The sequence below is a fragment of the Streptomyces anulatus genome, from assembly GCF_014650675.1.
In the GTDB taxonomy this organism is placed as follows: domain Bacteria; phylum Actinomycetota; class Actinomycetes; order Streptomycetales; family Streptomycetaceae; genus Streptomyces; species Streptomyces anulatus.
Genome location: NZ_BMVK01000027.1, coordinates 1 through 55,843 on the forward strand (window position 1 = coordinate 1; position 55,843 = coordinate 55,843).

Genomic DNA, 55,843 nt, shown 5'->3' on the forward strand with positions numbered 1-55,843 from the left:
CCTCGTCGATCGACTTGGCGCCGAAGTTGCGGATGTCGAGCAGGTCCGCCTCGGAACGGGCCACCAGCTCACCCACGGAGTGGATGCCCTCGCGCTTGAGGCAGTTGTACGACCGAACGGTGAGCTCCAGCTCCTCGATCGGCAGGGCGAGATCGGCGGCGAGCGCGGCGTCCGTCGGGGACGGGCCCATGTCGATGCCCTCGGCGTCGATGTTGAGCTCGCGCGCCAGACCGAACAGCTCGACCAGGGTCTTACCGGCCGACGCCATGGCGTCACGGGGACGCATGGCCTGCTTGGTCTCGACGTCGACGATCAGCTTGTCGAAGTCGGTGCGCTGCTCGACACGGGTCGCCTCGACCTTGTACGTGACCTTGAGCACCGGCGAGTAGATGGAGTCGACCGGGATCCGGCCGATCTCCTGGCCGACCTGCTTGTTCTGGACGGCGGAGACGTAGCCGCGACCGCGCTCGACGGTCAGCTCCATCTCCAGCTTGCCCTTGCCGTTGAGCGTGGCGAGAACGAGGTCGGGGTTGTGCACCTCGACACCGGCCGGGGGCGCGATGTCGGCGGCGGTGACCAGACCCGGGCCCTGCTTGCGCAGGTACATCACGACGGGCTCGTCGTGCTCCGAGGAGACGACCAGCTGCTTGATGTTGAGGATGAGGTCGGTCACGTCCTCCTTGACGCCCGGCACGGTGGTGAACTCGTGCAGGACCCCGTCGATCCGGATGCTGGTGACAGCGGCACCGGGGATCGAGGAGAGGAGGGTGCGGCGGAGGGAGTTGCCGAGGGTGTAACCGAAGCCCGGCTCCAGCGGCTCGATCACGAACCGGGAGCGGAACTCGTCGACGACCTCTTCGGTCAGCGACGGACGCTGAGCGATAAGCATGCGGTGATCCTTCAGTCGTGGGCACCCACTATTTGATGCCCGACAGATGTAACAAGGGTACGGGCGGTACGCCCCGAATGAGGCGTACCGCCCGGACCGGACGCTACTGACGCACGGCCGTCACCGGCCGCGACGCATCAGACGCGGCGACGCTTCGGCGGACGGCAGCCGTTGTGCGGCGTCGGGGTGACGTCCTGGATCGAACCGACCTCGAGGCCCGTGGCCTGGAGGGAGCGGATCGCGGTCTCACGGCCGGAGCCGGGACCCTTGACGAAGACGTCGACCTTGCGCATGCCGTGCTCCTGCGCGCGGCGGGCGGCCGACTCGGCGGCCATCTGCGCGGCGAAGGGGGTGGACTTGCGCGAGCCCTTGAAGCCGACGTGGCCGGCGGAGGCCCAGGAGATCACGTTGCCCGAGGGGTCCGTGATCGAGACGATGGTGTTGTTGAACGTGCTCTTGATGTGCGCGTGCCCGTGAGCGACGTTCTTCTTTTCCTTGCGACGCACCTTCTTGGCTGCGCCCTGACGACCCTTGGGGGGCATGTCTTGACTCCAGATGGAGAGGGGAGGTGATCGGTCCTACAGCGAAGACCGCTGGTTGCTGCGGGTTCCGGAGAACCGGAGGTCCGCAGTGCGTCCGCTGAGGACTACTTCTTGCCCGGCTTCTTCTTACCGGCGATGGCGCGACGCGGGCCCTTGCGGGTACGCGCGTTCGTGCTGGTGCGCTGACCGTGGACCGGCAGACCACGGCGGTGACGAATGCCCTGGTAGCAGCCGATCTCGATCTTGCGGCGAATGTCGCCCTGGACCTCGCGGCGGAGGTCACCCTCGGTGCGGAGGTTGGCGTCCACGTACTCGCGGATCTTGACGAGGTCTTCCTCGGCAAGGTCGCGAACGCGGGCGTCCGGGTTCACGCCGGTGCTGGCGAGGATCTCCTTGGACCGGGTGCGCCCGATACCGAAGACGTAGGTGAGGGCAACCTCCACGCGCTTTTCGCGCGGGATGTCAACACCTGAAACGCGTGCCATTCAATGGCTCCAGTTGTTAGATCGGGGGTCTTCCGCAGCGCCACTCCCGACCGCCGACCGCTCACGAGGAGTGGTGGTACGTCCGGGTCCCCGGCCCCCGCCGGAGGTGTCGTCAGCCGTGGCTTGGACGGGCACTGCGTATGTACGAATTACGTGCGTCGCGCGAAGAACTGCGAGATGCAGGCGGTCGTGCGTCAGCCCTGGCGCTGCTTGTGGCGCAGGTTGTCGCAGATGACCATGACCCGACCGTGACGGCGGATCACCTTGCACTTGTCGCAGATCTTCTTGACGCTCGGCTTGACCTTCATGGGATGTCAGGTTCTCCGGGTCAGTGCCATCACCCGCCGAAACGGGGTGCCGGCAAGATCTACTTGTAGCGGTAGACGATCCGGCCACGCGTCAGGTCGTACGGAGAGAGCTCCACCACGACCCGGTCATCCGGGAGGATACGGATGTAGTGCATCCGCATCTTGCCGCTGATGTGCGCCAGGACCTTGTGACCGTTCTGGAGCTCCACCTTGAACATTGCGTTCGGGAGGGACTCGATCACGGTGCCCTCAATCTCGATGGCACCTTGCTTCTTGGCCACGCTTCGCCTTTCGAATCGGCTACCTTGATCGGCTCTTGCTTATCGGTGTGCTGATATGCGGGCACACTGATGCACGAGAGCCGACGAGTCAGTCTACGTCAGCGGACTCCAAAAGACGAATCCGTCAAGTTTGCCCAGCCGGGGTGATCCTTAGACCTCCCCGGGGGGTCACATCACCCGAGAGGGTCGGGAGCCGCCTCGATCCCGTACTCGGCGAGCTTCGCCCTGCCGCAGTCCGGGGCGGTCAGGACCAGGGGGCCCTGCTCGGTCAGCGCGATGGAGTGCTCCCAGTGCGAGGACCAGGTGCCGTCCGTCGTGATGACCGTCCAGTCGTCGCTCAGGGTCTCCGTCCGCGCCGTGCCGAGCGAGACCATGGGCTCGATCGCCAGGCAGACGCCCGGGACCAGCTTGATGCCCTTGCCGCGCTTGCGGGAGACGTAGTTCAGCAGGTGCGGGTCCATGTGCATCTCGGTGCCGATGCCGTGGCCGCCGAAGTCCTCGATGATCCCGTACTTGCCGGTCGCCGGGCGGGGCTGGCGGCGGATGTAGGACTCGATCGCCTTGGAGATGTCGACGAGGCGGTTGTTCACCTTCATCGCGGCGATCCCGGCCCACATGGACTCCTCGGTCACCCGGGAGAGCTCGATCAGCTCCGGAGCGTGACCGGTGCCCACGAAGGCCGTGTAGGCCGCGTCGCCGTGCCAGCCGTCGACGATCGCGCCGGCGTCGATCGAGATGATGTCGCCGTCCTTCAGGACCGTCTTCTCGTCCGGGATGCCGTGGACGACGACCTCGTTGACCGAGGTGCAGATGGTCGCGGGGAACCCGCCGTAACCGAGGAAGTTCGACTTGGCGCCGTGGTCGGCGATCACCTTGCGGGCGACCTGGTCCAGGTCGTGCGTGGTGGCCCCGGGAACGGCCGCCTCACGGGTGGCGGCGTGAATGGCAGCGACCACGAGGCCCGCCTCGCGCATCTTCGCGATCTGCTCGGGGGTCTTGATCTGCACCATTGCTCGGCGCCTCTCTGTATCGACGGTGACGGGTACGGCTCGGCGGGTTCAACGATACGGGCGCAAGCAGTCGGCCGCGGCGCCCTGAGGCGCCGCGGCCGGCTTGCACTACGGGTGGTGCGGTGGTGACGCTCAGCCCTCGTCGGAGGTCTTCAGCGCCTCCATGGCGCGGGCGGTCACGTCCGCGACCTTGCCCAGCGCGGAGATGGTCACCACGAGGCCCTGGGCCCGGTAGTAGTCGATGATCGGCTCGGCCTGCGTGTGGTAGACCTCCAGCCGGGTACGGACCGTCTCCTCGCTGTCGTCGTCCCGCTGGTACAGCTCGCCGCCGCAGGCGTCGCAGACGCCCTCGGTCTTCGGCGGGTTGTACGTCAGGTGGAAGACGTGCGCGCTGTTGTTGCGGCAGACGCGGCGACCCGCGATCCGCTTCACGACCTCGTCCTCGGGAACCTCGAGATCGAGGACCGCGTCCAGCTTCACGCCCTCGTCCTTGAGCATCACGTCAAGGGCTTCGGCCTGGCCGACGTTCCGCGGGAAGCCGTCCAGCAGGAAGCCGCCCACGGCGTCCGACTGGGCCATACGGTCCTTGGCCATCCCGATGGTGACCTCGTCCGGCACCAGCTGGCCTGCGTCCATGTAGGCGCGGGCCTGCTTGCCAAGGTCGGTGCCCTGGCTGATGTTGGCGCGGAAGAGGTCGCCCGTGGCGATGTGCGGAATCGAGAGGTTTTGGGCAAGGTACGCAGCCTGCGTTCCCTTGCCGGCACCCGGAGGCCCGACGAGGACGATTCGCATCAGCGGAGGAACCCTTCGTAATTGCGCTGCTGGAGCTGACTCTCGATCTGCTTCACGGTTTCCAGACCCACACCCACGATGATGAGGATGCTCGTCCCGCCGAACGGGAAGTTCGCGTTCGCACCGCCGAAGCCCGCCAACGCCATCGTCGGCACAAGAGCGATCAGGGCCAGGTACAGCGAGCCTGGCCAAGTGATCCTGTTGAGCACGTAGCTCAGGTATTCGGCAGTAGGACGACCTGCGCGGATACCCGGGATGAAGCCACCATACTTCTTCATGTTGTCGGCGACCTCGTCGGGGTTGAACGAGATGGCCACATAGAAGAAGGCGAAGAAGACGATCAGCAGGAAGTACGCCACCATGTAATACGGCTCGTTCTGCCCGACGAAGTTGTCCGTGATCCAGGTCGCCCAGCCGGCCTGCGAGTTCGAGAACTGGACGATCAGCGCGGGAATGTAGAGCAGCGACGAGGCGAAGATGACCGGGATCACACCCGCCTGGTTCACCTTCAGCGGGATGTACGTGGACGTACCGCCGTAGGACCTGCGTCCGATCATGCGCTTCGCGTACTGCACCGGGATCCGGCGCTGGGCCTGCTCGACGAAGACGACGAGGCCGACCATCACGAAGCCGATGAGGATGACCGTGCCGAACTCGATCCAGCCGTCGGCCAGCTTGCCGCTCTCCTTGATCGCCCACAGGGCGCCGGGGAACGTGGCGGCGATCGAGATGAACATCAGGATCGACATGCCGTTGCCGATGCCGCGGTCGGTGATCAGCTCACCGAGCCACATGACGGCGGCCGTGCCGGCGGTCATCGTGAGGACCATGATGATCGTGGTGAAGACCGACTTGTCCGCGACGATCTGGCTGCCCACGGAACAGTTCTGGAAGAGCGCACCGCTGCGCGCGGTGGCCACGAGGCCGGTGCCCTGGAGGACGGCGAGCGCGACCGTCAGATAACGCGTGTACTGCGTGATCTTCGCCGTGCCGGACTGCCCCTCCTTCTTCAGGGCTTCCAGCCGTGGAATCACTACGGTCAGCAGCTGGAGAATGATGCTCGCCGTGATGTACGGCATGATGCCGAGCGCGAAGATGGTGATCTGCAACAGGGCGCCACCGCTGAACATCTGCATCAGACCGAGGAGACCACCCGAGTCGGCCTGGTCGATGCACTGCTGCACCTTCGTATAGTCGACGCCAGGGGCCGGGACATGCGCCCCGAGCCGATAGATGACGATGATGCCGAGCGTGAAGAGCAGCTTCTTGCGCAGGTCGGGCGTCTTGAACGCTCGGGCGAACGCGGTGAACACGGTGCCTCCTGCGACCCCCGCGCTATGCGTCAGAGGCGACGGGTCTGGATGGGACTGGATGGGATCGGATACAAGGCAGCCCTACATCGTAAGGAGGCCACAAAAGATTAACGGCGCCACCCTACCCGGCCCGGGACTGAGCAGGAAACACGCGCCGCACACCGGTGCACGGCCCGCCTCCCGGCCCGCGCCGCGAAAGACCGGCCAAGCCACACCATTTGGGACGTGAACGCCCCTCCGCTCCCCCACCGCCGGTGCGGTGGACACCCGTTCAACCTTTCCCGAGCCTTTACGGTTCCCGTACAGCGGCACAAACACAGAAAAGCCTGGCCGGCCACCTCCGAAGAGGCAGCCGGCCAGGCTCAGTTCTGTCCCGCGGCTCAGACGAGCTCGGTGACCGTACCGCCGGCGGCGGTGATCTTCTCCTTGGCGGAGCCGGAAACGGCGTCAACCGAAACCTGCAGCGCCACGGAGATCTCGCCCTGTCCGAGGACCTTGACGAGGTGGTTGTTGCGCACAGCGCCCTTGGCGACCAGGTCGGCCACCGTGACCTCTCCACCCTCGGGGTAGAGCGTCGCGAGCTTGTCCAGGTTCACGACCTGGTACTCCGTGCGGAACGGGTTCTTGAAGCCCTTGAGCTTCGGGAGACGCATGTGGAGGGGCATCTGGCCACCCTCGAAGCGCTCCGGAACCTGGTAACGAGCCTTCGTACCCTTGGTACCACGGCCTGCGGTCTTACCCTTGGACGCCTCACCACGACCCACACGGGTCTTGGCGGTCTTGGCGCCCGGGGCAGGCCGGAGGTTGTGGGCCTTCAGCGGGCTGTTCTCCGCCATGTCAGTCAACCTCCTCAACCGTCACGAGGTGGCGGACGGTGTGAACCATTCCGCGGAACTCGGGGCGGTCCTCCTTGACAACCGAGTCGTTCAGGCGCTTGAGCCCGAGCGAACGCAGGGTGTCGCGGTGGTTCTGCTTGCTGCCGATGTACGACTTCGTCTGCGTGATCTTGAGGCGAGCCATTACGCACCCGCTCCCGCACGTGCACGAAGCAGAGCCGCGGGGGCGACGTCCTCGAGGGGCAGACCGCGGCGGGCCGCGATCTCCTCGGGACGCTGCAGGCCCTGGAGGGCCGCCACGGTCGCGTGCACGATGTTGATCGCGTTGGACGAGCCAAGCGACTTCGACAGGATGTCGTGAACGCCGGCGCACTCGAGCACGGCACGCACCGGGCCACCGGCGATAACGCCGGTACCGGGGGAAGCCGGCTTGAGCAGAACGACGCCCGCAGCCTTCTCGCCCGTGATCGGGTGAGGGATGGTGCCCTGGATGCGCGGGACCTTGAAGAAGTTCTTCTTGGCCTCTTCGACACCCTTGGCGATGGCCGCGGGAACTTCCTTGGCCTTGCCGTATCCGACACCGACGGTGCCGTCACCATCGCCCACCACGACCAGCGCGGTGAAGCTGAAGCGACGACCACCCTTCACAACCTTGGCGACGCGGTTGATCGCGACGACGCGCTCGACGTACGCGGTCTTCTCGGCGGCGCTGGCGCCACCGTCACGGCCCTTCCGGTCCCGCCGCTCGCCGCCACCGGCACCGCTTCCGCGGCGCTGGGGTCCAGCCATTGGATTTACCTCTCTCTGTTACGTCCGCTGTGCGTAGGAACCGGGGCTTAGAACTTCAGCCCGGCTTCACGGGCGGCGTCAGCCAGAGCGGCAATCCGCCCGGCGTACTGGTTACCACCGCGGTCAAACACGACGGCCTCGACGCCTGCGGCCTTGGCACGCTCGGCGACCAGGGCGCCGACCTGCTGGGCCTGGGCGCTCTTGTCACCTTCGCCACCACGGATCGAGGTGTCCAGGGTCGACGCCGACGCGAGCGTGTGGCCCGCGATGTCGTCGATGACCTGGGCCACGATGTGGCGGTTGGAACGCGTCACGACCAAGCGAGGACGCTCCGGCGAACCGGAGATGTGCTTGCGGACGCGGATGTGGCGGCGCTTGAGGGCGGCACGCTTGTACGCGTCGCCCTTGGCGATCTTCACACCGTATGCCATGGCTACTTACCAGCCTTTCCGACCTTGCGGCGGATGACCTCGCCCGCGTACTTGACGCCCTTGGCCTTGTACGGGTCGGGCTTCCGCAGCTTGCGGATGTTGGCGGCTACCTCGCCGACCTTCTGCTTGTCGATGCCCTCGACGCTGAGCTTCGTGGGCGACTCGACCTTGAAGGTGATGCCTTCCGGAGCCTCGATGAGGATCGGGTGGCTGTAGCCCAGGGCGAACTCCAGGTTGGAGCCCTTCGCCTGGACGCGGTAACCGACACCGCTGATCTCGAGCGCCTTGGAGTAACCCGCGGTCACGCCGGTGATCATGTTCGCCACCAGCGTGCGGGACAGGCCGTGGAGGGCCTTGTTCTGACGCTCGTCGTTCGGGCGGGAGACGTTGAGCACGCCGTCCTCGCCCTTGGAGACCTCGATCGGCGCGGCAACGGTGTGCGTGAGGGAACCCTTGGGGCCCTTCACGGCGACCGTACGGCCATCGATGGTGACGTCCACACCGGCGGGAACCTGGATGGGGAGCTTGCCGATTCGCGACATGAGCTTTCCTTCCTTTCCCGACTACCAGACGTAGGCGAGGACTTCCCCACCTACGCCCTTCTTGCCTGCCTGCTGGCCGGTCAGGAGACCGTGGGACGTGGAGATGATCGCCACGCCCAGGCCGCCGAGAACCTTCGGCAGGTTGGTGGACTTTGCGTATACACGCAGACCCGGCTTCGAAATCCGCTTGATGCCGGCGATCGAGCGCTCGCGGTTCGGGCCGAACTTCAGCTCGAGGACGAGGTTCTTGCCGACCTCGGCGTCCTCGACCTTCCAGCCGGTGATGAAGCCCTCCTGCTGGAGGATCTCCGCGATGTGCGACTTGATCTTGCTGTGCGGCATCGAGACATCGTCGTGATATGCCGAGTTCGCGTTACGCAGACGCGTGAGCATGTCTGCGATGGGATCAGTCATGGTCATGAGTTGGCCTTCGGCCTCTCTCGCCGGGGTTTCCTGTATGCGCCATCCCTCTCCCCACTCAGTGGCGGGACGGGTGCGGTGCGGGGACCTACGGCGTAGTAAGTCGGTCTTGGGCGGCAGGCGCCCAACCCTTCAAGCCTACGGCATGAAAGGACGGGCTCCTGCCGACCCAGATGCTTACCGAGAGTCTCCGGAACTTCCCTTTGCCCGAGGGCAGAGGGGAGTTACCAGGAGCTCTTGGTCACGCCCGGCAGCTCGCCACGGTGAGCCATCTCACGAAGGCACACGCGGCACAGGCCGAACTTGCGGTAGACGGAGTGGGGCCGGCCGCAGCGCTGGCAGCGGGTGTACCCGCGCACGCCGAACTTCGGCTTACGGGCGGCCTTAGCGATCAGAGCCTTCTTCGCCACGGTCAGTTCTCCTTGAACGGGAAGCCGAGGTGACGAAGGAGGGCACGACCCTCGTCGTCGTTGGTCGCCGTGGTGACCACGGTGATGTCCATGCCCCGGACCCGGTCGATCTTGTCCTGGTCGATCTCGTGGAACATGACCTGCTCCGTGAGACCGAAGGTGTAGTTGCCACGGCCGTCGAACTGCTTCGGCGACAGGCCACGGAAGTCACGGATACGCGGAAGCGCGAGCGACAGCGTACGGTCCAGGAACTCCCACATCCGGTCACCACGAAGGGTGACGTGGCAGCCGATCGGCTGGCCCTCGCGCAGCTTGAACTGCGCGATGGACTTGCGGGCCTTGGTGACGGCCGGCTTCTGGCCGGTGATCGTGGTGAGGTCCTTGACGGCACCGTCGATCAGCTTGGAGTCGCGGGCGGCGTCGCCCACACCCATGTTGACCACGATCTTGACCAGACCGGGAACCTGCATGACGTTCTCGTACGAGAACTCCTCACGCAGCTTGCCGGCGATTTCCTCGCGGTAGCGCGTCTTGAGACGCGGCGCAGTGGTGGCAGTCATCAGATGTCCTCACCGGTCCGCTTGGCAACGCGGATCTTGTTGCCCTCGTCGTCAAAGCGGTAGCCGACGCGGGTGACAACCTTGTTGCCGTCCTTCTCCACGACCAGCTGAACGTTGCTGATGTGGATCGGGGCCTCGGTGGTGACAATGCCACCCGTCTGCGAACCGCGAGCCGTCTGACCGGCCTTGGTGTGCTTCTTGACCCGGTTGACACCCTCGACGAGGACGCGGTCCTGAGCGGGGTAGGCCACGATGACCTTGCCCTGCTTGCCCTTGTCCTTACCGGTGATGACCTGAACCAGGTCGCCCTTCTTGATCTTCATGCTTACAGCACCTCCGGCGCGAGCGAGATGATCTTCATGAACTTCTTCTCGCGCAGCTCCCGGCCCACCGGGCCGAAGATGCGGGTGCCGCGGGGGTCGCCGTCGTTCTTCAGAATGACGGCGGCGTTCTCGTCGAAGCGGATGTACGAGCCATCCTGACGACGACGCTCCTTGACGGTGCGAACGATGACGGCCTTGACGACGTCACCCTTCTTCACGTTGCCACCGGGGATCGCGTCCTTGACGGTGGCGACGATGACGTCACCGATACCCGCGTAGCGGCGACCCGAGCCACCGAGAACACGAATGGTGAGAATTTCCTTCGCACCCGTGTTGTCGGCGACGCGCAGTCGCGACTCCTGCTGGATCACGTCTATCTCCTGATCGTCTGCCGGTTCCCGGCGGGTGCCTCTCCGTTACGGGAGAGGCACCCCACCGAGCCTGGCGGAACTGACCCGAGGGGAAAATCCCTCAGGAATTACTTGGCCTTCTCGAGGATCTCGACGATGCGCCAGCGCTTCGAGGCGGACAGCGGACGCGTCTCCATGATGATGACGCGGTCGCCGACGCCGGCACTGTTCTGCTCGTCGTGGGCCTTGAGCTTGTTCGTACGGCGGATGACCTTGCCGTACAGCGCGTGCTTCACGCGGTCCTCGACAGCGACGACGACGGTCTTGTCCATCTTGTCGCTGACGACCAGACCCTCACGGGTCTTGCGGAAACCGCGGTCGGTGTTCGTCTCAGTCACAGTCTTCTCGCTCATCAGGCGCTCTCCACCGTCTCGATGCCCAGCTCGCGCTCACGCATCAGGGTGTAGATCCGGGCGATGTCCTTACGGACGGACTTGAGCCGGCCGTGGTTCTCGAGCTGGCCCGTCGCCGCCTGGAAGCGGAGGTTGAACAGCTCTTCCTTGGCTTCGCGGAGCTTGTTGAGGAGCTCCTCGTCGCCCAGCTCGCGCAGCTCGGACGCCTTGGTACCGGCCGACATCACGACTCACCTGCCTCGCGCCGAACGATCCGGCACTTCATCGGAAGCTTGTGAGCAGCGCGGGTGAGCGCCTCACGAGCAATCTTCTCGTTCGGGTAGGACAGCTCGAACATCACCCGACCCGGCTTGACGTTCGCGATCCACCACTCGGGAGAACCCTTACCGGAACCCATGCGGGTCTCGGCAGGCTTCTTCGTGAGGGGACGGTCCGGGTAGATGTTGATCCAGACCTTGCCGCCACGCTTGATGTGACGGGTCATCGCGATACGAGCGGACTCGATCTGACGGTTCGTCACGTACGCCGGGGTCAGCGCCTGGATGCCGTACTCGCCGAACGCAACCTGCGTGCCACCCTTGGACATACCGCTGCGCTTCGGGTGGTGCTGCTTGCGGTGCTTGACCCTACGGGGGATCAGCATTTCGGTCAGGCCTCCGTTCCGGTGCTCTCAGCAGCCGGAGCAGCGGCGGCGGGAGCGTCGGCCTTGGGGGCCTCGGCTGCCGGCGACTGCTGCGGCTTACGGCCGCGACCGCCACGCTCGCCACCACGGCCACCGCGGCCGGCCGGGCGGTCAGCGCCGCCACGAGCCGGACGGTTACCGGCGCGGGCCGCGGCGTTCTCGGCGCGAACCTCGGCGATGTTCTTGACGTCGCCCTTGTAGATCCAGACCTTCACGCCGATGCGGCCGAAGGTCGTCTTGGCCTCGAAGAAGCCGTAGTCGACGTTCGCACGGAGCGTGTGCAGGGGCACACGGCCCTCGCGGTAGAACTCCGAGCGGGACATCTCGGCGCCGCCGAGGCGACCGCCGCACTGGATCTTGATGCCCTTGGCGCCGGCCTTCATCGAGCTCTGCATGCTCTTACGCATGGCACGACGGAAGGAGACGCGGGAGGAGAGCTGCTCGGCGACGGCCTGGGCCACCAGCTGAGCGTCCACCTCGGGGTTCTTGACCTCGAGGATGTTCAGCTGGACCTGCTTGCCGGTCAGCTTCTCCAGCTCGCCGCGGATGCGATCGGCCTCGGCGCCACGGCGACCGATGACGATGCCCGGACGGGCGGTGTGGATGTCAACGCGGACGCGGTCGCGGGTGCGCTCGATCTCGACCTTCGAGATGCCGGCCCGCTCCATGCCCTTCGTCATCATGCGACGAATGGCGACGTCTTCCTTGACGTAGTCCTTGTACAGCTTGTCGGCGTACCAGCGGGACTTGAAGTCCGTGGTGATGCCGAGCCGGAACCCGTGCGGGTTTACCTTCTGGCCCATTACCGGGTTCCTTCCTTGCTGCTGACGACCACGGTGATGTGGCTGGTCCGCTTACGGATCCGGTAGGCCCGGCCCTGAGCACGCGGACGGAACCGCTTCAGGGTCGGACCCTCGTCCACGTACGCCTCGCTGATGACCAGCGAAGAGGCGTCGGTGTGGTCGTAGTTGTGTGCAGCGTTGGCAATGGCGCTGTCCAGCACCTTGCCAACCGGCACGCTCGCGGCCTGCGGGGCGAAACGCAGGACCGCCTGAGCCTCCGTGGCATCCATGCCACGGATGAGGTCCACCACTCGGCGGGCCTTCATGGGCGTGACGCGGATGTACCGCGCCTGGGCCCTGGCTTCCATGGTTGTCCCTTCGGTGTAAGTCATAGTCGTTTCCACCCCGCGCTAGCGGCGCTTCGACTTCCGGTCGTCCTTGACGTGGCCGCGGAAGGTGCGAGTCGGCGAGAACTCGCCGAGCTTGTGGCCGACCATCGACTCGGTGACGAACACCGGGACGTGGATCTTGCCGTTGTGCACCGCGATGGTGTGACCCAGCATGGCCGGGACGATCATCGAGCGACGGGACCAGGTCTTGATGACGTTCTTGGTGCCTGCCTCGTTCTGTACGTCCACCTTCTTGATGAGGTGGCCGTCGACGAAGGGCCCCTTCTTGAGACTGCGCGGCATCTAAACCCGCTCCTAGCGCTTCTTGTTCGTCTTGCGGCGGCGGACGATGTACTTGTTGCTCGCCTTCTTGGGAGAACGAGTACGACCCTCCTTCTGACCCCACGGCGAGACCGGGTGACGACCACCGGAGGTCTTGCCTTCACCACCACCGTGCGGGTGGTCAACCGGGTTCATCGCGACACCGCGGACGGTCGGGCGAACGCCCTTCCAGCGCATACGGCCGGCCTTGCCCCAGTTGATGTTCGACTGCTCGGCGTTGCCGACCTCGCCGATCGTCGCGCGGCAGCGCGCGTCGACCAGGCGGATCTCACCCGACGGCATACGAAGGTGGGCCATGGTGCCCTCCTTCGCCAGCAGCTGCACGGAGGCACCCGCGGAACGGGCGAACTTCGCGCCGCCGCCGGGCCGCAGCTCGATGGCGTGGATGGTCGTACCGACCGGGATGTTGCGCAGCGCCAGGTTGTTACCGGGCTTGATGTCGGCGGTCGGACCGTTCTCGACACGGTCACCCTGCGACAGGCCACGGGGAGCGACGATGTAACGCTTCTCGCCGTCCGCGTAGTGCAGCAGCGCGATGCGCGCGGTGCGGTTCGGGTCGTACTCGATGTGCGCGACCTTGGCCGGCACGCCGTCCTTGTCGTGACGACGGAAGTCGATCACGCGGTAGGCGCGCTTGTGGCCACCACCCTGGTGGCGAACGGTCACACGACCGGCGTTGTTACGGCCGCCCTTGCTGTGCAGAGGGCGGACCAGCGACTTCTCCGGCGTGGACCGCGTGATCTCGACAAAGTCGGCGACGCTGGAGCCACGACGGCCCGGGGTCGTCGGCTTGTACTTGCGGATACCCATTTCTCAGTCCTCGTCCGATTCCGGACGACTCGACCTCCGCTAGGAGGTCGGGCCGCCGAAGATGTCGATACGGTCGCCCTCGGCGAGGGTCACGATGGCGCGCTTCGTGTCGGAGCGCTTGCCGAAGCCGGTCTTGGTGCGCTTGCGCTTGCCCTGCCGGTTGATCGTGTTGACCCCGGTGACCTTGACCGAGAAGACCGCTTCCACGGCCTGCTTGATCTGGGTCTTGTTGGAGCCGGGCGCGACGATGAACGTGTACTTGTTCTCGTCGAGCAGCGCGTAGCTCTTCTCGGAGACCACGGGCTTGACGAGAACGTCACGCGGGTCCGAGTACGTCTTGCTGGTAACGGTCGCCTCGCTCATCAGGCGTCGCTCCCTTCGGTCTCAGCGGTCTGGGGGCCAGACACGAAGGACTCGAAAGCGGCCTGGGTGAAGACCACGTCGTCAGAGACGATCACGTCGTACGTGTTGAGCTGGCCCGGCTCCAGGATGTGCACCTGGGGCAGGTTGCGCGCGGACAGCCACGCGGCCTCGTCGGCGCGGTCGACGACCAGGAGCAGGTTCTGGCGCTCCGAGATCTTGCCGAGCAGCGTCTTGGCGGCCTTCGTGGAGGCGGCACCCTCGACCACGCCGGTGACGACGTGGATACGGGAGTGACGGGCCCGGTCCGAGAGGGCACCGCGCAGGGCGGCGGCCTTCATCTTCTTCGGGGTCCGCTGCGAGTAGTCACGCGGCTGCGGGCCGTGGACGACGCCACCACCGGCGAACTGCGGGGCGCGGGTCGAACCCTGACGGGCGCGGCCGGTGCCCTTCTGGCGGTAAGGCTTCTTGCCACCACCGCGGACTTCGCCGCGGCGCTTGGTCTTGTGCGTGCCCTGACGGGCAGCCGCCAGCTGAGCGACAACGACCTGGTGGATCAGCGGAACGCTGGTCTTCGCGTCGAAGATCTCCGCGGGGAGGTCGACGGTACCGGCCTTGTCGCCTGCCGGCGAAAGGATGTCAATGGTGCTCATTACCTCAAGCCCCCTTGGCCGCGGTACGGACCAGGACGAGGCCGCCGTTCGGACCGGGGACCGCGCCCTTGATGAGGAGCAGACCCTTCTCCGCGTCAACCGCGTGGATGGTCAGGTTCTGGGTGGTGACGCGCTCGTTACCCATACGGCCCGCCATGCGCATGCCCTTGAAGACACGCCCAGGGGTGGCGCAGCCACCGATGGAACCGGGGGAACGGTGCTTGCGCTGGGTGCCGTGCCCGGCGCCGAGGCCCTTGAAGTTGTGACGCTTCATGACACCGGCGAAGCCCTTGCCCTTGCTCTTGCCCGTGACGTCAACCTTGACGCCGGACTCGAACACCTCGGCAGTGACCTCCTGGCCCAGCGTGTACTCGCTGGCGTCAGGGGTGCGGAGCTCCACCAGGTGGCGGCGCGGGGTGACGTCGGCCTTGGCGAAGTGACCCTTGAGGGGCTTGTTCACCTTGCGCGGGTCGATCTCGCCGAAGGCGATCTGGACCGCTTCGTAGCCGTCGCTGTCGTTCGTACGAACCTGCGTCACGACGCACGGCCCGGCCTTGACGACGGTCACCGGGACAACCCGGTTGTTCTCGTCCCAGACCTGGGTCATGCCGAGCTTCTCGCCCAGGACGCCCTTGATGTTCTTGCTCATCTCGGCCCGTCCCCTCAGAGCTTGATCTCGATGTCGACGCCAGCCGGCAGGTCGAGGCGCATCAGCGAGTCAACCGTCTTCGGCGTGGGGTCGAGAATGTCGATGAGGCGCTTGTGCGTGCGCATCTCGAAGTGCTCGCGAGAGTCCTTGTACTTGTGCGGCGACTTGATGACGCAGTACACGTTCTTCTCAGTGGGCAGCGGCACCGGGCCCGCGACCGACGCACCAGTGCGGGTCACCGTCTCGACGATCTTCTTCGCCGAGGAGTCGATGACCTCGTGGTCGTAGGCCTTGAGCCGGATGCGGATCTTCTGTCCCGCCATGGCTACTAGTAGTCCTGTCTCTCGTAACGCTCTGGAACCCGGGGGTTCTCTGGACCCCTCCTCCGACCCACGCGGTCGGGCGTGTCGCATCCCCTCTACGAAAATCTCCCGAAGGAAATCCCAACCAAGGGGGTGCGGGCCCTGAGACCGCGGAACCGGGGGCGGAACACCCACCGGGTGCCTGGCCGGCGCCCTGCATTGCTTCCCGGAAGATTCCCGTACGTCCGGCCCTGGGGGCCGACGAGTACTGTGGGACTCGCTTCCGGTCCTCCCGGCGGGAGGCGCGCAGCATTGACACTCAACCGAGCAACCTGGTCAGTGTGCCATACGGGGCGCGGGCCTGGCCAATCGGGCCGGGAATCCTACCCCGAGCGAGCGAGTACTCAAACGCGGGCGCGCATCCGGCGGCGCCGGGACCCTCGCGGACCTGCCGGGACTCCCCGTACGGGCCCCTGACAGAATCCCGCCATGCCGACGAGCACGCCCCACGACTGGACCCTGCGCCCGGCCCTGCCCGAGGACGTCGAGGCCATCGCCGAGCTGCGGGCCGTCGTCATGCGACCGGACCTGGAGCGGCTCGGCCGCTACGACGGGCGCCGGGTGCGGCAGCGGCTGCGGGACTCCTACGCACCCGAGCACACCTCGATCGTCGAGGCCGCCGGCGCCTTCGCGGGATGCGTGGCGCTGCGGCCGGCCGCGGACGGCTGGTGGCTGGAGAGCTTCCTCCTCTCCCCCGCCCTCCAGGGACACGGCATCGGCTCGGCCGTCCTGCGCACGCTGCTGGACCGCGCGGACGCCGAGCGGGTCCCCGTACGCCTGAACGTGCTGCGGGGAAGCGCCGCCCGGCGGCTCTACGAGCGGCACGGGTTCGCCCTGGAGCGGGAGGACCCCGTCGACGTGTTCCTGGTGCGCGAACCCGCTCCCTGACCGCGCAACCCTCCCGGCCCGATCCCCGTCTACTCCCCCGCGGGCACGGCCCGGCCGCCGATGGCCCGCGCGCAGAGCCAGGGAGTACGCAGGACAGGGCGACCGTTCGCCCGCTGCGGGGGAAGCGGGAGCGGACAGGGTGCGCGGCGTGGTGGATCGATCTGTCCTGTCCCGTGCTGCACGGATGCCCCGGCGCGCGCTCCTCCTCGCGGCCACCGCGACCGCCGCCACCGCCGGATGTGCCGTGACGGCTCCGCGGCGCCGCGGTCCGATGCCGGACCCCGCCCCCGGCCTGGCCATAGCGAGCGGCAGGCGGGCGCGGCTGATGCAGGTGCTGGCCCACCCCGACGACGACCTGTACCTGATGAACCCCGACACCCGTGAGGCCCTCGACGCCGGGACCCCGGTGGTCTGCGTCTACCTGAGCGCGGGCGATGCCGACGGCCTCAACAAGGTCCCCGGGGCCCCGCGCCCGAAGCCCGACCATGCCGCGTACTCCTCCGCCCGGCAGCAGGGCCTGCGCCAGGCGTACGCCGAGCTGCTCGGGCTCGGCCGGTTCACCCCCTGGCAGAGATCGGTGCTCACCCTGCGCGGCGGCCACCGGGCCGAGCGGAACGTCCTGGCCGCCGGGGTCCGACGGGTCGAGCTGGTCTTCCTCAACACCGCGATGCACACCGGGCGCGGCCGCCTCGGGCTGCCCGGCCTCTGGGAGGACCGGCGGCTGGTGCTGCGTACCGTCGTCGCCGACGACTCCCCCTTGCAGAAGGCCGGTTCGTATACGTACGAGTCCCTGATCGACGTCCTCGTCGGGCTGCTGGAGCAGTACCGGCCGACCCTCGTGCACACCCTCGACCCGGACCCCGACCTCCGGGACAGCAGCGAGTACGAACGCCTCCGGGACAGTGAGCAGCGGGGGTACTCCGACCACGCGGACCACACCCCGGCGGGGTGCTTCGCCTGGGCGGCCCTGATCCGCTGGGTGGCGGCGGCGACGGGGCGCGGGGAGCCGGTGCCCGGGTTCGTCGTCACGGCGTTCCGGGGGTACTACAACCACCACTGGCCCAAGAACCTGCCGCCGAGGGTGCTGGAGCGCAAGGCCGCCCATCTCGTCCCGTACGGCGGCGCGCCCGACTGGGAGTGCGGCAACCCCTCGGGCTGCGGCGACTACAACATCGGCGGCGACCGGCCGCTGGCCAGCCGCAAGGGCTGGGTCCGCTCCACCCACCACCGCTACCCGGGCACCCGGGCCCGGGTCGCCTCCGGGGCGGAGGGCCGGCTCACCGTCTACGGGGTGCTGGGGCTGCGCGCCGTCCGGTGGCGCGAGAGCACGCCCGGCAGCGGGACCCTGGACGCGCCGGACGACCTCGGCGGCGGTCCGCTCGCCCCGGTGCTGGGCTCGGCGACGACGTCGGACGGCCGGCACCTGCTGTTCGGGCTGCGGTTCGCGGAGCTCTCGGGGCACGGCTCGGACAACGAGCGCGAGATCGTGCTGCTGGAGCAGCGCTCGCCGGACGGCCCCTTCCGTGCCTGGCGGGGGCTGGGCAACCCCGCCGCCCACGGCGGCCACGGACGCCGTGTCGGCACGCCCGTCGCCGTGGCCGCCCCGGACGGCCGCGTCCACCTCTTCGTACGGAACGCGGAGAAGGGGCTGAGCACCCGGGTCCGGGACGCGGGCACCGGGCGCTGGAGCGGGTGGCGGGATCTGGGCGGCGGCGAGGTGCAGGACGGGCTGACGGCGGTCGTGGACACGGCGGGGCGCGTCCATGTGTACGCGGCCGGGCACCATGCCGTGCACCACTGGACGCAGGACGCCCCGGGCTCGGACGTCACCGCCCGTACCCAGCTCACCGAGGCCCCCGTTCCGGCGCACGCGCCCGGCGCACTCCCCGCGCCCGACGGGTCCGTGGAGCTGTACTACCGGCCGGCCGCCCGGGAACGGCTCGCCGCCGTGCGGACCGGTCCGGCCCCCGCGCCCCGCTTCGGCGGGTACGGTCCGGTGACCGCCGCCGCCTCGCCGGGCGGGCCGGTCCTGCTCGGCCGTTCCGCGGAGGGCCGGATCCAGCTGCGTACCGCCGAGGGCATCGCCGTACGGTCCCGGGGACCGTACGCCCTGGACGGAGTCGCCCTCCACCTCGGCGCGGTGGACGGGCGGCCCGCCGTCGTGGGGTTCGGGCCGGACGCCGCGCCCTGGGTGTGGCGTCCGTAGCAGCGGACGCGTTCGGCCCAATTGCCGCTCCATAAAGCCGTGTTATACCCAAACGCTAGTACCCCGGCCTCGTCGCGCTCCGGCACCCTGTTGCCCACCATCCCCCACGGACACGCCCACCCCAGCGTGTCGCGCGAAACGAGGAATCATGCGTATATCCAGGCTCGTGCCCGCTGCCGCCGCCGCAGCGGCCTGTGTCCTCGCCCTCTTCGCACCGTCCGCCTCGGCCGCTCCCGAGGCCCCGCTCCAGGACGCCCCGCCCCCGACCACCCAGATCATCGGCGGCGGTCAGGCGTCCAACGCCCCCTGGGCCGCCCGCCTCTTCTCGAACGGCAGAGAGACCTGTTCGGCGACGATCATCGCGCCGACCTGGATCCTCACCGCCAAGCACTGCGTCACCGGCGGCGGTCTGTCGTTCCGCATCGGCAGCCTCGACCAGCACAGCGGCGGTGTCGTCGCCAACGGCGCCCAGACCTACACGCACAGCTCGGACCTGGCGCTGGTGCGCCTGGACCGCTCCGTGCAGGCGACCTACTCCCGCCTCGGCTCGCCCGGCTCGGTCAGCGTCGGACAGAGCGTCCAGGTCTGGGGCTGGGGCGCCACCTCGCAGTGCGGCTCCGAGGCCAACTGCCAGTCCCGCTATCTGAAGGTGGCCAACGTGACGGTCACCGGCGGCTGCGGTGACGCGTACGGCGGCTCGGCGATCTGTGCCCGCCGCGGCAACGGCATCACCGCCGGCGGCGACTCCGGCGGCCCGATGACGGCCAACGGCATCCAGGTCGGCGTCGCCTCGACCAGCGACCGGCAGACCACGACCGCGTACACGAACGTCACCGCGTACCGGTCCTGGATCCAGTCGATCGCAGGCGTCTGACCGACCCCACCGGCCGGGACGGCGGGCACCTGACGGACCCGCCGTCCCCGTGAACCGTAGGGCCCCCTTACCTCGCCGCCCTGAGGTACCGGGGCCCTACACCCAACCCTGGTCCTTCGCTATCCGCACGGCGTCGACGAGGGTGCGCGCGTGGAGCTTCCCGACCGCCGACGAGAGCCTGTTGCGGACGGTTCCCACGCTGAGGAACAGGTCGGCGGCGATCTCCCGGGAGTGCGCCCCGCCGGCGGCCAGCCGGAGGGCCTCGGCCTCCTTGTCGGTGAGCGGGCCGGAGCCGGCCCGCTCCTCCCCGTGCATCCGGGGGTCGATGACCCGGCCGCCCGCGGCGATCCGCCGGATGGCGTCGGCGGTCCGCGCCGGAGTGGTGCTCTTGAGCAGATATCCGGCGGCCCCGGCGGCCAGGGCCCGGCGCAGATGACCCGGGCGGTCGAGCGCGGTGAGCATCAGCACCCGGCAGGCGGGCAGCCGTTCCACGAGCCCGGCGGCGACCGTGATCCCGTCCGCCCCGGGCAGATCGATGTCGAGCAGGACGACGTCCGGACCCAGCCTCTCCGCCTCGGCGAACGCGGCCGGACCGTCCGCGGCCTGGCCGACCACGTCGATGCCCAGCTCGGCCGTCAGGAGCGCCGTCAGTCCTGACCGCACCACGTCATGGTCGTCGACCACCAGCACCTTGATCACGGACCCGATTGTCGCAGGCCACCCGGGTTCCCCGGGCTGCTTCGGCCACCGGCGCACCCCGGCGCACGAGCCGGACCGCCGCCACGGAACCGATCAGCGCGGGCAGGAACAGCACCAGCGCCCCGGGCCCCGCGAGCACCGAGGTCCCGGCCGCCGCCGCGTACACCGCCACCGCCAGCGCCCGGACCGCCGCGATCTCGATCCCCGCCGCCCTCGCCGGCCTCCGCGTCACCGCGTTCCGCACCTGTTTCCGCACCCGCCGATCCGATCACGCCGGGACGGGTCGGAAGGAGTGACATCTTCACGTGGTCGAACGCACCGCACCGCGGGCGACAGGAACGCGAAAGCGGCCGTCGCGCCGGCCAGGACCAGGGAGGGGGCCCCGGTCAGGTGGTCGCCGACGGCGGAGAGCAGCCGGGCGGGGCGGTCGCCCTCGACGAGGACGCCCACCGCCAGGGTCAGCAGGCCGACGGCGACGGCGGTCGCCGCGAGCACCACCAGCAGCGCGCCCAGCCGTGCCGCGGGACCGGCGGGCCGCAGGTCGCGGTCCGGTCCGACGAGCACGGGCGTGAGGCTGCGCGCCGCGACCGGGCGGATCACGACGAGCCCGGCGTAGAGCGCGTACTGCCACCAGGCGACGTGCTCGGTGAACTGCTCGGCGAGGCCGATGCCCCTGACGGCCGCGGCGCTGGTGTTCACCACCATCACGATCCAGGCGGTGACGGCCGCGTGGGCCACCCGGTTGGCGAGCCGCGCTCCGCGCGCCTCTTCGGTCGTGTCCATTCCTCAGCTCTCCGTGCGCGGCGCCCCTGGCCGGCTCCGCTCCCGCTGCTGCCCCCGGTCTCCGAAGAAGGGCAGCAGGATCGGCGACAGCAGGCAGTACAGCGCCGACGCGGCGAGCAGCGCCGGACCTTCCGCGGAGCCGAGGAAGGCGCCGAGCACGGCGCCGACGGACGCGCCGCCGAACCAGGCCGCCAGGACCACCGCGAGGATCGTCGCCCCCCAGTGGAAGACGAGCGTGCGCAGCCGGTCGGAGAGCCGGCCCGGGCGGACCTCCGCGTCGGCGGCTATGAGGACCGGCCACACGACGGGCGAGAGCGCGCAGTAGAGAAGGACGACCGCCATCGGGATCGGGGCGGCGCTCGCCAGAACCTCGAAGTACCCCTCGTCCGCCCCCCGTTCTCGGGCCTTCACCAGGTCGATGCCGCAGACGAAGGCGTACAGCGCCCCCGCCGTGCCCGCCACCGCGACGCGGTTGGCGGGCCTGTTCCCTTTCCTCAAGGGACTTCCTTCCTGTTCCGAGGACGCGCCGGACCCCTCGGTGGGGCCCGGCGCGTCCATCCGTCGGCTAGCGGTGGGAGAAGCCCGAGCATCTGCTCGCCGAGGACCGGCGGCCCAGCCCGTAGGCGAAGCCCGTCAGGGATCCGTACGCGGCGCCGTATCCCGCATAGGTGCCCGACCCGCGCGGGCCCGACCGGTAGTAGCCGTAGGCCGCCCCGCCGAGGGTCATGAGGCCGCCGCCCTGGAGGCCGCAGCGCAGCCCCTGCCGGCCCCGGTTGGCCGCCCGGCCCCAGCTGTAGCGGGGCGCTCTGCGGTGCTTGCCGACATAGCGGGCGCGGCGCATCGACTTACCCCACTTGTAGCCGCGATAAGCGTACTTGGCCGCTTTGTAAGCCTTCTTGCAGTAGCGGAAGCACGCGACCGCGGCCCGGACCCCGAAGACGACGAGGGGCACCCACTGCCCGTCGAGGTCGAACTTGTTGACGGGGTCGGCGTAGCCGTACTCGTAGGAGTTGGCGCTGCCGCCGTAGACGGGGTCGGTGGAGAGGAAGCGGCCCGTGACCGGGCTGTAGAGGCGGACGCCCATGAGGGTGAGACCGGTCAGGGTCTCGGCGGAGCGCTGTTTGGCGCCCAGCCAGCCGTAACGGGCCGGTGTCTGCTCCGCCCGGGCGTTGCCGTACTCGTCCGCGTCCAGCGCCGTAGGCGCCACGGAGGCGTCGAGGGGCAGCATGAGCGCCACGTCTCCGTGCAGCGTCGAGAGCTGGAGCACGGTGCCGCCGGACTTCTCCGTGGTCGCCGCCAGGTCCCCGGCGGCCGACCCGACGTTGCGGGTCAGCTCACCGGTGGTGGCGTTCTCCACGATCCAGCGGGGGTTGTCCCCGTCGCCGTCGTAGTGGTTGACCTTGGACTCGGCCGGGGTCCACGTGGAGCCGGCGCCGGTCTCGACCTTCCAGGAGCGGAAGCGCAGGCTCGCGTCCAGGTACCAGGTCTGCCGCCGGCCGTCGGCCGTCTGACGGTGGACGAGGTCGTTGGCGTGGTAGCCGACCGTGGCGCCGGGGAGCGCCGTCGTACGGCCGAAGGCGTCGTAGGCGTAGCCCGTGTCGACCAGCCGGTCGGCGCTGTCGTAGCGGTGGCCCACCGTGGTTCCGCCGCTCGCGGGGCAGTCCGCGCCGGGGGCTCCGACCGCCGTGAGCAGCGACGTCCGGTTGGAGCGCCGGTCCAGGGTGTAGGTCCGCCGGATGCATTCCCCGTCGACGGTGTCCTCGACCCCGGTCAGTCTGCCGGACGCGTCGTAGCGGTAGCGCTGGTCCGACCAGCCTCCGTGGGTGGAGACCTGGCCATGGGTGTTGCGCGTGATCGAGTCGGTGAAGACGGTGGTGCCGTCGCCGTCCCGCGTGTAGGTGCGGCCGATCGCGGTCCCTGTGGGGTCTTCGGAGATCCGGAGCGTGTAGCCGCCGGGCAGCTTCTCCGTCTCGGCCGAGCCGTCGGCGTCGTAGGTGGCGCGGAAGGCGCCGGCGACGGAGTCGGTCTTCGTGGTGAGGAGACCGCGCGGCTCGGCCGTGTGGTCGTAGGCATACGTCACCGTGGATGGAGCGGAGTCCGTCTCCCTGGCCTTTCGGTCGAGCAGGTCGTACTCGGTCCGCGTGACCCCTCCGTCGGCGTCCGTGTACGAGATCAGCCGGCCCAGCAGGTCGTACGCGCTGGTGATCGTCCCGCCCGTGGGTGAGGAGACCTCGACGGTCGCCCCGGTGGCCGGGTGGTACGCCGTGGTGGATTCCGGGACGGCCTGGCCGAGGCCGCCCGTCACTGTCTCCCTGATCTTGCGTCCGGCGGCGTCGTACGTCGTCGTGGTCGTGCGGGAGACCCCGTCGACCTCGTCGGTGACCGTGGCGGGCCGGCCCCAGCGGTCGTACTCCGTCGTGGTGTTGGGCAGTTTGGCCGGGTGGCTGCCGCCGCCGGTGATGTCACCGGCCGGGCCGGTCCAGCACGGCTGGTCCGCCCATTCGGGCCGGCCCTTGCACCAGCCGGTCCCGGTGGCCGACCAGTACGCGGTGATCCGGCTGGCCGCGTCGTTCCCGGTGCCGCCCGGCAGGACCTGGGAGGTGACCCGGCCCTGGTCGTCGTACCCGGTGCTCGTGATGATGTCGAGGCCGCCGGGGTCCTGGACGGTCAGCGTGGGCAAGCCCTTCACCCAGTCGTACTGGGTCTGGGTGAGACGCTTCTCCCCCATGACCCCGTAGTGGTCGCGGACCCGGACCCCGGTGACGGCGAGCGTCAGCTGGTTCTTCGCCCTGGCGGTGCCGTCGGTGGGGCGGCCCTCGTCGTACTCGTTGACGGTCCAGGCCCGGGCCGGCACCGAGGTACCCGCGCCCACCAGGAGCGTGGAGCCCTCCTTGAGGTCCTCGGAGAGGTCCACCCGGTGCAGCGGGCCGAACTGTTCGGTCTTGCGCACCCCGCCCTCGTCGTGGACGGAGAGCGTCGACAGCAGCTGTGCGCGCTCGGCCGAAGGGATAGCGCTGATCCCCAGGTCGGTGAGGACGGCCTGCCGCGCCTCGCCCGCGCCCAGGGCCAAGGCCCGGTTGGCCGCGGTCAGTTCCCGGACCGTGTTGCCGAAGCGGTCGTACTCGGTGGTGGTGATGTGCCCGCCCGGGGCGGCGGTGTTCACCGTCCGGCCGGAGGCGTCGAGGTAGGTGACGGTGGCCCGCGCGTAGGCGCCCGCCGCGAGGTCCGCGCCCGCGTGGGAGGCGGGCGGCGCGTCGGCCGGGAAGACGGCCGTGGCGTCGCTGGGCGCGTCCGTCTGGCCCCAGGCGCGGACCGCAGCCGTGCCGAGGGAGTGCGGGGCCCCGGCGCCGGTGACGGGTACGCCGTACACGATGCCGGTGACGGCGGCGCCCTCCACGGTGGCCGCGGTGCCCTGCTTCAGCGCCTGCCGCGAGGACGTCAGCAGCATGCCGTCACCGGGGGCCGTACCGGCTCCGGCGTTGCCGTAGGTGAAGGTGTACGGGAGCAGGCCCTGCTGCTGGAGCCAGGTGACCCGGCCACCGTAGTAGGCGTACTGGGTCTGGGACGCCTGGCTCAGCCGGGGGTCCCACTGCTGCCGCAGGCTGCCGTTCGTGTCGTAGCGGTAGGTCGCCACCGAGGTGGCCGTGGCGGCGGTGGCGCCGGGGTCGGTGGCCCAGACGCGGATCTCGCGGACCTGGCCGGCGAAGTCGCCGAACTGGTCGTTGTTCGCCGTGCCGGTGGCGGTCGTGGCCGTCGCGTAGACGAACTCCAGGACCTTGCATCCCCTGGTCGCGGGGGTCGTCTCGCACGCGGCGGTGGTGGCGGCCGTGGTCGGGGCGATGATCCGCTTCGGGCGGGCCAGCTTCCTGCCGCCGACCGTGACGGTCTCGGACACGACCTTGGTCCCGCTGTTCGTCAGGCCATCGTCCAGGACGCTGGAGACCTGCCAGGTGGTCGCCGCGGCGTCCGCCCTGGTGAAGGTGGTGACCGTCCCCTCCGTGTCGGAGAGCGTGAACGTGCCGGTGACGCCGCCCTTGAGGGTCAGGTCCTCGGAGCCGGGCTCCGGGACCCATCCGTTCTTCGCCGCGTTGGCGGTGAAGTGGATCGCGTCGCCCTCCTCCAGGACCACGTCGACCGCGGTGTCGGAGATCCGCCGGACGTGGCTGTAGTCGGACTCGGTGGCCTCGGCGGCGGTGCCGGAGACCCACTCCTTGCCGAAGATCGCGGCCTGGCCCTCCTGGGAATCGCCCCGGTTCGGGGTGCGGGAGGCGGCCGTACGGGACACCGACAGGTCGAAGACCGAGACGTCGGTCTCGGAGAGCGTGTAGTTGCCGGTGAGCAGGTTGACCGAGCCGGGACCCACCTCGGTGGTGGCGGCGCCGTCCGCGTTGCGGTCGACGACCGCGGTCAGCGGGGCGGTGCTGCCGGACACGGCGTTCGGGCCGGTGAAGTCGGCCTTGAGCTGGACCGTGCCGTCGGGGTCGACGGTGTCGGTGGCGTTCCAGACCAGCGGCTCGTTCCGGCCGTTCGTCAGCGGGACCGGCCACGCGGCGAGCGCGCTCCCGCCGGAGGTGACGTCCCGGGCAGGGATCCGCACCCAGGGATCGGCCTCGGAGCGTCGCCAGGAGAAGATGACCGCGGTGTACTTCCCCGCCTCGGCCTCCGCCGTCAGTGGCAGTCGGCGCGCCGTCCGCTCACCCTCCGAGGGCTGAACGAAGCCCCCCGATCCGGCGTGGAAGAGATACTCGGCCGTTTCGGACCTGTTGTCCGCCCGGTCGACGGCCCGAACCTGGAGGGTGTGGCTGCCGTTCTTCGGCGGGGCGACGGTGATCGCCCGGTTCGCGGCGGCCCCGCCGGTGCTGACCTTGGTCCAGGTAACCCCGTCCAGAGTCCATTCCAGCCAGTTGTGGTCGCTACCGGCGGGCGGGGTCACCGTGAAGACGCCCGGCTGCCCCTCCCCCTTGACCCACTGGCCTGCGGGGTAGTCCGTGGAGACGATCCGCGTCGGGGCAGACGGGGCCTTCGTGTCCACGGTGAAGGTCTTCCACGCCGACCAGCCGGTGTTGTAGTGGGTGCCGTCGTAGGGGCTCGTACGGAACTTGTACGTCTTCCCCTCCGCCAGCACGCCTGCCGGGACGGTGACCGACGCGGCCTGGCCGGAGGGGACGAACTTCGACACGATCGGGTTCCCGACCTGTGTGTTCGTGGCGTTGTCGAAGATCTGGAAGGTGCCGTTGACCTTGTCGCCGTCCGCGTCCACGAAGGTGTCGCGCAGCGTCGGCGTCAGCGTGTTGACCATGTACAGGCCTGTGTAGGAGAAGAACGGCGGACCGGCCTCCTGCTTGGTGCCCGTACGTGGCCGGAAGTTGTACGTCACCGTGAGCTTCGGCGGGTTCTTCGCGGCGTTGGCGGAGTTGACTCGCTTCCACTGGGCGACGGTGGTCTCGCTCTTGGCCCGGATGCCCAGGTGGCCGCGGGTGGCTTTGGCCCCGGCCCACTCCTGGGCCAGCGTGGTCACGTTCGCGTTGATCCAGCCGTCGGGCTGGGACGCGCAGCCGGCGTTGCCGCGCGTCTCGGTGGACTCCGCCTTCATGGCGGTCATCGTCGGCCGGTTCGTCCACCGGCTGGCCGTCGTCGCGGCCGGCGAGGACCAGACCTGCCACGGCTGTGCGGCGCAGGTGGTGTTGGCCGAGTGGAAGTTCCACAGGCTCAGCTTCGCGCTGGAGACCAGGGCGTCCGCGATGGGCGCGGTGTTCCAGGTGATGAAGGACTGGGCGGTGCGGGGGGTGCCGTTCGCGTTCGTCGTCCCGGGGTTGCCGAAGTCGAGCTCGACGTCGGTGGACCAGTCCCGGGTCTCGCCCTGCTGGACGTAGGTGTCGAAGACGTTCGACAGCGAGGAGGTGGAGGGGTCGACCGTGACCGGGTACCTGGTCTCGGGGTCGGCGAGGAAGCCGGAGTCAGGAGTGACCACCAAGTCGACGGCGCCCTTTCTCTCCACCACCTTCATCGCCACCGGCACCCGGCGCGTGTGCTCGCCCGACACCTCGTCGACGGTGGAGTCCCACATCACCGGTGCGGGCATCACGGCCCGCTTCCTGTTCTTCCCGTCGGTGAACAGGACGCTGCCGTCGGGCTGCTCCTTCGCCTTCAGTCCCTCGGCCTTGAGCGGCAGGGTGTACGTGTAGTCCTCGGCCGGACGCTTCTTGATCTCGACGTACTGCTCGAAGCCGGTGCGGGTGGCCTCGACGATCACGTCCGCGCCGGGCAGCGCCTCGGGGTACGTGGCTCTCGTCCCGTCCAGTTCGGGGGCGGGCAGACCGCCCCGCCACTGGAGGGTGATCCGCTCGTCGCCCTCGCCGAGGGTCACCAGGTCCCGGGCGGGGGCCCGGTCGGCCTCGGTCAGGGAGCGCGGCAGCCTGCCGCCCTCACCCCCGAGCCTCAGCCCGCCTGGATGGGCCTTGGCCTCGACGCCGTCGGCGGTCTCGCGGAGCTCGACGTCGATGTCGGTCCAGGAGCCGTTCTCCTCGAAGCGGACCGGCCCCGACGACAGCTCCGTGGTGAGGGACCCGTTCTTGTTCACCCAGGTCGTGGAGGTCTCGGTGCGCTCGGACAGCGCCTCCACACGGGTGCCGGACAGCCTGGCGGCGACCTTCGCCGAGAGGATGTCCGCCGCCTCGGAAGGCGCCGGAGGCACCTCGGGCACCGGCTTCTCGGCGGCGGCCCGGGAGGACTGCGGTGCGAGGGCGACGGCCTGGCCGCTCTCCGTCAGCAGGGCCATCTCTGCCGCCAGCACCAGGGCGGTGGTGAGGGCGATGCGCGGCAGTATCCGTCTTCGCCGCTGAAGGGCCAACGACGAGCCCTCCCATCCGGGAGCGGGCGGCAGGTTCTCCGACACGTGGGCACCTCTCTGTTGTCGTGATCACGAAACAGAGGTGATCCAAGCAAGGCGGCCGGTGCGGAGAAAGTGAAGTCTTCACGATCTGCCCACACTTCTCCGGGCCGTCCGAGCCCACACGCGAGCCGTGGTCACCGCCCGGACGGTCCGGGGCCGGCGGAGCGTCCCGCTGCGGGAGAATCGACCGGGATCCACCATGAAGCGGGAGACCGGGGGGGGACGACATGCGGGGTACAGCACGCCCTGGAACAGGTGCGCCGCAGGGCTTCGGGGTGGCCATCGGAGCGCTGGCCGTCCTGGTGGTCGGGTCGCTCGCACTCGTCGCCCTGGAGGTGGCGTCCTCACCGCTCGGCAGGCGTACGGTGGTCGCCGGCCTGACCGTGCTGGTGCTGATGCCCGCGGTCATGCTGGGCCAGTACGCTCCGCCTCCGTACCGGCTGCCCCACCGCCGACGGTGGTGGCTCCTGCTCGTCCAGGCGGTGCTGACCTACTTGCCGCTGCTGCTCTTCAACTACCGGTGGCTGAGTCTGCTGGGCTTTCTCGCCGGGGCCGTCCTGCTGACCCTGCCGCCGAACGCCTCCGTGCCCATCGCCCTGGCGGTCGGCGTCAGCGGCCCCGTGCTCTCCACCACCGACCTGATCACCACCGACCGCAGCCCGCTCAGCATCCTGCTCAGTACGGCGATCACCGCGAGCACCGTCTTCGCGGTCGCCCACCTGGCACTCCTCGCGGCCCGGCTGGGCGCCAACAGGGAACACGCCGCGCATCTGGCGGAACAGCGCGAGCGGGCCCGCATGCAGCAGGACCTGCATGATCTGGTCGGCTCGTCGCTGACGGCGATCGTGCTCCAGGGCGAGGTGGCGCTGCGCGGCGGCGGTACGCCGGACTCCTCGTCGCCCGGGCGCGAGCGGGAGCGCGGTGCGCTGACCGAGATCATCGCCCTGGCCCGGCGGCTTCACGACGATGTGCGGTCGATCAGCCGGCCTGACGACGGCGACCTCTCCCTCTCCGATGAACTCGCCCACGCCCAGCGGGTCCTCGCCGCCTCCGGTGTGGAGGTGCGGACCGTACTGCCGCCGTGGGCCGAGCCCGATCCGGCGGTCGTGGGCTGTCTGCGGTTCGTGCTGCGCGAGGCGGTGGGCAATGTGCTCCAGCACAGCCGGGCCACCTCGTGCGAGATCGCCCTGCGGGCGGACGGCGGGGAGATCCGGCTCACCGTCCGCAACGACGGTGCCGCGGAGGGGAGGGCCACCGCCGACGCTCCCGGGCGTCACGGCACGGGGCTGGCAGGACTGGCCGGCCGGGTCCTCGCTCTGGGCGGCACGTTCGCCACCGCGTGCGAGGACGGGGCCTTCACCCTGACGGCCTCGGTGCCGGCCGCGTCGGCAGCGGACCGCCCGTCGCGCACGGCGGGCCGGGCCCCGGCCCCGTAACCCCGGCGGCTCCGCACACGGCGAAGGGCCCCGCACCTCTTTCGAGGTGCGGGGCCCTTCTTGCAGCTCAGTGAGCCACCAGGTCCAAGGACCAAGCAGAAACTACTTGATGATCTTGGTGACCTGGCCGGCGCCCACGGTCCGGCCACCCTCACGGATGGCGAACTTCAGGCCCTCTTCCATGGCGACGGGCTGGATCAGCGAGACGTCCATGAGGGTGTTGTCACCCGGCATGACCATCTCGGTGCCCTCGGGAAGGGTCACAACGCCCGTCACGTCCGTGGTACGGAAGTAGAACTGCGGGCGGTAGTTGTTGAAGAACGGGGTGTGACGGCCACCCTCGTCCTTCGACAGGATGTAGGACTGCGCCTGGAACTCGGTGTGCGGCGTGACCGAGCCGGGCTTGATGATGACCTGGCCGCGCTCGACGTCCTCGCGCTTGATGCCACGGAGGAGCAGACCGACGTTCTCACCGGCCTGGCCCTCGTCGAGCAGCTTGCGGAACATCTCGATGCCGGTGACCGTGGTGGTGGTCTTCTCGGTCTTGATACCGACGATGTCGACGGTCTCGTTGACCTTGAGGACACCACGCTCGATACGACCGGTGACGACGGTGCCACGACCGGTGATCGTGAAGACGTCCTCGATCGGCATCAGGAACGGCTTCTCGACGTCACGCTCGGGCTGCGGGATGGACTCGTCGACGGCCTTCATCAGGTCGAGGACGGTCTGGCCCCACTCCTTGTCGCCCTCAAGGGCCTTGAGCGCCGAGACCTTGACGACCGGAAGGTCGTCGCCCGGGAACTCGTACTCGGAGAGCAGCTCGCGAACCTCGAGCTCGACGAGCTCCAGGATCTCCTCGTCGTCCACCATGTCGGCCTTGTTCAGGGCGACGACGATGTAGGGGACGCCGACCTGGCGGGCCAGGAGGACGTGCTCCTTCGTCTGCGGCATCGGGCCGTCGGTGGCCGCGACCACGAGGATGGCGCCGTCCATCTGCGCCGCACCCGTGATCATGTTCTTGATGTAGTCCGCGTGACCGGGGCAGTCGACGTGCGCGTAGTGACGCGACTCCGTCTGGTACTCGACGTGCGCGATGGAGATGGTGATACCGCGCTGGCGCTCTTCGGGAGCCTTGTCGATCTGGTCGAAGGCCGAGGCCTCGTTCAGGTCCGGGTACGCGTCGTGCAGCACCTTGGTAATGGCGGCCGTGAGGGTCGTCTTACCGTGGTCGATGTGACCGATGGTGCCGATGTTGACGTGCGGCTTAGTCCGCTCGAACTTTGCCTTCGCCACTGGGGTCCTCCTGAGTGGTTCTGTACGCCTTGCTTCATCGGCGCCAGGTGATCTTTGCTGGGGTGCCGGCGCCGGGGGCATTCCGCACAGTGCTGACGCGCTGTGCGGAATGCCCGCCCGGCTCCGGTGACAAGCCTAAAGCGTGAGCTCGGGAGAGTTACTCGCCCTTGGCCTTCGCGATGATCTCCTCGGCGACGTTCCGCGGAACCTCGGCGTAGGAGTCGAACTGCATCGAGTAGCTTGCGCGACCCGAGGTCTTGCTGCGGAGGTCTCCGACGTAGCCGAACATCTCCGAGAGGGGCACGAGGCCCTTCACGACGCGAGCGCCGCTGCGCTCCTCCATGGCCTGGATCTGGCCACGGCGGGAGTTGAGGTCGCCGATGACATCGCCCATGTAGTCCTCGGGCGTGGTGACCTCGACGGCCATCATCGGCTCAAGGAGCACGGGAGAGGCCTTGCGGGCACCCTCCTTGAACGCCTGCGAACCGGCGATCTTGAAGGCGAGCTCCGAGGAGTCGACCTCGTGGTAACCACCGTCGAGAAGGGTGACGCGGACGCCGACCATCTCGTAACCGGCCAGGATGCCGAACTGCATGGCTTCCTGGGCACCCGCGTCCACCGAGGGAATGTACTCACGGGGGATGCGGCCACCGGTGACCTTGTTGACGAACTCGTAGGAGGCGTCGCCACCCTCGATGGGCTCGAGGGCGATCTGCACCTTCGCGAACTGGCCGGTACCACCAGTCTGCTTCTTGTGCGTGTAGTCGATGCGCTCGACGGCCTTGCGGATCGTCTCGCGGTACGCGACCTGGGGCTTGCCGACGTTCGCCTCGACGCGGAACTCGCGCTTCATGCGGTCGACGAGCACCTCGAGGTGAAGCTCGCCCATACCACCGATGATGGTCTGGCCGGTCTCCTCGTCGGAGTGCACCTGGAAGGAGGGGTCCTCCTCCGAGAGGCGCTGGATGGCGACACCCAGCTTCTCCTGGTCACCCTTGGACTTCGGCTCGATGGCGACCTGAATGACCGGCGCCGGGAAGTCCATGGACTCCAGGATGACCGGGTTCTTGTCGTCGCACAGCGTCTCACCGGTGGTGGTCTGCTTGAGACCCATGACGGCGATGATGTCGCCGGCGCCCACCGATGCGATCTCCTCACGCTTGTTCGCGTGCATGCGGTAGATCTTGCCGATGCGCTCCTTCTTGCCCTTGACGGAGTTCAGCACCGCGGTGCCGGCCTCCAGGCGACCGGAGTAGATCCGGACGAAGGTGAGCTTGCCCAGGTGCGGGTCGCTCGCGATCTTGAACGCCAGGCCGGAGAACGGCTCGTCGTCCGAGGGCTTGCGGGCGATGACCTTCTCCGGGTCCTTCACGTCGTGGCCCTCGATGGCCTCGACGTCCAGGGGGGAAGGCAGGTAGCGCACGACCGCGTCGAGCAGGGGCTGGACGCCCTTGTTCTTGAACGCGGTGCCACAGAACACCGGGGTGACGGTGACGGAGTCGGCCGTGCCCTTCGACGCCAGCGTGATGCGGCGGATCGCCTCGTGCAGCTGGTCCTGGGTGGGCTCGGTGCCCTCCAGGTACAGCTCCATCATGGCGTCGTCGTTCTCGGCGACGGCCTCGAGGAGCTTCCCGCGCCACTCGGCGGCGGACTCCTGGAGGTTCTCCGGGATCTCGACGGTGTTGTACATCTCGCCCTTGGCGGCCTCTTCGGGGTACACGAAGGCCTTCATCGACACGAGGTCGACGACGCCGGTGAAGTCCGCTTCGGCGCCGATGGGGAGCTGCATGACGATCGGGGTCGCGCCGAGGCGGTCGATGATCATCTGGACGCAACGGAAGAAGTCGGCACCGGTGCGGTCGAGCTTGTTGACGAAGCAGATACGCGGAACGCCGTAGCGGTCCGCCTGACGCCAGACGGTCTCGGACTGCGGCTCGACGCCGGCCACACCGTCGAACACGGTGACGGCGCCGTCGAGGACGCGGAGCGAACGCTCCACCTCGACGGTGAAGTCGACGTGACCCGGGGTGTCGATGATGTTGATGGTGTGGTCAACATCGTTGAGCGGCCAGTGGCAGGTCGTCGCGGCGGACGTGATCGTGATGCCGCGCTCCTGCTCCTGCTCCATCCAGTCCATCGTGGCAGCGCCGTCGTGGACTTCACCGATCTTGTAGCTCACACCGGTGTAGAAGAGGATCCGCTCAGTGGTGGTCGTCTTCCCCGCGTCGATGTGGGCCATGATCCCAATGTTGCGGACCTTGGCCAGGTCAAGCGAAGTGGTGGCCATAAGGCTCAATCTTCTCTCGGTCTCGATGGGGGTAGCGACTACCAGCGGTAGTGCGCGAAGGCCTTGTTGGACTCGGCCATCTTGTGGGTGTCCTCACGCTTCTTGACCGCAGCGCCGAGGCCGTTGGAGGCGTCGAGCAGCTCGTTCATGAGGCGTTCGGTCATGGTCTTCTCGCGGCGGGCACGGGAGTAACCGACGAGCCAGCGCAGAGCGAGGGTGGAGGCGCGACCGGGCTTGACCTCGATCGGCACCTGGTAGGTGGCGCCACCGACACGGCGGGACTTGACCTCGAGCGAGGGCTTGACGTTCTCAAGCGCGCGCTTCAGCGTGATGACCGGGTCGTTGCCGGTCTTCTCGCGGAGGCCTTCCATGGCGCCGTACACGATCCGCTCGGCGGTGGAACGCTTGCCGTCGAGGAGGATCTTGTTGATCAGCGAGGTGACAAGAGGAGAGCTGTAGACCGGGTCGATGATGACCGGGCGCTTCGGGGCGGGGCCCTTACGAGGCATTCTTACTTCTCCTTCTTGGCGCCGTAGCGGCTGCGGGCCTGCTTGCGGTTCTTGACACCCTGGGTGTCAAGGGAGCCGCGGATGATCTTGTAACGAACACCCGGCAGGTCCTTCACACCGCCACCACGCACGAGCACGATGGAGTGCTCCTGCAGGTTGTGTCCCTCACCCGGGATGTAGGCCGTGACCTCGATGCCGGAGGTCAGACGCACACGCGCGACCTTACGGAGCGCCGAGTTCGGCTTCTTCGGGGTGGTCGTGAACACACGCGTGCAGACACCGCGACGCTGGGGCGAACCCTCGAGCGCGGGCGTCTTGTTCTTCTCGACCTTGTCCTGCCGGCCCTTCCGGACCAGCTGCTGGATCGTAGGCACTACTTCTCCGGTTTCTGTGTGCCGTTCGTGAAACTAACCTGGAACATCGCCGACCCACGCGGTCGGGTGTGTCGAATACTGCGGACTTCCGCCCCAAGGGCGGCAGTCGGCACAGATTGCGGTGGCTACTGACGGACTCGCGGTGCGGTTGAGGACACGCACCCGAGCCCAGGCACACCCCAGGCACAAGGCTTGAGCGTACCTACCTCACGGAGCTGGGTCAAAACAAATGCTGTCCACGCCGACACGCCGGGGCGCCGGCGCCCTCCGGCCGAAGCCGGTGACCACCCCCGTCGGCCCCGTACGCGCAGGTCCGCACCCCAGGGGCCCGACGTCCGCCGCCCGGCCGTGTCCGGGGCCCACAGAGCCCGGCAAGGCCGCCCTCCGCACACGCCGGAGGGCGGCCACCCCGTGGTGTACGGGGTGACCGCCCTCCGGTCGTTCAAGCGACGAGCACGCGCTTACTGGTTGTACGGACCGTAGTCGTAGTCCTCCAGCGGGACGGCCTGGCCGGAGCCGGTGCCGAACGGCGAGTAGTCGATGTCGTCGTAGCCGACGGCCGAGTACATCGCGGCCTTGGCCTCCTCGGTCGGCTCGACCCGGATGTTGCGGTAGCGGGACAGGCCCGTACCGGCCGGGATGAGCTTACCGATGATGACGTTCTCCTTGAGGCCGATCAGGGAGTCCGACTTGGCGTTGATCGCCGCGTCGGTGAGGACCCTGGTCGTCTCCTGGAAGGACGCCGCCGACAGCCACGACTCGGTGGCGAGCGAGGCCTTGGTGATACCCATCAGCTGCGGACGGCCGGAGGCGGGGTGACCGCCCTCGGTGACCACACGACGGTTCTCGGTCTCGAACTTCGACCGCTCGACCAGCTCGCCCGGAAGCAGCTCCGCGTCGCCGGACTCGATGATCGTCACGCGGCGGAGCATCTGCCGGATGATGATCTCGATGTGCTTGTCGTGGATCGACACGCCCTGCGAGTTGTAGACCTTCTGGACTTCGCCGACCAGGTGGACCTGGACCGCACGCTGGCCGAGGATGCGCAGCACGTCGTGCGGGTTGGTCGCACCGACGGTGAGCTTCTGGCCCACCTCGACCGGGTCGCCCTCGCCCACGAGCAGACGGGCACGCTTCGAGATCGGGAACGCAGTCTCGTCGCTGCCGTCGTCCGGGGTGACGACGAGCTTCTTGGTCTTCTCGGTCTCCTCGATCCGCACGCGGCCCTTGGCCTCGGAGATCGGGGCGACACCCTTGGGCGTACGGGCTTCGAAGAGCTCGACGACTCGGGGCAGACCCTGGGTGATGTCGTCACCGGCCACACCACCGGTGTGGAAGGTACGCATCGTCAGCTGGGTGCCGGGCTCACCGATGGACTGGGCGGCGATGATGCCGACCGCCTCACCGATGTCGACCAGCTTGCCGGTGGCGAGCGAGCGTCCGTAGCAGAAGGCACAGGTGCCGACCGCGGACTCACAGGTCAGGACCGAGCGGGTCTTGACCTCCTCGACGCCGGCGCCCACCAGGGCGTCGATCAGGACGTCACCGAGGTCGACGTTGGCAGGCGCGATGACCTTGCCGTCCACCACGACGTCCTCGGCGAGCATGCGGGCGTAGACCGAGGTCTCGACGTCCTCCGTCTTGCGGAGCACGCCGTCGGCGCCCTTGACCGCGATCTTCAGCTTGAGGCCGCGGTCGGTGCCGCAGTCCTCCTCGCGAATGATCACGTCCTGCGAGACGTCCACCAGACGACGGGTCAGGTAACCCGAGTCGGCGGTACGCAGGGCGGTGTCCGCCAGACCCTTACGGGCACCGTGCGTGGAGATGAAGTACTCCAGAACGGTGAGGCCCTCGCGGAAGGACGCCTTGATGGGACGAGGGATCGTCTCGTTCTTGGCGTTCGACACCAGACCACGCATACCCGCGATCTGACGCATCTGCATCATGTTTCCTCGGGCGCCCGAGTCGACCATCATGAAGATGGGGTTCGTCTTCGGGAAGTTCGCGTTCATCGCCTCGGCAACCTCGTTGGTCGCCTTGGTCCAGATCGCGATGAGCTCCTGCGTGCGCTCGTCCTTGGTGATCAGACCGCGCTCGTACTGCTTCTGGACCTTCTCGTCCTGCTCCTCGTAGCCCTTGACGATGGCCTTCTTGGCCTCGGGCACGACGATGTCGGAGACGGCCACGGTGACGCCCGAACGGGTCGCCCAGTGGAAGCCCGCCGCCTTCAGGTTGTCGAGCGTCGCCGCCACGATGACCTTGGGGTAGCGCTCGGCCAGGTCGTTGACGATCTCGGAGAGCTGCTTCTTGCCCACCGAGTAGTCGACGAACGGGTAGTCCTCGGGCAGCAGCTCGTTGAAGAGCGCGCGGCCCAGGCTGGTCCGCAGCCGGAAGGTGTCGCCGGGCTGGTACTCCGGCTCACCCTCCTCGGCGACCGGCGGCACCCAGCCACGCGGCGGCATGGTGCCGACCGGGAAGCGGATGTCGACCTTCGCCTGCAGCGACAGCTCGCGGGCGTCGAAGGCCATGGTGGCCTCGGCCGTGGAGCCGAACGCGCGGTCCGTGCCCTTGACGTTGCGGCCCTCTTCGTCCGTGGTGAGGAAGAAGAGGCCCAGCACCATGTCCTGGGTCGGCATGGTGACGGGACGACCGTCGGCCGGCTTCAGGATGTTGTTCGAGGACAGCATCAGGATGCGGGCCTCGGCCTGCGCCTCCGCGGAGAGCGGCAGGTGCACGGCCATCTGGTCACCGTCGAAGTCCGCGTTGAACGCGGTGCAGACGAGCGGGTGGATCTGGATGGCCTTGCCCTCGACCAGCTGCGGCTCGAAGGCCTGGATGCCCAGGCGGTGCAGGGTGGGCGCACGGTTCAGCAGCACCGGGTGCTCGGCGATGACCTCTTCGAGGACGTCGTACACGACGGTGCGGCCACGCTCGACCATGCGCTTGGCCGACTTGATGTTCTGCGCGTGGTTCAGGTCCACCAGGCGCTTCATCACGAACGGCTTGAAGAGCTCCAGCGCCATCGCCTTCGGCAGACCGCACTGGTGCAGCTTGAGCTGCGGACCGACGACGATCACGGAACGCGCGGAGTAGTCCACACGCTTGCCGAGGAGGTTCTGACGGAAACGACCCTGCTTGCCCTTGAGCATGTCGCTCAGGGACTTCAGGGGGCGGTTACCGGGACCGGTGACCGGGCGACCGCGGCGGCCGTTGTCGAACAGCGCGTCGACGGCCTCCTGCAGCATCCGCTTCTCGTTGTTCACGATGATCTCGGGGGCGCCGAGGTCAAGGAGACGCTTGAGGCGGTTGTTGCGGTTGATCACACGGCGGTACAGGTCGTTCAGGTCGGAGGTCGCGAAGCGGCCACCGTCCAGCTGCACCATCGGACGCAGGTCCGGCGGGATGACCGGCACGCAGTCGAGCACCATGCCCTTGGGCTTGTTGCTGGTCTGCAGGAACGCGGAGACGACCTTGAGGCGCTTGAGCGCACGGGTCTTCTTCTGGCCCTTGCCGGTGCGGATGATCTCGCGGAGGCGCTCGGCCTCCTCGTCGAGGTCGAAGGACTCCAGGCGCTTCTGGAGCGCCGCGGCGCCCATGCAGCCGTCGAAGTACGTACCGAAGCGGTCACGCAGCTCGCGGTAGAGCAGCTCGTCGCCCTCCAGGTCCTGGACCTTGAGGTTCTTGAAGCGGCTCCACACCTCGTCGAGGCGGTCGATCTCGCGCTGCGCACGGTCGCGCAGCTGCTTCATCTCACGCTCGGCGCCTTCGCGCACCTTGCGGCGCACGTCCGCCTTGGCGCCCTCGGCCTCCAGCTCGGCCAGGTCGGTCTCGAGCTTCTTGGCGCGGGCCTCCAGGTCGGAGTCGCGGCGGTTCTCGGTCTGCTGGCGCTCGACGGAGACGTGAGCCTCCAGGGACGGCAGGTCGCGGGTACGACGCTCCTCGTCCACGAACGTGATCATGTACGCGGCGAAGTAGATGACCTTCTCGAGGTCCTTCGGCGCGAGGTCCAGCAGGTATCCGAGGCGCGAGGGAACGCCCTTGAAGTACCAGATGTGGGTGACGGGAGCGGCAAGCTCGATGTGGCCCATCCGCTCACGACGCACCTTGGCGCGAGTGACCTCGACGCCGCAGCGCTCGCAGATGATGCCCTTGAAGCGGACACGCTTGTACTTGCCGCAGTAGCACTCCCAGTCCCGGGTCGGACCGAAGATCTTCTCGCAGAAGAGTCCGTCCTTTTCGGGCTTGAGCGTGCGGTAGTTGATGGTCTCCGGCTTCTTCACTTCGCCGTGCGACCAGGTCCGGATGTCGTCCGCGGTGGCAAGGCCGATCCGCAGCTCGTCGAAGAAGTTGACGTCGAGCACTTGTCGTCAATCCCTCTTTCGGGGTCTCGTCTCAATCAATGGTCTGAACGGGTCCGGGGAGGGCCGGCCGCCTCGGGACGAGGCGGCCGGCCGGCCCGTCAGACCTCTTCGACGCTGCTCGGCTCGCGCCGGGACAGGTCGATACCGAGTTCCTCCGCCGCACGGAAGACGTCCTCGTCCGTGTCGCGCATCTCGATGGACATGCCGTCCGAGGACAGCACCTCCACGTTGAGGCAGAGCGACTGCATTTCCTTGATGAGCACCTTGAAGGACTCGGGAATGCCGGGCTCGGGGATGTTCTCGCCCTTGACGATGGCCTCGTAGACCTTCACGCGGCCGGTCACGTCGTCGGACTTGATCGTCAGGAGCTCCTGGAGGGCGTATGCGGCGCCGTAAGCCTCAAGGGCCCACACCTCCATCTCACCGAAGCGCTGACCACCGAACTGTGCCTTACCACCCAGCGGCTGCTGGGTGATCATGGAGTACGGACCGGTCGAACGCGCGTGCAGCTTGTCGTCGACCAGGTGGTGCAGCTTGAGGATGTACATGAACCCGACCGAGACCGGGTCCGGGAACGGCTCGCCGGAGCGGCCGTCGTAGAGCTGGGCCTTGCCGGAGGGCTGGACCAGGCGGTCGCCGTCGCGGTTGGGGATCGTGGCCTGGAAGAGGCCGGTGATCTCGTCCTCGCGCGCACCGTCGAAGACGGGCGTGGCGACGTTGGTGCCGGGGGCGACCTGGTCGGCGCCGATGAACTGCAGGCGCTGGGCCCACTCGTCACCGAGGCCGGAGACGTCCCAGCCGCGGCTGGCGAGCCAGCCGAGGTGGATCTCCAGGACCTGTCCCGGGTTCATTCGGGACGGGACACCCAGCGGGTTGAGGATGATGTCGACCGGGGTGCCGTCCTCCAGGAACGGCATGTCCTCGATCGGCAGGATCTTGGAGATGACGCCCTTGTTGCCGTGACGGCCGGCGAGCTTGTCACCATCGGTGATCTTGCGCTTCTGCGCGACGTAGACGCGGACCAGCTGGTTCACGCCCGGCGGCAGCTCGTCGCCCTCTTCGCGGTCGAAGACGCGGACGCCGATGACCTTGCCGATCTCACCGTGCGGCACCTTCAGCGAGGTGTCGCGCACTTCGCGCGCCTTCTCACCGAAGATCGCGCGGAGCAGGCGCTCCTCGGGGGTCAGCTCGGTCTCGCCCTTGGGCGTGACCTTGCCGACGAGGATGTCGCCGGCGACGACCTCGGCACCGATCCGGATGATGCCGCGCTCGTCGAGGTCCGCGAGGACCTCTTCGGAGACGTTCGGGATGTCCCGGGTGATCTCCTCCGGGCCGAGCTTGGTGTCACGGGCGTCGACCTCGTGCTCCTCGATGTGGATCGAGGAGAGGACGTCGTCCTGCACGAGGCGCTGCGACAGGATGATCGCGTCCTCGTAGTTGTGACCCTCCCACGGCATGAACGCCACGAGCAGGTTCTTGCCGAGGGCCATCTCACCGTTCTCGGTGGCCGGTCCGTCGGCGAGCACCTGGTCGGCGATGATCCGGTCGCCCTCGGAGACGACGACCTTCTGGTTGACCGAGGTGCCCTGGTTGGAGCGCATGAACTTGGCGATGCGGTACGTGGTGTACGTGCCGTCGTCGTTCGTGACGGTGATGTAGTCCGCGGAGACCTCCTGGACCACACCGTCCTTCTCCGCCTTGAGGACGTCACCGGCGTCGGTGGCGCAGCGGTACTCCATGCCGGTGCCGACGAGCGGGGCCTCCGACTTGATGAGCGGCACCGCCTGCCGCATCATGTTCGCGCCCATGAGGGCACGGTTGGCGTCGTCGTGCTCCAGGAAGGGGATCATCGCGGTGGCGACGGACACCATCTGGCGCGGCGAGACGTCCATGTAGTCGACGTCCGTGCCGGGCACGTAGTCGACCTCTCCGCCACGACGGCGGACCAGGACGCGGGGCTCGGTGAAGCGCAGCTCGTCGGAGAGCGTCGCGTTCGCCTGGGCGATGACGAAGCGGTCCTCCTCGTCGGCCGTGATGTAGTCGACGTCGTCGGTGACCTGGCCGTCGACGACCTTGCGGTACGGCGTCTCGATGAAGCCGAACGCGTTGACGCGGCCGTACGAGGCGAGCGAACCGATCAGACCGATGTTCGGGCCTTCGGGGGTCTCGATCGGGCACATACGTCCGTAGTGGGACGGGTGCACGTCTCGGACCTCGAAGCCGGCCCGCTCACGGGAGAGACCACCCGGGCCAAGAGCCGACAGGCGGCGCTTGTGGGTGAGACCCGACAGCGGGTTGTTCTGGTCCATGAACTGCGACAGCTGGCTGGTGCCGAAGAACTCCTTGATGGAGGCGACGACCGGCCGGATGTTGATCAGGGTCTGCGGCGTGATCGCCTCGACGTCCTGGGTGGTCATGCGCTCACGCACGACGCGCTCCATCCGCGCCAGGCCCGTACGGACCTGGTTCTGGATGAGCTCGCCGACGTTGCGCAGACGACGGTTGCCGAAGTGGTCGATGTCGTCGGTCTCGACGACGATCTCGCGACCCGACTCACCGGTCGTCTCGGTCTCACCGGCGTGCAGCTTGACCAGGTACTTGATGGTCGCGATGACGTCGTCGGTGGTGAGCACCCCGGCGTCCAGCGGCTCATCGGCGCCGAGCTTCTTGTTCACCTTGTAGCGGCCGACCTTCGCGAGGTCGTAGCGCTTCGGGTTGAAGTAGAGGTTCTCGAGCAGCGTCTGAGCGGCCTCGCGCGTCGGCGGCTCGCCCGGACGCAGCTTGCGGTAGATGTCGAGCAGCGCGTCGTCCTGGCCCTGGGTGTGGTCCTTCTCCAGGGTGGCGCGCATCGACTCGTACTCGCCGAACTCCTCCAGGATCTGCTCGGTGCTCCAGCCGAGAGCCTTGAGGAGGACGGTGACGGATTGCTTGCGCTTGCGGTCGATGCGGACACCGACCATGTCGCGCTTGTCGATCTCCATCTCCAGCCAGGCACCCCGGGACGGGATGATCTTGGCGGAGAAGATGTCCTTGTCGGACGTCTTGTCGATGGAGGAGTCGAAGTAGACACCCGGCGAGCGGACCAGCTGCGACACGACGACACGCTCGGTGCCGTTGATGACGAAGGTGCCCTTGTTGGTCATGAGCGGGAAGTCGCCCATGAAGACCGTCTGGGACTTGATCTCGCCGGTCTCGTTGTTGGTGAACTCGGCCGTGACGAAGAGCGGCGCGGCGAACGTGAAGTCGCGCTCCTTGCACTCGTCGATCGAGTTCTTCGGGGGCTCGAAGCGGTGGTCGCGGAACGTAAGCGACATCGACCCGGAGAAGTCCTCGATCGGTGAGATCTCCTCGAAGATCTCCTCCAGGCCGGACTTGGTGGGGACGTCTTGTCCACTGTCCAGAGCAGCCTCGACGCGAGCCTTCCAGGCGGCGTTGCCGAGGAGCCAGTCAAAGCTCTCGGTCTGCAGCGCGAGGAGGTTCGGAACCTCGAGGGGCTCCTTGATCTTTGCAAAAGAGATGCGCAGCGGGGCGGTGCTGGCACCGTTGTTCGTATTCGCGGTCGAGGCGTTGCGCGAGGCGGCCAAGAGGGGGTCCTTCCGAGGGCTCGGACTCACTACGCGCGTACCGGTCCCACCCTGGACACAAAGACAGGCCGTTCCAAATCGGTCGCAAAACGACCAGGTCGGAGGGGGTCGGTCATCGGTGCTTCAGCGTGGGCATGCCCCTGGTGACGGGCAGGAGGCAGCTAACAGGCAGCGCAAAGGGTCAGTGTAGCCAAGCGGCACACTGATGTCCAGTCGGGGTTCTCAGAGACCCACGTTGCTCTCAACAGCTGTTCTCAACACCTATGTCTAGCCCTAGCCCTCGCGCGGGGTGCGCTCTTCTTTACTGCCCTCTTCACTCTCGATCCATGCCTCGGATACGGATCGAAGTGATGACGCGTCCTGAGAATTGCGCGCCGCGTCCGGTTCGTCAAGGCCCGCCGGTCCGATCGGACCTCCAGGAGCCTCGGCCGGCCACCCCCGGGAAGACCGCGGGACGCCCCTGAGGGGCCCGCGAGAGGCGCACGGCGAAGATCACCCTACTCGTCGTCGGCGGAAGAGCAAGGCACCCGCCCCGGGCACGCCGAAGGGCGACCACCCGGATGGGTGATCGCCCTTGGCGCGGGCACGTGACGTGCCCAGGGAGTCCGGAGGACTCCCGAGGTGTTACTTGACCTCGACGGAAGCGCCGGCGGCCTTGAGGGACTCGGCAGCCTTCTCGGCGGCCTCCTTGGCGACCTTCTCGAGGACCGGCTTCGGGGTGCCGTCGACGAGGTCCTTGGCCTCCTTGAGACCCAGCGAGGTCAGCTCACGCACGACCTTGATGACCTGGATCTTCTTCTCGCCGGCACCGGTGAGGATGACGTCGAACTCGTCCTGCTCGGCCTCGGCCTCGGCCGGGGCGCCACCAGCGGCGGGGCCGGCGACGGCGACGGCCGCAGCGGCGGTGACGTCGAACTTCTCCTCGAAGGCCTTGACGAACTCGGAGAGCTCGATGAGGGTCATGCCTTCGAACTGCGCGAGCAGGTCGTCCTGGGACAGCTTCGCCATGATAGGCGTCCTTCCACTATTCGGCAGGTGCCGGATGTATATGTCGGCGGGCGTACGTGGAGCCCGCTGGACCGCTGAGCGAAATTACTCGGCGGCCTCGGCGGGAGCCGGAGTACCGGCACCGCCCTGCTCTTCCTTCTTGGCGCGAAGCGCTTCCGCGGTGCGGACGAACTTCGACGGCAGTGCCTGGAAGAGCTGCGCAGCCTGAGTCTGCTTGCCCTTGAAAGCACCGGCCAGCTTGGAGAGCAGAACCTCGCGGGACTCGAGGTCCGCGAGCTTCTTGATCTCATCGGCGGACAGCGCCTTACCGTCAAGGACACCGCCCTTGATGATGAGGTTGGGGTTGTCCTTGGCGAAGTCACGAAGACCCTTCGCCGACTCCACCGGGTCACCGGTGACGAAGGCAACCGCCGTCGGACCCGAGAACAGGTCGTCCAGCGTGTCGATCCCGGCCTCGTTGGCCGCAATCTTGGTCAGCGTGTTCTTCACCACGGCGTACTGGGCGTTCTCACCGAGCGAACGGCGCAGCTCCTTGAGCTGTGCCACGGTGAGACCCCGGTACTCGGTCAGCACGGCGGCGTTCGAGCTGCGGAACTGGTCCGTCAGCTCGGCTACCGCGGCAGCCTTGTCGGGCCTTGCCATGAGCGTCGGCCTCCTTCCGGGTGATGAGGACCGCTCAGAAGGGGCCGGGAAAGACGAAACGCCCCAGCACAAGTGCCAGGGCGCGGCTCGACCGAACAGAGTCCGGGAGCGTTCCACAGTCACCTGCGCAGGTCGTCCGATCTAGCGGAACCTTCGGTCACCGTCCCTCTTGCGAGGCACAGTGACGACCAGCGGTCTTTGGCTTCTTGGTGAGAGTACGCGACCGGATGCGGGACGAGCAAATCCGTCCCTGTTCGTCCCTCGCGGGAGGTGTCAGGAGGCGCCGCCCGGGGTATCGCCCTGCTGCTTCAGCATCTCCTTGAAGTCCACGGTGTCCGAGGCCGACGGCTTCTCGGAGGGGACCTCGGTGCCGTAGTCGCTGTAGAAGAGCGTCGAGTTGAACGTGCCGGTCTTCATCTCGCCGCGCTCGGTCTTCTTCACCAACAGGTCGTTCTTGTCGACCCAGATGTCGACGGTCTGGGTGGTCACCCCGGCCAGGGCGAGCTGCTCCTTGAACGCGGCCAGCTGCTTCGCGTCCAGGTTGCTGTTCTTCGCGGTCAGGTCGGCCACGTCGACCCTGCCGGAGTAGTGCGTCGCGGGGACCCCGCGGACGTCCTCCTGGCCGACCTTCTTCACGTCGCCGGAGGCCAGGAGCGCCTTCACGCCCTGCTCGGGCGTGCTGTTCTGGATCTGGTCCTTCATGACGTCGCCGGAGGCCCCGCCCAGCTCGGCGAGGTCCTTGTAGGAATACCGGATCCAGTGCTTGCCGCCGGTGTTGGCCGCCATGGCGTCGCCCATGTTGGCGTAGTACTCGTCCTTGAAGTAGCGCGCCTGGACCGATCCGTCGCCGCCGGCCTGCTTCAGGGCGTCGCCCATGGTGCCGCCGGTGTACGTGATGGTCAGCGCGCCCGAGAGGCCGTCGGCCCAGCCGATGGCCCCGGACTGCTTCATGGACATGGCGCTGCCCATCTCGGTGGTGCCCTCGACCTTCGCGGACTGAGCGCCCCCGGTCTTCTGCTGCACCTGCTTCAGCGCGGCCACGGGGCTCGCCTTGGATATGGCGCCCGCCTTGTCCTTACCGGCGCCGCTGGAACCCTCCGAGCCGTCGGAGCCACTGCAGGCCGCCATCGACGTCAGTGCCGCCGCGGCGGCCAGAGCCGTGCCCATGCGTCGTGCCGTGCTCGTCCTCATCTAACCGGTCCACCCCTCGTATCGTCCGTCGTCCCCCGCACCACAGTGACACAGGGCACTGACAGCCAGAGGGCCTTACGGAAACGAGGACGGGCCCCGCACCTCGAAAGGTTGCGGGGCCCGTTCACAGAGTGCACGCGTACGACGCGGCTACCGGGTGAGCACGGAGGCTCAGACGGAGGCCGGGTCCTCCTCGACGAGGAGGTTGCGGGTGCGGTTGGCGTCCAGCGGGATGCCGGGGCCCATCGTGGTGGCCAGCGTGGCCTTCTTGATGTAGCGGCCCTTGGCGGCGGACGGCTTCAGACGGAGGATCTCGTCCAGCGCCGCTGCGTAGTTCTCCACCAGCTTGGTCTCGTCGAACGAGGTCTTGCCGATGATGAAGTGCAGGTTCGAGTGCTTGTCGACGCGGAACTCGATCTTGCCGCCCTTGATGTCGTTGACAGCCTTCACGACATCGGGGGTGACGGTGCCGGTCTTCGGGTTCGGCATCAGACCACGCGGACCGAGCACGCGGCCCAGGCGGCCGACCTTGCCCATGAGGTCCGGGGTCGCGACGACGGCGTCGAAGTCCAGACGGCCCTTCGCCACCTCGTCGATGAGCTCGTCGGCGCCGACGATGTCGGCTCCAGCGGCTTCCGCGGCCGCAGCACGGTCACCGGTCGCGAAGACCAGGACCCGGGCGGTCTTGCCGGTGCCGTGCGGGAGGTTCACGGTGCCACGGACCATCTGGTCGGCCTTGCGCGGGTCGACACCCAGGGCAAAGGCGACCTCGACGGTGCTGTCGAACTTCGTGGAGGCGGTGTCCTTGGCGATACGGACGGCCTCGAGCGGGGCGTAGTTGCGCTCCCGGTCGATCTTGGCGTCCGCAGCGCGGAGGTTCTTGCTGCGCTTCACTTCTACTCCTGTGGTTTCAGAGTGTGGAGTCGTGGTGCGGACCAGCGCTTGGTCCTACCACTGGGGGTGACGGGGCTGAATCAGCCTTCGACCGTGATGCCCATGGAACGGGCGGTGCCGGCAATGATCTTCGACGCGGCGTCGAGGTCATTGGCGTTCAGGTCGGGGAGCTTCGTCGTGGCGATCTCGCGGACCTGGGCGGCCGTCAGCTTGGCAACCTTGGTCTTGTGCGGCTCGCCGGAGCCCTTGTCCACACCCGCGGCCTTGAGGATCAGCTTGGCGGCCGGCGGAGTCTTCGTGATGAAGGTGAAGGAACGGTCCTCGTAGACCGTGATCTCCACCGGCACGACCATGCCACGCTGCGACTCGGTCGCGGCGTTGTAGGCCTTGCAGAACTCCATGATGTTGACGCCGTGCTGACCGAGCGCGGGGCCGACCGGCGGGGCCGGGTTCGCCGCACCGGCGTTGATCTGGAGCTTGATAAGCCCCGTGATCTTCTTCTTCTTGGGAGGCATTGCTCTCTCCGGGTCCTAGTGAGAGTGTTTCGCCGCCAATTCCGGTCATCCGGATGGAGGCATACCGCACAACGATAACGGGTATAGCTGCGCGACCAAAAACCAAGCAGGTCAGAGCGGCTGCGAAGCCCCTCTGACCTGCTGGGTAGGCATGTGTCCAGAAACCGGCGGGAAGCGCTAGTTCTTCTGGATCTGGTCGAAGCTGAGCTCGACCGGGGTCTCGCGGCCGAAGATCTCGACGAGGCCCTTGACCTTCTTCGAGTCGGCGTTGATCTCGTTGATCGTGGCCTGCAGCGTGGCGAACGGACCGTCCGTGACGGTGACCGAGTCGCCGACCTCGAAGTCCAGCACCTGGACCTCGACCTTGCGGGACGGAGCCGGCTTGCCCTCGGCCTCGGCGGCCTCGCGGGCGGCCTTCTCCTCGGCCTCCGGGGCGAGCATCTTGACGATCTCGTCCAGGGTCAGCGGGTACGGGTCGTAGGCGTTGCCCACGAAGCCGGTGACACCCGGCGTGTTCCGCACGACGCCCCAGGACTCGTTCGTCAGGTCCATGCGCACCAGCACGTAGCCGGGGAGCTTGTTCTGCCGGACGTTCTTGCGCTCGCCGTTCTTGATCTGGACGATTTCCTCTTCAGGCACCTCGGCCTGATAGATGAACTCCTCCACGTTCAGCGAGACGGCGCGCTGCTCCAGGTTGGCCTTCACGCGCTTCTCGTAACCGGCGTACGTGTGGATGACGTACCACTCACCGGGGAGCGTGCGGAGCTCGTCGCGCAGGGCGGCGACGGGGTCGACGGGGGCGGCCGGCTCGGCCTCTTCCTCGTCGGCGGTCTCGTCGGCGGTCTCGTCGTCGGCCTCGTCCTCAGCGGCCTCGTCCTCGTCGGACTCGACTGCCTCGGCGGCGTCCTCGTCGGACTCCTCCGCCTCGACGTTCACGGCTGCCTGCTCGGCGGGCTCGCCCGCGGCGAGGTCGGCGGCCTCGGCCTGGTCCGGGTCCACGGAGTCAGCAGCCTCAACGATGTCGAGCTCGTCCTTGGCGGACTCGAAGGCGCCAGCCTCGGGCTCGACGGCGTCGTTCAGGTTCGGGTCAGACACGATGGCTGCTTCTTCCTGGATACAAAGGGTGGAACGTGCGAAAGGGGCGCCGGGTCCGACGCCTTCCGCGTGATCAGCCGAAGACGTACTTGACGACCCGGGCGAAGCCCATGTCGAGAACGGTAACAAGACCGATCATGACGACGACGAACACGATCACCACGGAGGTGTACGTCGTCAGCTGGCTACGCGTCGGCCAGACAACCTTACGGAGTTCGGCGACGATCTGGCGGTAGAACAGCGCGAGCCGACCCAGAGGGCCCTTCTTGCCGCGCTTACCGCCCTTCCGAGTCTTCTTCTTCGACTCGGGAGCTTCATCCTCAGCATCAGGCATGTCGATGGAGCCCACGGCGTCCGTCACGCTACTCACCTGATTCCGGGTCGTGGCCGTGCCGCGCCCGGTGGAGCCGCACGGCTGTGCAATGAAGTACGTACATGCGCACACATCCTGGCGAAGGAGTGTGTAGCAGGGCCGGAGGGACTTGAACCCCCAACCGCTGGTTTTGGAGACCAGTGCTCTACCAATTGAGCTACGACCCTTTGTGGTTTCCACCAACCTACCGCATCTTTCCCGGTGACCGGGTGCAGGAACGGTGCGGCTGGTGAAGGCCAACGACAGGTGAGTGTACGTGTTCAGGGCCGCCGCGTCGAACAGACAACAACCGACCGGTCCTGTCCGCATGCTGTCCGGGTCCGGTCCGGTCCCTGAAACCCCTGTGCCGACGGCTTTCGCGGTCTGGGAGCATGGGGCCATGAGCGCTGCAACTTCACCGTCCGAGCGCCGGGTTTCCGCCCGCATCGGTGCGATCTCCGAGTCCGCGACCCTCGCCGTCGACGCCAAGGCCAAGGCCCTCAAGGCCGCCGGGCGTCCGGTGATCGGCTTCGGGGCCGGCGAGCCCGACTTCCCGACGCCCGACTACATCGTCGACGCCGCGGTCGAGGCCTGCCGCAACCCGAAGTACCACCGCTACACCCCCGCAGGCGGGCTCCCCGAGCTCAAGGCCGCCATCGCAGAGAAGACGCTGCGCGACTCCGGCTACGAGGTCGACGCCAGCCAGATCCTGGTGACCAACGGCGGCAAGCAGGCCATCTACGAGGCCTTCGCCGCGATCCTCGACCCGGGCGACGAGGTCATCGTCCCCGCCCCGTACTGGACCACCTACCCCGAGTCGATCCGACTCGCCGGCGGTGTCCCGGTCGAGGTCGTCGCCGACGAGACCACCGGCTACCGGGTCTCCGTCGAGCAGTTGGAGGCCGCGCGCACCGAGAAGACCAAGGTCGTCCTGTTCGTCTCGCCGTCCAACCCGACCGGCGCCGTCTACAGCGAGGCCGACGCCGAGGCCATCGGCCGCTGGGCCGTCGAGCACGGCCTGTGGGTCATGACCGACGAGATCTACGAGCACCTCGTCTACGGCGACGCCACCTTCACCTCGCTCCCGGCGATCGTCCCCGAGCTGCGCGACAAGTGCATCGTCGTCAACGGCGTCGCCAAGACGTACGCGATGACCGGCTGGCGCGTGGGCTGGATCATCGGCCCGAAGGACGTCGTCAAGGCCGCGACCAACCTCCAGTCGCACGCCACCTCCAACGTCTCCAACGTCGCCCAGATCGCCGCGCTCGCGGCCGTCTCCGGCCCGCTGGACGCCGTCGCCGAGATGCGCACCGCCTTCGACCGCCGCCGGGGCATCGTCGTGCGGATGCTCAACGAGATCGACGGCGTGTTCTGCCCCGAGCCCGAGGGCGCCTTCTACGCCTACCCGGCCGTGAAGGACCTGCTCGGCAAGGAGATCCGCGGCAAGCGTCCGGCCACCACCGTCGAGCTGGCCGCGCTGATCCTGGACGAGGCCGAGGTCGCCGTCGTCCCGGGCGAGGCCTTCGGCACCCCGGGCTACCTGCGCCTGTCCTACGCCCTGGGCGACGAGGACCTGATCGAGGGCGTCTCGCGGATCCAGAAGCTGCTGGGCGAGGCCAAGGCCTGACCGGTCCCGGAACCGCTCGGACAGAGAGCGCCCCCGGCCGCTGGAATCCTCCACCGGCCGGGGGCGCTTTTTGTTCGAGCGGCACCCCTAAACGGGAAAGCGGCTACCGCTCCGGCCCGCCCGTGCGGCAGGATCTTCCAATGGAGCGTGATGTACGTCTGTTGCCCAAGGCCCACCTGCACCTGCACTTCACCGGGTCGATGCGGCCAACCACCCTGCTCGAACTCGCGGACAAGTACGGGGTCCATCTCCCCGATGCCCTGACCGGCGGCGAGCCGCCCAAACTGCGGGCGACCGACGAGCGCGGCTGGTTCCGTTTCCAGCGGCTCTACGACATCGCCCGGTCGTGTCTGCGGTCCCCGGAGGACATTCACCGCCTGGTCCGCGAGAGCGCCCAGGAGGACGTCGCGGACGGCTCCGGCTGGCTGGAGATCCAGGTCGACCCCACCTCGTACGCCCCGCTGCTCGGCGGGCTGATCCCGGCCATCGAGATCATCCTCGACGCCGTGGACAGCGCCGCCCGGGACACCGGCCTGGGCATGCGCGTGGTGATCGCCGCCAACCGGATGAAGCACCCGCTGGACGCCCGCACCCTGGCCCGGCTCGCCGTGCGCTACGCGGACCGGGGCGTCGTCGGCTTCGGGCTCTCCAACGACGAGCGGCGCGGGATGGCCCGCGACTTCGACCGGGCCTTCGCCATCGCCCGCGAGGGCGGCCTGCTGGCGGCTCCGCACGGCGGGGAGCTCGCCGGGCCCTCCAGCGTGCGCGACTGTCTGGACGACCTGGACGCCTCACGCATCGGACACGGTGTCCGGGCGGCGGAGGACCCCCGGCTGCTGCGCAAGCTCGCCGAGCGCGGGGTCACCTGCGAGGTCTGTCCGTCGTCCAATGTGGCGCTCGGCGTCTACGAGAAGCCCGCCGACGTCCCCCTGCGCACTCTGTTCGACGCGGGCGTGCCGATGGCGCTGGGCGCGGACGATCCGCTGCTGTTCGGTTCGCGGCTGGCCGCCCAGTACGAGCTGGTGCGCCGCCACCACGGCTTCACCGACGAGGAGCTGGCCGAGCTGGCCCGCCAGTCGGTGCGCGGATCCGCGGCCCCCGTGGACGTACGGGAGAAGCTGCTCTCCGGGATCGACGACTGGCTGGCCGGCTGATCCCGGACAGGCTCTAGGGGCGGACGCCGCCCAGCAGCGTTCGGGCCAGGGAGGCGGCGAAGTCGTCCAGGGACTGCGGGGGCGTGCCGCCGGGAAGCGCGGCGTAGGCGAAGGCCCGCTGGGCGCAGGCGCCCAGCAGCAGGGAGGCGGCGGCGTAGGTGTCCGCGTCGGCCCGGATGCGGCCCGCTCCCTGTTCGGCGCGCAGATAGGCGTCGAGCTGCCGGATCGGCAGGTGGGGCCCGGCCTCCAGCCCTCCCACGCCCTCCTCGTGGCGGCGCTTGAGCCGAGGTTCGGCGTACAGGGACGCGGCCATGGGGAAGGTCTGTTCGTAGAACAGGGCGGCGACGCGGGCGATCTCGGTGAGGTTGCCCTCGACCGTGCCCTCGCCGGCGTTCAGTTCGCCGAGCAGGTTTCCGAGCCGGGGCAGCCGCTCCGCGAGAACGGTGACGAACAGCTCCTCCTTGCTGGAGAAGTACTTGTAGAGCGCCGCCTCCGAGCAGCCGGCCGCCCGGGCGATCTCCTTGGTGGTGGTCCGGGCGAGGCCGATGGAGAGCATCAGCTCGTGCGCCGCGTCGACGATCCGTACGCGGGCGGGCTTCTGGTCCATGCGTGCTCCAACAGGCCGTGACCCGGAGATCTTGACGTCCGGGCGGGGAGCCACCCACTCTAGAGGTTAGTGAATACTCACCCACCAAGGGGCGCGCTATGAGAATCACCGTGTTCGGGGCGACCGGCGGCGTCGGTCAGGAGATCGTCGGGCAGGCCCTCGCGGCGGGCCACGAAGTGACGGTCGTGGTCCGCGACCCGGACCGGCTCCCGGAGCGGTTGGATCGGGCGGCGTTGCACGCTGTCGTCCGGCTGGACGATCCGTCGGCGGTGCGGGCGGCGGTGGCGGGGCGGGACGCGGTGCTCTCGGGGCTGGGTTCGCGCGGCCGGAAGGCGAACGGCGTCGCCGAGCGGCTGACGGGGCAGATCCTGGCGGCGATGGAGGCCGAGGGCGTCCGGCGGCTGGTGGTGGTGAGCGCGGTGCCCGTGGGGCCGGAGCCGGAGGACGATCCCCTGGTGGACCGGCTGATACGCAAGGCGATCGGGGCGGTCCTGGCGGAGCTGTACGCCGATCTCGCCCGGATGGAGGCGGCGTTGGCCGACAGCGCGACGGACTGGACCGCGGTGCGGCCGCCGAAGCTGACGGACGGGCCGCGTACGGGTGTCTACCGGCGGGTCGTGGGCGGTACGCCGCGCAGCAGCCGGTCCATCTCCCGGGCCGATGTGGCCCACGCGATGCTCGCGTCGATCGATGATCCGGCGGCCGTGGGGCAGGGCGTGGGCGTCGCGTACTGAGCCCCTGCCGATGCCCGGGCGGCCGTACGGCTCAGAGGCTGACGCCGACCGTCACCGGTTCGTTGACCAGGGTGACGCCGAAGACCGCGTGCACCCCGGCGACGACCTCGCGGGCGAGGGCGAGCAGGTCCTCGGTGGTGGCCGCGCCCCGGTTGGTGAGGGCGAGGGCGTGCTTGGTGGAGATCCGGGCGGGGCCGCTGCCGTAGCCCTTGGTGAATCCGGCCCGGTCGATCAGCCAGGCCGCCGACGTCTTGGTCCGTCCGTCCCCGGCGGGGAAGGCCGGAGGCGTCACGTCCGGGCCGAGGTGCTCGCCGACCCGGGTGAGGAAGTCCTGGAACGCGGCCGGTTCGAGGATCGGGTTGGTGAAGAAGGACCCCGCCGACCAGGTGTCGTGGTCCTCCGGGTCCAGCACCATGCCCTTGCCGGCGCGCAGCCGCAGGACGGTCTCGCGGGCGGCCGGCAGCGGCACGCGGTCGCCCTGCTCGACGCCCATGGCCCTGGCCGTTTCGGGGTACTTCAGGGGCGCGGAAAGCCCGGCCGCCTCTTCCAGCTCGAATCGGACACGCAGCACCACGAAGCGGTCGGGTTCGGCCTTGAAGCGACTGTGGCGGTACGAGAACGCGCACTCCGCGTTCGGAATCGTCACCGTCTCCTCGGTGCGCCGGTCGTAGGCGACGACCTCCGTGATGGTGGTGGACACCTCCTGTCCGTACGCGCCGACGTTCTGAATGGGGGTCGCGCCCGCGGATCCGGGGATGCCGGCCAGGCACTCGATGCCCGCGAGGCCCGCCTCGACGGTCCGGGCGACGGCGTCGGTCCACACCTCGCCGGCCGCCAGCTCCAGGGACGTCCCCGAGAGCGCGAAGCCCTTCGTGGCGATCCGCAGGGCGGTGCCGTCGAAGCCCTTGTCCCCGATGACCAGGTTGGAGCCGCCGCCGATCAGCAGCAGCGGGGTGCCGCTCGCGTCGGCCTCGCGCACGGCGGCGATCACCTCGGCGTCGGTCGTGGCGGTCAGCAGCCGGGCGGCGGGGCCGCCGAGCCGGAAGGTGGTCAGGGGGGCGAGGGGGGCGTCGTGGAGTTCCTGCACGGGGACAAGGGTACGGTCCGCGCCCCCGCCGCTCGTGCGGGGCCACGGACCGTACGCGGAAGCCGGGGCGGGTCAGGCGGACCCGGTCAGGATCCGCCGGACCCGAGCGGGACGGCTCAGGCGGCCACCGGCTCTTGTTCCGTTGCGCGCCGGTCCACCGGTTCCGGGGCGGGGCGGCCGGCGCTTCGGCGGCCCGGGATCAGGAGCGCGACGAGGGCGCCCAGGGCCACCGCACCGGCCCCGATCCAGACGGCGGGCACCGTGCCGTCCGCGAACAGCCGCGGTGAGCCGTAACCGCCCTGCGCGGCGAAGACGGCGGCGAGGACCGCGACCCCGAGCGCCCCGCCGACCTCCCGCAGCGCGTTGTTGGCTCCGGAGGCGATGCCCTGTTCCCCGGGCCGGACGCTGGAGAGCACCAGGCTCGCGGCGGGCGCGAAGTACATGGCCATGCCGACCCCACCGATGATCAGGGCGGGGAGCTGGGCGGTGTAGCTCACCCCGGGCTCGATGATCAGGGCGAACAGGGAGAGTCCGACGGCCTGGAGCGCGAGCCCGGTGACCACCACCGGGCGGCCCCCGAAGCGGTCGGAGAGATACCCGGCGAAGGGCGCCACGAGGATCGGCATCCCCGTCCAGGGCAGCATCCGCAACCCTGCCTCGGTGGGCGAGTGTCCGAGGCCGTTCTGCAGGAACTGGCTGAGCAGGAAGATCGATCCGAACATCCCGAGGAACATCAGCAGGCTCGCGGCGTTGATCCCGAGGAAGGCCCGGCTGCGGAACAGCCGCATCGGCAGCATCGGGTTCTCCGCCCGGACGCCGTGCCGGACGAACAGGGCGAGCAGCGCCGTGCCCGCGGTCAGCCCGGTCAGGACGACGGGATCGGTCCATCCGTGGCTCGCGGTGTTGACCAGGGCGTAGACGATGCCGAAGAGGCCCGCGCTGACCAGGACGGTGCCGCGGATGTCCAGGGGCGCCTTCGGCGCGTAGGACTCGGTGAGCCGCAGCCGGGCCAGCGGCAGCAGCACCAGGCCTATCGGCACGTTCAGCCAGAAGATCCACTGCCAGGAGATGTGCTCGGTGAGCGCGCCGCCGATCAGCGGGCCACTGGCGACCGCGACCCCGGTCACCGCCCCGAAGACGCCCAGTGCCGCTCCCCGCCGCTCGGGCGGGACGGCGGCGCCGATCAGGGTGAGCGTCAACGGCATCATGATCGCCGCTCCCACGCCCTGGACCGCCCGGAAGGCGATGAGTTCCCCGATGCCCGGGGAGAGGGCCGCCGCGGCCGAGGCGGCCGTGAAGACGGCGAGTCCGGCCATGAACAGCCGCCGTCTGCCGAACCGGTCCCCGAGCGCGGCGCCCAGCATCAGCAGTACGGCGAAGGTCAGGGTGTACGCGTTCACCGTCCACTCCAAGTCCTCCAGCCCGCCGCCGAGGCTCTCGCGGATGGAGGGGAGGGCCGTCGTGACGACGAGGTTGTCGAGGGCCGCCATGAATCCGGCGACGCTCGTGATGACCAGGACCCAGACCGCTCCCCCGCGGCCGGTCGTGCCGTGCTGTGCGTCCACTTCTCCCCCTGCTAGTTAGTTATTGATGACTAACTTCTGCGGACAGAAAAAACCGGGCCGGGCCCGGTCCGCGCTCGTTCACTCGACGGGCCTGGCAGAGTCGTAGAACCCCGCCCAGACCCGGTGCTCGGCCGGAAAGCCCAGCGAGGCGAGGGTGTTGACGAGCATCCCGTACGCCAGGAACGTCGTCGTCCCGTCCTCGTCGGCCCCGAGCACCAGGTGCACCTCGTCCCACATCCGCACCCAGGCCGCGCGCAGGGACTCCCCGAAGGCGTGGTCCCCCGATGCCTCCGCGGCGGCGACGGCCGCGTACGTCTGCATCTGCATCATCAGCTTCTCGCCGTCGTGGACGATCAGCCGCTGGTACGCCCTGGCCATGGCGTGCAGCGCCTCCTCCCCCTCCAGCCCCTCGGAGGCCGTCACGAAGACCCCGCGGGTGTCCTCCAGGCAGCGTTCGGCGGCGGCGATGAAGATGGCCTGCTTGTTGGGGAAGAGCCGGAAGAGATACGGCTGCGAGACGCCGACCCGGCGGGCGATCACCTCGGTGGACGTCCCGTGGTAACCACCGCGGGCGAACTCGGTGATCGCCGCCCGGACGACGCTCTCGCGCCGCTCCTCCGCACTCATCCTTGCCATGCAAGTAAGTTATTACTCAATAACCAACCTGGCAAGGGCCTCGGGGGAACGAGCACAAGTGAGGGGCGCCCCTCCGCAGGAGGAACGCCCCTCACTTCCGACTGTCGCGCGGTACGCCTCAGGCGAGCCGGACCACGGCCCGGGACATCCCCAGCACCTTCTTGCCGTCGCACAGGGCGACCAGGTCCACCCGGACCATGTTGTCGTCCAGCTTCGCCGCGACCTTGCCGCTGACCTCGATCAGCGCGCCCTTGTCGTCGTTGGGCACCACGACCGGCTTCGTGAAACGCACCCCGTAGTCGACGACCGCGCCCGGGTCGCCGGCCCAGTCCGTGACCACCCGGATCGCCTCGGCCATCGTGAACATGCCGTGCGCGATCACATCCGGCAGCCCGACCTCGCGCGCGAACTTCTCGTTCCAGTGGATGGGGTTGAAGTCGCCCGAGGCGCCCGCGTACTGCACGAGCGCGGCCCGCGTCACCGGAAACGTCTGCGCCGGCAGTTCCGTACCGACCTCGACCGACCCGTAAGAGACCTTCGCCGTCATCACGCCTCCTCGGCGGCGCGCGCCACCAGCTTCATCAACGTCGTGACCACCAGTTCACCGGCCTCGTCGTGCACATCCCCGCGGACGTCCAGGATGTCGTTGCCCGCGAGGGACTTGATGCCCTCGATCGTCGACGTGACCGTCAGCCGGTCCCCCGCCCGTACCGGACGCACGTACGAGAACTTCTGGTCCCCGTGGACCACCCGGCTGTAGTCCAGGCCCAACTGCGGGTCCTGCACGACCTCTCCGGCGGCCCGGTAGGTGATCGAGAAGACGA

Annotated in this window: 60 protein-coding genes and 1 tRNA gene (1 of these 61 cut by a window edge); 7 read left to right on the forward strand and 54 right to left on the reverse strand. The window is 68.5% G+C overall.

Annotated elements, in window-relative coordinates; all coding sequences use genetic code 11:
- The 29 genes from IE272_RS36690 to rpsJ all read right to left on the reverse strand — a co-directional run.
- A partial coding sequence (locus tag IE272_RS36690) for a DNA-directed RNA polymerase subunit alpha (protein ID WP_190010045.1) occupies positions 1-889 on the reverse strand: 889 nt, incomplete at its 3' end.
- A gap of 137 nt (positions 890-1,026) precedes the next feature.
- The gene (gene rpsK / locus IE272_RS36695) at positions 1,027-1,431 is read right to left on the reverse strand and encodes a 30S ribosomal protein S11 (protein ID WP_003956432.1); all 405 of its coding nucleotides are present in this window, start codon (positions 1,429-1,431) and stop codon (positions 1,027-1,029) included.
- Positions 1,432-1,535: 104 nt separating this feature from the next.
- Positions 1,536-1,916 (reverse strand): 30S ribosomal protein S13, encoded by a 381-nt coding sequence (gene rpsM, locus IE272_RS36700; RefSeq protein WP_007446719.1) that lies wholly within the window; start codon positions 1,914-1,916, stop codon positions 1,536-1,538.
- Positions 1,917-2,110: 194 nt separating this feature from the next.
- Positions 2,111-2,224 (reverse strand): 50S ribosomal protein L36, encoded by a 114-nt coding sequence (rpmJ, locus tag IE272_RS36705; RefSeq protein WP_003956441.1) that lies wholly within the window; start codon positions 2,222-2,224, stop codon positions 2,111-2,113.
- A gap of 59 nt (positions 2,225-2,283) precedes the next feature.
- Positions 2,284-2,505 (reverse strand): translation initiation factor IF-1, encoded by a 222-nt coding sequence (gene infA, locus IE272_RS36710; RefSeq protein WP_003956442.1) that lies wholly within the window; start codon positions 2,503-2,505, stop codon positions 2,284-2,286.
- A gap of 173 nt (positions 2,506-2,678) precedes the next feature.
- On the reverse strand, positions 2,679-3,515 hold the full coding sequence (map, locus tag IE272_RS36715) for a type I methionyl aminopeptidase (RefSeq protein WP_190010047.1): 837 nt from the start codon (positions 3,513-3,515) through the stop codon (positions 2,679-2,681).
- 132 nt (positions 3,516-3,647) lie between these two features.
- A complete protein-coding gene (locus IE272_RS36720) occupies positions 3,648-4,307 on the reverse strand; it encodes an adenylate kinase (protein WP_190010049.1) in 660 nt (219 codons plus the stop codon).
- Positions 4,307-5,620 (reverse strand): preprotein translocase subunit SecY, encoded by a 1,314-nt coding sequence (gene secY, locus IE272_RS36725; protein WP_007446723.1) that lies wholly within the window; start codon positions 5,618-5,620, stop codon positions 4,307-4,309. The genes IE272_RS36720 and secY overlap by 1 nt, the downstream gene beginning before the upstream one ends.
- Positions 5,621-6,000: 380 nt before the next feature.
- Positions 6,001-6,456, reverse strand: a complete 456-nt coding sequence (rplO, locus tag IE272_RS36730; RefSeq protein ID WP_003966942.1) for a 50S ribosomal protein L15 — start codon at positions 6,454-6,456, stop codon at positions 6,001-6,003.
- Between the two features lies 1 nt (position 6,457).
- Positions 6,458-6,640, reverse strand: a complete 183-nt coding sequence (rpmD, locus tag IE272_RS36735; RefSeq protein WP_003966943.1) for a 50S ribosomal protein L30 — start codon at positions 6,638-6,640, stop codon at positions 6,458-6,460.
- On the reverse strand, positions 6,640-7,245 hold the full coding sequence (gene rpsE, locus IE272_RS36740; RefSeq protein WP_003966944.1) for a 30S ribosomal protein S5: 606 nt from the start codon (positions 7,243-7,245) through the stop codon (positions 6,640-6,642). The genes rpmD and rpsE overlap by 1 nt, the downstream gene beginning before the upstream one ends.
- A 47-nt stretch (positions 7,246-7,292) precedes the next feature.
- Positions 7,293-7,676 (reverse strand): 50S ribosomal protein L18, encoded by a 384-nt coding sequence (gene rplR / locus IE272_RS36745; RefSeq protein WP_015610732.1) that lies wholly within the window; start codon positions 7,674-7,676, stop codon positions 7,293-7,295.
- A gap of 2 nt (positions 7,677-7,678) precedes the next feature.
- The gene (gene rplF / locus IE272_RS36750; RefSeq protein WP_007446727.1) at positions 7,679-8,218 is read right to left on the reverse strand and encodes a 50S ribosomal protein L6; all 540 of its coding nucleotides are present in this window, start codon (positions 8,216-8,218) and stop codon (positions 7,679-7,681) included.
- A gap of 21 nt (positions 8,219-8,239) precedes the next feature.
- Entirely contained in the window at positions 8,240-8,638 is a 399-nt protein-coding gene (gene rpsH / locus IE272_RS36755; protein ID WP_007446728.1) for a 30S ribosomal protein S8, read from the reverse strand.
- A 224-nt stretch (positions 8,639-8,862) separates the two neighbouring features.
- Entirely contained in the window at positions 8,863-9,048 is a 186-nt protein-coding gene (locus IE272_RS36760; RefSeq protein WP_003948630.1) for a type Z 30S ribosomal protein S14, read from the reverse strand.
- 2 nt (positions 9,049-9,050) lie between these two features.
- A complete protein-coding gene (gene rplE, locus IE272_RS36765; protein ID WP_003966948.1) occupies positions 9,051-9,608 on the reverse strand; it encodes a 50S ribosomal protein L5 in 558 nt (185 codons plus the stop codon).
- Positions 9,608-9,931: a 50S ribosomal protein L24 gene (gene rplX / locus IE272_RS36770; protein ID WP_007446729.1), complete on the reverse strand. Its 324-nt coding sequence runs from the start codon at positions 9,929-9,931 to the stop codon at positions 9,608-9,610. The genes rplE and rplX overlap by 1 nt, the downstream gene beginning before the upstream one ends.
- A 2-nt stretch (positions 9,932-9,933) precedes the next feature.
- Positions 9,934-10,302, reverse strand: coding sequence for a 50S ribosomal protein L14 (gene rplN, locus IE272_RS36775; RefSeq protein ID WP_003966950.1), 369 nt, complete (start codon positions 10,300-10,302; stop codon positions 9,934-9,936).
- Between the two features lie 107 nt (positions 10,303-10,409).
- Complete coding sequence (gene rpsQ / locus IE272_RS36780; protein WP_018960204.1) at positions 10,410-10,694, reverse strand: 30S ribosomal protein S17; 285 nt, start codon at positions 10,692-10,694, stop codon at positions 10,410-10,412.
- Positions 10,694-10,918, reverse strand: a complete 225-nt coding sequence (gene rpmC / locus IE272_RS36785; RefSeq protein WP_003966952.1) for a 50S ribosomal protein L29 — start codon at positions 10,916-10,918, stop codon at positions 10,694-10,696. Before rpmC ends, rpsQ begins: the two co-directional genes overlap by 1 nt.
- Positions 10,918-11,337 (reverse strand): 50S ribosomal protein L16, encoded by a 420-nt coding sequence (gene rplP, locus IE272_RS36790; RefSeq protein ID WP_003966953.1) that lies wholly within the window; start codon positions 11,335-11,337, stop codon positions 10,918-10,920. The genes rpmC and rplP overlap by 1 nt, the downstream gene beginning before the upstream one ends.
- Before the next feature lie 5 nt (positions 11,338-11,342).
- Positions 11,343-12,179, reverse strand: coding sequence for a 30S ribosomal protein S3 (gene rpsC / locus IE272_RS36795; protein ID WP_007446736.1), 837 nt, complete (start codon positions 12,177-12,179; stop codon positions 11,343-11,345).
- Positions 12,179-12,526 (reverse strand): 50S ribosomal protein L22, encoded by a 348-nt coding sequence (gene rplV / locus IE272_RS36800; RefSeq protein ID WP_004571827.1) that lies wholly within the window; start codon positions 12,524-12,526, stop codon positions 12,179-12,181. Before rplV ends, rpsC begins: the two co-directional genes overlap by 1 nt.
- A gap of 42 nt (positions 12,527-12,568) precedes the next feature.
- Positions 12,569-12,850: a 30S ribosomal protein S19 gene (gene rpsS / locus IE272_RS36805; protein ID WP_003966956.1), complete on the reverse strand. Its 282-nt coding sequence runs from the start codon at positions 12,848-12,850 to the stop codon at positions 12,569-12,571.
- Between the two features lie 12 nt (positions 12,851-12,862).
- Positions 12,863-13,699, reverse strand: a complete 837-nt coding sequence (gene rplB, locus IE272_RS36810; RefSeq protein ID WP_003966957.1) for a 50S ribosomal protein L2 — start codon at positions 13,697-13,699, stop codon at positions 12,863-12,865.
- Positions 13,700-13,738: 39 nt separating this feature from the next.
- Entirely contained in the window at positions 13,739-14,062 is a 324-nt protein-coding gene (rplW, locus tag IE272_RS36815; RefSeq protein ID WP_007446738.1) for a 50S ribosomal protein L23, read from the reverse strand.
- Positions 14,062-14,712 (reverse strand): 50S ribosomal protein L4, encoded by a 651-nt coding sequence (gene rplD / locus IE272_RS36820; protein ID WP_003966959.1) that lies wholly within the window; start codon positions 14,710-14,712, stop codon positions 14,062-14,064. The genes rplW and rplD overlap by 1 nt, the downstream gene beginning before the upstream one ends.
- Before the next feature lie 4 nt (positions 14,713-14,716).
- Positions 14,717-15,361: a 50S ribosomal protein L3 gene (rplC, locus tag IE272_RS36825; protein ID WP_003966960.1), complete on the reverse strand. Its 645-nt coding sequence runs from the start codon at positions 15,359-15,361 to the stop codon at positions 14,717-14,719.
- Between the two features lie 14 nt (positions 15,362-15,375).
- Positions 15,376-15,684, reverse strand: a complete 309-nt coding sequence (rpsJ, locus tag IE272_RS36830; RefSeq protein WP_003948644.1) for a 30S ribosomal protein S10 — start codon at positions 15,682-15,684, stop codon at positions 15,376-15,378.
- Between the two features lie 468 nt (positions 15,685-16,152).
- On the opposite strand from rpsJ, the gene IE272_RS36835 reads away from it, so the two are divergent.
- The 3 genes from IE272_RS36835 to IE272_RS36845 all read left to right on the forward strand — a co-directional run bounded on the left by IE272_RS36835 (position 16,153) and on the right by IE272_RS36845 (position 19,691).
- Entirely contained in the window at positions 16,153-16,611 is a 459-nt protein-coding gene (locus IE272_RS36835; protein ID WP_056701160.1) for a GNAT family N-acetyltransferase, read from the forward strand.
- Positions 16,612-16,795: 184 nt separating this feature from the next.
- Positions 16,796-18,817: a PIG-L family deacetylase gene (locus tag IE272_RS36840; RefSeq protein WP_190010077.1), complete on the forward strand. Its 2,022-nt coding sequence runs from the start codon at positions 16,796-16,798 to the stop codon at positions 18,815-18,817.
- A 148-nt stretch (positions 18,818-18,965) separates the two neighbouring features.
- Entirely contained in the window at positions 18,966-19,691 is a 726-nt protein-coding gene (locus IE272_RS36845) for a S1 family peptidase (RefSeq protein ID WP_047178284.1), read from the forward strand.
- Between the two features lie 96 nt (positions 19,692-19,787).
- Here the strand turns inward: IE272_RS36845 and IE272_RS36850 are convergent, their stop codons facing one another.
- The 5 genes from IE272_RS36850 to IE272_RS36870 form a co-directional block, all read right to left on the reverse strand.
- Complete coding sequence (locus tag IE272_RS36850; protein WP_047178283.1) at positions 19,788-20,390, reverse strand: response regulator transcription factor; 603 nt, start codon at positions 20,388-20,390, stop codon at positions 19,788-19,790.
- Positions 20,359-20,622 carry a hypothetical protein gene (locus IE272_RS36855; protein WP_229898026.1) on the reverse strand — a complete coding sequence of 88 codons (264 nt, stop codon included), beginning with the start codon at positions 20,620-20,622 and terminating at the stop codon, positions 20,359-20,361. The genes IE272_RS36850 and IE272_RS36855 overlap by 32 nt, the downstream gene beginning before the upstream one ends.
- On the reverse strand, positions 20,619-21,173 hold the full coding sequence (locus tag IE272_RS36860) for a hypothetical protein (RefSeq protein WP_229898028.1): 555 nt from the start codon (positions 21,171-21,173) through the stop codon (positions 20,619-20,621). Before IE272_RS36860 ends, IE272_RS36855 begins: the two co-directional genes overlap by 4 nt.
- Before the next feature lie 3 nt (positions 21,174-21,176).
- Complete coding sequence (locus IE272_RS36865) at positions 21,177-21,671, reverse strand: hypothetical protein (RefSeq protein ID WP_190010051.1); 495 nt, start codon at positions 21,669-21,671, stop codon at positions 21,177-21,179.
- Between the two features lie 67 nt (positions 21,672-21,738).
- Complete coding sequence (locus IE272_RS36870) at positions 21,739-27,951, reverse strand: DNRLRE domain-containing protein (RefSeq protein ID WP_373304237.1); 6,213 nt, start codon at positions 27,949-27,951, stop codon at positions 21,739-21,741.
- A 389-nt stretch (positions 27,952-28,340) separates the two neighbouring features.
- On the opposite strand from IE272_RS36870, the gene IE272_RS36875 reads away from it, so the two are divergent.
- Positions 28,341-29,501 (forward strand): sensor histidine kinase, encoded by a 1,161-nt coding sequence (locus IE272_RS36875; RefSeq protein WP_107103483.1) that lies wholly within the window; start codon positions 28,341-28,343, stop codon positions 29,499-29,501.
- A gap of 102 nt (positions 29,502-29,603) precedes the next feature.
- Here IE272_RS36875 and tuf read toward each other — a convergent pair whose 3' ends face one another.
- From tuf to IE272_RS36945, 14 genes are all read right to left on the reverse strand, one after another.
- On the reverse strand, positions 29,604-30,797 hold the full coding sequence (tuf, locus tag IE272_RS36880) for an elongation factor Tu (protein WP_007445914.1): 1,194 nt from the start codon (positions 30,795-30,797) through the stop codon (positions 29,604-29,606).
- Between the two features lie 157 nt (positions 30,798-30,954).
- A complete protein-coding gene (gene fusA / locus IE272_RS36885; RefSeq protein WP_007445916.1) occupies positions 30,955-33,084 on the reverse strand; it encodes an elongation factor G in 2,130 nt (709 codons plus the stop codon).
- Between the two features lie 38 nt (positions 33,085-33,122).
- Positions 33,123-33,593: a 30S ribosomal protein S7 gene (gene rpsG, locus IE272_RS36890; protein ID WP_007445917.1), complete on the reverse strand. Its 471-nt coding sequence runs from the start codon at positions 33,591-33,593 to the stop codon at positions 33,123-33,125.
- Positions 33,594-33,595: 2 nt separating this feature from the next.
- On the reverse strand, positions 33,596-33,967 hold the full coding sequence (rpsL, locus tag IE272_RS36895; RefSeq protein ID WP_190010053.1) for a 30S ribosomal protein S12: 372 nt from the start codon (positions 33,965-33,967) through the stop codon (positions 33,596-33,598).
- Between the two features lie 461 nt (positions 33,968-34,428).
- Positions 34,429-38,328, reverse strand: coding sequence for a DNA-directed RNA polymerase subunit beta' (locus IE272_RS36900; RefSeq protein WP_007445918.1), 3,900 nt, complete (start codon positions 38,326-38,328; stop codon positions 34,429-34,431).
- Positions 38,329-38,426: 98 nt separating this feature from the next.
- The gene (gene rpoB / locus IE272_RS36905; protein WP_056701168.1) at positions 38,427-41,912 is read right to left on the reverse strand and encodes a DNA-directed RNA polymerase subunit beta; all 3,486 of its coding nucleotides are present in this window, start codon (positions 41,910-41,912) and stop codon (positions 38,427-38,429) included.
- A gap of 624 nt (positions 41,913-42,536) precedes the next feature.
- Complete coding sequence (rplL, locus tag IE272_RS36910) at positions 42,537-42,920, reverse strand: 50S ribosomal protein L7/L12 (protein WP_007445920.1); 384 nt, start codon at positions 42,918-42,920, stop codon at positions 42,537-42,539.
- A gap of 84 nt (positions 42,921-43,004) precedes the next feature.
- On the reverse strand, positions 43,005-43,562 hold the full coding sequence (gene rplJ, locus IE272_RS36915; protein WP_007445921.1) for a 50S ribosomal protein L10: 558 nt from the start codon (positions 43,560-43,562) through the stop codon (positions 43,005-43,007).
- 273 nt (positions 43,563-43,835) lie between these two features.
- On the reverse strand, positions 43,836-44,753 hold the full coding sequence (locus IE272_RS36920) for an SCO4651 family lipoprotein (protein WP_190010055.1): 918 nt from the start codon (positions 44,751-44,753) through the stop codon (positions 43,836-43,838).
- 171 nt (positions 44,754-44,924) lie between these two features.
- Positions 44,925-45,647 (reverse strand): 50S ribosomal protein L1, encoded by a 723-nt coding sequence (rplA, locus tag IE272_RS36925; protein ID WP_007445923.1) that lies wholly within the window; start codon positions 45,645-45,647, stop codon positions 44,925-44,927.
- Between the two features lie 80 nt (positions 45,648-45,727).
- A complete protein-coding gene (gene rplK / locus IE272_RS36930; protein WP_007445924.1) occupies positions 45,728-46,162 on the reverse strand; it encodes a 50S ribosomal protein L11 in 435 nt (144 codons plus the stop codon).
- 177 nt (positions 46,163-46,339) lie between these two features.
- Positions 46,340-47,257, reverse strand: coding sequence for a transcription termination/antitermination protein NusG (nusG, locus tag IE272_RS36935; RefSeq protein WP_190010057.1), 918 nt, complete (start codon positions 47,255-47,257; stop codon positions 46,340-46,342).
- 73 nt (positions 47,258-47,330) lie between these two features.
- On the reverse strand, positions 47,331-47,618 hold the full coding sequence (gene secE / locus IE272_RS36940) for a preprotein translocase subunit SecE (RefSeq protein ID WP_007445927.1): 288 nt from the start codon (positions 47,616-47,618) through the stop codon (positions 47,331-47,333).
- 106 nt (positions 47,619-47,724) lie between these two features.
- Positions 47,725-47,797, reverse strand: a tRNA-Trp gene (locus tag IE272_RS36945).
- Positions 47,798-48,009: 212 nt separating this feature from the next.
- Between IE272_RS36945 and IE272_RS36950 the strand changes: the two genes are divergently transcribed.
- Positions 48,010-49,236, forward strand: coding sequence for a pyridoxal phosphate-dependent aminotransferase (locus tag IE272_RS36950; protein WP_050360966.1), 1,227 nt, complete (start codon positions 48,010-48,012; stop codon positions 49,234-49,236).
- Positions 49,237-49,376: 140 nt separating this feature from the next.
- Complete coding sequence (locus IE272_RS36955) at positions 49,377-50,390, forward strand: adenosine deaminase (RefSeq protein ID WP_050360967.1); 1,014 nt, start codon at positions 49,377-49,379, stop codon at positions 50,388-50,390.
- A 13-nt stretch (positions 50,391-50,403) separates the two neighbouring features.
- Here IE272_RS36955 and IE272_RS36960 read toward each other — a convergent pair whose 3' ends face one another.
- On the reverse strand, positions 50,404-50,997 hold the full coding sequence (locus IE272_RS36960) for a TetR/AcrR family transcriptional regulator (RefSeq protein WP_050360968.1): 594 nt from the start codon (positions 50,995-50,997) through the stop codon (positions 50,404-50,406).
- 98 nt (positions 50,998-51,095) lie between these two features.
- On the opposite strand from IE272_RS36960, the gene IE272_RS36965 reads away from it, so the two are divergent.
- Positions 51,096-51,731, forward strand: coding sequence for an NAD(P)-dependent oxidoreductase (locus tag IE272_RS36965; protein ID WP_050360969.1), 636 nt, complete (start codon positions 51,096-51,098; stop codon positions 51,729-51,731).
- A gap of 31 nt (positions 51,732-51,762) precedes the next feature.
- Here the strand turns inward: IE272_RS36965 and IE272_RS36970 are convergent, their stop codons facing one another.
- The 5 genes from IE272_RS36970 to IE272_RS36990 all read right to left on the reverse strand — a co-directional run.
- The gene (locus tag IE272_RS36970; RefSeq protein WP_098891943.1) at positions 51,763-52,818 is read right to left on the reverse strand and encodes a UDP-N-acetylmuramate dehydrogenase; all 1,056 of its coding nucleotides are present in this window, start codon (positions 52,816-52,818) and stop codon (positions 51,763-51,765) included.
- Between the two features lie 116 nt (positions 52,819-52,934).
- On the reverse strand, positions 52,935-54,383 hold the full coding sequence (locus tag IE272_RS36975; protein WP_190010059.1) for an MFS transporter: 1,449 nt from the start codon (positions 54,381-54,383) through the stop codon (positions 52,935-52,937).
- Positions 54,384-54,461: 78 nt separating this feature from the next.
- Positions 54,462-55,010, reverse strand: a complete 549-nt coding sequence (locus tag IE272_RS36980) for a TetR/AcrR family transcriptional regulator (RefSeq protein ID WP_050360972.1) — start codon at positions 55,008-55,010, stop codon at positions 54,462-54,464.
- A 127-nt stretch (positions 55,011-55,137) separates the two neighbouring features.
- Complete coding sequence (locus IE272_RS36985; protein WP_050360973.1) at positions 55,138-55,566, reverse strand: MaoC family dehydratase; 429 nt, start codon at positions 55,564-55,566, stop codon at positions 55,138-55,140.
- On the reverse strand, positions 55,566-55,843 hold the 3' portion of the coding sequence (locus tag IE272_RS36990) for a MaoC family dehydratase N-terminal domain-containing protein (protein WP_047178265.1). 175 nt of this gene lie beyond the right edge of the window; 278 of the gene's 453 nt are visible here — the last part of the coding sequence; the start codon falls outside the window, past its right edge — the gene reads right to left on this strand; the stop codon is at positions 55,566-55,568. Before IE272_RS36990 ends, IE272_RS36985 begins: the two co-directional genes overlap by 1 nt.

What these genes read in the sequence shown, in the direction of transcription:
- IE272_RS36955 (WP_050360967.1), top strand. Translation starts at nt 49,377, where the DNA reads ATGGAGCGTGATGTACGTCTGTTGCCCAAGGCCCACCTGCACCTGCAC.
- rpsQ (WP_018960204.1), bottom strand. Translation starts at nt 10,694, where the DNA reads ATGAGCGAGAAGACTGTGACTGAGACGAACACCGACCGCGGTTTCCGC.
- IE272_RS36920 (WP_190010055.1), bottom strand. Translation starts at nt 44,753, where the DNA reads ATGAGGACGAGCACGGCACGACGCATGGGCACGGCTCTGGCCGCCGCG.
- IE272_RS36980 (WP_050360972.1), bottom strand. Translation starts at nt 55,010, where the DNA reads ATGAGTGCGGAGGAGCGGCGCGAGAGCGTCGTCCGGGCGGCGATCACC.
- IE272_RS36965 (WP_050360969.1), top strand. Translation starts at nt 51,096, where the DNA reads ATGAGAATCACCGTGTTCGGGGCGACCGGCGGCGTCGGTCAGGAGATC.
- rplO (WP_003966942.1), bottom strand. Translation starts at nt 6,456, where the DNA reads ATGGCGGAGAACAGCCCGCTGAAGGCCCACAACCTCCGGCCTGCCCCG.
- rpmJ (WP_003956441.1), bottom strand. Translation starts at nt 2,224, where the DNA reads ATGAAGGTCAAGCCGAGCGTCAAGAAGATCTGCGACAAGTGCAAGGTG.
- rplV (WP_004571827.1), bottom strand. Translation starts at nt 12,526, where the DNA reads ATGGAAGCCAGGGCCCAGGCGCGGTACATCCGCGTCACGCCCATGAAG.
- rpsH (WP_007446728.1), bottom strand. Translation starts at nt 8,638, where the DNA reads ATGACCATGACTGATCCCATCGCAGACATGCTCACGCGTCTGCGTAAC.
- rpsM (WP_007446719.1), bottom strand. Translation starts at nt 1,916, where the DNA reads ATGGCACGCGTTTCAGGTGTTGACATCCCGCGCGAAAAGCGCGTGGAG.
- IE272_RS36840 (WP_190010077.1), top strand. Translation starts at nt 16,796, where the DNA reads ATGCCCCGGCGCGCGCTCCTCCTCGCGGCCACCGCGACCGCCGCCACC.
- rplK (WP_007445924.1), bottom strand. Translation starts at nt 46,162, where the DNA reads ATGCCTCCCAAGAAGAAGAAGATCACGGGGCTTATCAAGCTCCAGATC.
- rplB (WP_003966957.1), bottom strand. Translation starts at nt 13,699, where the DNA reads ATGGGTATCCGCAAGTACAAGCCGACGACCCCGGGCCGTCGTGGCTCC.
- rplD (WP_003966959.1), bottom strand. Translation starts at nt 14,712, where the DNA reads ATGAGCACCATTGACATCCTTTCGCCGGCAGGCGACAAGGCCGGTACC.
- rpmC (WP_003966952.1), bottom strand. Translation starts at nt 10,918, where the DNA reads ATGTCGGCCGGTACCAAGGCGTCCGAGCTGCGCGAGCTGGGCGACGAG.
- map (WP_190010047.1), bottom strand. Translation starts at nt 3,515, where the DNA reads ATGGTGCAGATCAAGACCCCCGAGCAGATCGCGAAGATGCGCGAGGCG.
- rpmD (WP_003966943.1), bottom strand. Translation starts at nt 6,640, where the DNA reads ATGGCTCGCCTCAAGATCACGCAGACGAAGTCGTACATCGGCAGCAAG.
- rpsJ (WP_003948644.1), bottom strand. Translation starts at nt 15,684, where the DNA reads ATGGCGGGACAGAAGATCCGCATCCGGCTCAAGGCCTACGACCACGAG.
- rplP (WP_003966953.1), bottom strand. Translation starts at nt 11,337, where the DNA reads ATGCTGATCCCCCGTAGGGTCAAGCACCGCAAGCAGCACCACCCGAAG.
- rplW (WP_007446738.1), bottom strand. Translation starts at nt 14,062, where the DNA reads ATGAGCGAGGCGACCGTTACCAGCAAGACGTACTCGGACCCGCGTGAC.
- rplR (WP_015610732.1), bottom strand. Translation starts at nt 7,676, where the DNA reads ATGGCATACGGTGTGAAGATCGCCAAGGGCGACGCGTACAAGCGTGCC.
- rpsE (WP_003966944.1), bottom strand. Translation starts at nt 7,245, where the DNA reads ATGGCTGGACCCCAGCGCCGCGGAAGCGGTGCCGGTGGCGGCGAGCGG.
- fusA (WP_007445916.1), bottom strand. Translation starts at nt 33,084, where the DNA reads ATGGCCACCACTTCGCTTGACCTGGCCAAGGTCCGCAACATTGGGATC.
- IE272_RS36985 (WP_050360973.1), bottom strand. Translation starts at nt 55,566, where the DNA reads ATGACGGCGAAGGTCTCTTACGGGTCGGTCGAGGTCGGTACGGAACTG.
- rpsG (WP_007445917.1), bottom strand. Translation starts at nt 33,593, where the DNA reads ATGCCTCGTAAGGGCCCCGCCCCGAAGCGCCCGGTCATCATCGACCCG.
- rpsK (WP_003956432.1), bottom strand. Translation starts at nt 1,431, where the DNA reads ATGCCCCCCAAGGGTCGTCAGGGCGCAGCCAAGAAGGTGCGTCGCAAG.
- IE272_RS36845 (WP_047178284.1), top strand. Translation starts at nt 18,966, where the DNA reads ATGCGTATATCCAGGCTCGTGCCCGCTGCCGCCGCCGCAGCGGCCTGT.
- rplC (WP_003966960.1), bottom strand. Translation starts at nt 15,361, where the DNA reads ATGAGCAAGAACATCAAGGGCGTCCTGGGCGAGAAGCTCGGCATGACC.
- rpsC (WP_007446736.1), bottom strand. Translation starts at nt 12,179, where the DNA reads ATGGGCCAGAAGGTAAACCCGCACGGGTTCCGGCTCGGCATCACCACG.
- rplJ (WP_007445921.1), bottom strand. Translation starts at nt 43,562, where the DNA reads ATGGCAAGGCCCGACAAGGCTGCCGCGGTAGCCGAGCTGACGGACCAG.
- IE272_RS36950 (WP_050360966.1), top strand. Translation starts at nt 48,010, where the DNA reads ATGAGCGCTGCAACTTCACCGTCCGAGCGCCGGGTTTCCGCCCGCATC.
- IE272_RS36720 (WP_190010049.1), bottom strand. Translation starts at nt 4,307, where the DNA reads ATGCGAATCGTCCTCGTCGGGCCTCCGGGTGCCGGCAAGGGAACGCAG.
- IE272_RS36870 (WP_373304237.1), bottom strand. Translation starts at nt 27,951, where the DNA reads ATGGCCCTGCTGACGGAGAGCGGCCAGGCCGTCGCCCTCGCACCGCAG.
- rplF (WP_007446727.1), bottom strand. Translation starts at nt 8,218, where the DNA reads ATGTCGCGAATCGGCAAGCTCCCCATCCAGGTTCCCGCCGGTGTGGAC.
- IE272_RS36835 (WP_056701160.1), top strand. Translation starts at nt 16,153, where the DNA reads ATGCCGACGAGCACGCCCCACGACTGGACCCTGCGCCCGGCCCTGCCC.
- rpsS (WP_003966956.1), bottom strand. Translation starts at nt 12,850, where the DNA reads ATGCCGCGCAGTCTCAAGAAGGGGCCCTTCGTCGACGGCCACCTCATC.
- IE272_RS36960 (WP_050360968.1), bottom strand. Translation starts at nt 50,997, where the DNA reads ATGGACCAGAAGCCCGCCCGCGTACGGATCGTCGACGCGGCGCACGAG.
- rplX (WP_007446729.1), bottom strand. Translation starts at nt 9,931, where the DNA reads ATGAAGATCAAGAAGGGCGACCTGGTTCAGGTCATCACCGGTAAGGAC.
- rplE (WP_003966948.1), bottom strand. Translation starts at nt 9,608, where the DNA reads ATGACTGCCACCACTGCGCCGCGTCTCAAGACGCGCTACCGCGAGGAA.
- IE272_RS36860 (WP_229898028.1), bottom strand. Translation starts at nt 21,173, where the DNA reads ATGGACACGACCGAAGAGGCGCGCGGAGCGCGGCTCGCCAACCGGGTG.
- rplL (WP_007445920.1), bottom strand. Translation starts at nt 42,920, where the DNA reads ATGGCGAAGCTGTCCCAGGACGACCTGCTCGCGCAGTTCGAAGGCATG.